Source organism: Parvularcula maris, from assembly GCF_024505085.1.
GTDB lineage: Bacteria > Pseudomonadota > Alphaproteobacteria > Caulobacterales > Parvularculaceae > Parvularcula > Parvularcula maris.
Map to the genome: position 1 here is coordinate 1 of NZ_JANIBC010000014.1, position 57,516 is coordinate 57,516.

The window sequence follows — 57,516 nt, forward strand, 5'->3', positions numbered from 1 at the left end:
CGTAGGGCGGGTGCGCATCGCCAACGTTCCTTCAGTGCGAAGAGACCACCCGCACCCACGCAGCCCCACGCGCAGGCCACCCGGGCGCGGCTGCCGGAAAGGAAAGCGCATAAAACGATCAGCACACGGGCAGCCGCCCTACGTGGCTATGGCCTTCTACTAAATTTGTTCGAACTGTACCCGTAGGGATCCTTGGGCACGATTTCCAGCCTTTACATCGACGAATTGTTTGCAAATCAATTTATCCAGTTCGATGATTTTGTCAGCGTAAAGACATATACCGATATTGTTTGGAAACTTGAAGGTTGGCACGATAGTTGTAGCAGTAGGTGCAGGTTCGATACGAAGTTCTCCATCACTCGCGTGCTGAAAGACGGAATGCACAACTCCTAAGAGCAACATTCTAGAGCCTAGAAGATTTTTGCCGTCTTTAGTGCCAAAAGCCCCTGAACTAGCTAAAAACACAGGTGATCCGCTGGACCCTGGGTAGATGGCGCAATCAATTAGGAATTCTGGTCGCCCCTCAAAATCATTGTACGGCGGGGTAGCGGAGATACCCTTTCGGAAAACTGGTGTGTTGTTGCAACTATCCCACAAACCGTCGGGGTAACCGACAACTACAATCTCCTCCACCGCCATCAAATTGCGACGCTGTTCTAGGTCGAGGGCATGCCGAGAATCAGGAACGATAACGTCGGGCCTCGGACCGGTCTTACCAAGAGCGTCAATCACAGTTGAGAAGTTGATTGCTATCAGATCACAATCAGGCTCAGGATGAGGAAGAGCAATACTCTGAATACCTTCAACGTGAACTCTTACGTGTTGTATTATACCGTCCTTATTTATGACATCAACAACAAAACCAACCCTCTCGTATTCACCAATAACGTGCTTATTCGTAATTACGCTTATAAGAAATTTATCAAGCGTCCCGAAAGGATAAGATTTCCAAAAGAACCCGGTGCCAGTACTATCCAGAAGCTCTCCATCGAACATTTCAAGACGGCATGTCATCTTCGCCATCTGATCGTATGGGTTTACATTCTGCATAGTAGCCCTATTCGCCAGTTTTCTGTACTCGAATGCCGATTGTTGTTATACCTTAAGCCGCCTTCCTCTTCCGACCGGCCCGAGGCTTCCGCGCAGGCTTCGCCTCCTTCGCAGCGACCCGCTCGTCGTGGCGCACGAGCACCTCCTTTAGGAACCGCCCCGTATGGCTGGCTTCCGCCTCGGCCACATCCTCAGGCGTGCCCACGGCGACGATCTCGCCGCCGCCTGAGCCGCCTTCGGGGCCTAGGTCGATGATCCAGTCGGCCTGTTTGATGACGTCGAGATTGTGCTCGATGACCACCACGGTGTTGCCGGTGTCGGCGAGCTCCTGGATTACCTCCATCAGCTTGCGGACGTCCTCGAAGTGAAGGCCCGTGGTGGGCTCGTCGAGGATGTAAAGGGTGCGACCGGTGGCGACCTTGGAGAGCTCCTTGGCGAGCTTCACCCGCTGGGCTTCGCCGCCGGAGAGGGTGGTGGCCTGCTGGCCGACCTTGACGTAGCCGAGGCCAACCCGGCACAGGGTCTGCATCTTGTTCCGTATACTGGGCACCGCCTTGAAGAACTCGGCGGCCTCCTCAACGGTCATGTCGAGGACGTCGGCGATGGATTTGTCCTTGAACTTCACTTCCAGCGTCTCGCGGTTGTAGCGCTTGCCGTGGCAGACGTCGCAGGTGACGTACACGTCGGGCAGGAAATGCATCTCAATCTTGATGACGCCGTCGCCCTGGCACGCCTCGCAGCGCCCACCCTTGACGTTGAAGGAGAAGCGTCCCGGCTTGTAGCCCCTCGCTTTGGCTTCGGGCAGGCCCGAGAACCACTCGCGGATGGGGCCGAAGGCGCCAGTATAGGTCGCGGGGTTGGAGCGGGGTGTACGGCCGATCGGCGACTGGTCGATGTCGATGACCTTGTCGAGATGTTCGAGCCCGGTGATGCGGTCGTGCTTGCCGGGAACCGTCTTGGCACCCATCAGCTTGCGGCTGGCCGATTTGAACAGGGTCTCGATGGTCAGGGTGGACTTGCCGCCGCCTGAGACGCCGGTGACGCAGGTGAGGAGGCCGAGGGGGAAGGTGGCCGAAACGTCTTTAAGGTTGTTAGAGCTGGCGCCCTCGACCGTCAGTATACGTTTAGGATCGTAGACACGGCGCTCGTCGGGGACGGGGACTTCGCGGCGGCCCGCGAGATAGTCGCCGGTGATGGACTTCTTGTTGCGCTCGATCTGGGCAGGCGTGCCGGAGGCGACCACCTCGCCGCCATGGACGCCCGCGCCGGGGCCGATGTCGAGCACGTGGTCGGCGGTGCGGATGGCGTCCTCATCATGCTCGACCACGATCACCGTGTTGCCGAGGTCGCGCAGCCCACGGAGGGATTCGAGCAGACGCTCATTGTCCCGCTGGTGGAGGCCGATGGAGGGCTCGTCGAGGACATAGAGAACTCCGGTCAAGCCGCTGCCGATCTGGCTGGCGAGGCGGATGCGCTGGCTTTCGCCGCCTGAGAGCGTGCCTGAGGAGCGGTTCAGCGTCAGATAGCCTAGGCCCACATTGTTGAGAAAGTGCAGCCGGTCGCGGATCTCCTTCAGGATACGCACGGCGATCTGGCGCTCTTTATCGGTGAGCTGATCGTCGAGGTCGCGGAACCAGAGGTCGGCCTTGCGGATGGAGAGCTGGGAGACGCCAGCGATGTGCTCACCGCCCACCTTCACCGCCAGGGCGGCGGGCTTGAGGCGGGCGCCGTCGCAGACCTCGCAGGGGTGCACGGACTGGAACTTCTCCATCTCCTCGCGCACCCAGGAACTGTCGGTCTCGCGCCAGCGGCGCTCCAAGTTGGGAATTACGCCCTCGAAGGTCTTGGTGGTCTCGTAGCGGCGGAGGCCGTCGTCGTAGACGAAGGTGACCTTCTCCTTCTTGGTACCGAATAGGATGATGTCCTGCTGTTTTTTCGTCAGCTCACGCCATGCCGTTTCGACGTTGAAGCCGTATTGGCGGCCCAGCGCTTCGAGGGTCTGGGTATAGTAGGGGCTTTGAGTTTTCGACCAGGCGGCAATCGCCCCCTTGCGGAGGTTGACCTCGGTGTCCGGCACGACGAGCTCGGGGTCGAAGTGCACGGACGTTCCGAGGCCATCGCAGGTGGGGCAGGCGCCCTGCGGCGAGTTGAAGGAGAAGAGCCGCGGCTCGATCTCCTCGATGGTGAAGCCGGAGACGGGGCAGGCGAACTTGGCGCTGAAGGTGATCTTCTTCGGCTCTTCCTCGCCGCGCGGGGCGCTCTCCGCGATGGCGAGGCCGTCGGCCAGCTCCAGGCAGGTCTCGAAGCTCTCGGCGAGGCGGCTTTCGAGGCCCTCCTTGATGACCACCCGGTCCACGACCACGTCGATGTCGTGCTTGAACTTCTTGTCGAGGGTAGGGGCGTCGGCGATGTCGTGCATCTCGCCGTCGATACGCACCCGCTGGAAGCCGCGCTTCATCAGCTCCGCCAGCTCCTTCTTGTACTCGCCCTTCCGCCCCCGGATCATCGGCGCGAGGAGGTAGAAGCGGCTGCCGTCCCCCTCCGCCATCAAGCGGTCCACCATCTCCGACACGGTCTGAGAGGTGATCGGCTCTCCCGTCGCTGGCGAGTAGGGCACCCCGACTCGCGCCCAGAGGAGGCGCATATAGTCGTAGATCTCGGTCACCGTGGCGACGGTGGAGCGGGGGTTCTTGGAGGTGGTCTTCTGCTCGATGGAGATGGCGGGGGAGAGGCCCTCGATCTGGTCCACATCGGGCTTCTGCATCAGCTCCAGGAACTGGCGGGCATAGGCGGAGAGCGATTCGACATAGCGGCGTTGGCCCTCGGCGTAGATCGTGTCGAAGGCGAGGGACGACTTGCCCGAGCCCGAGAGGCCCGTGACCACGGTCAGCGCATCGCGGGGGATCTCCGCCGTGACGTTTTTGAGATTGTGCTCGCGCGCACCGGTGACCGTAATGTTCTTCGCCGACAAGGTGCGCCTCCACTCATCCCTAGCTGAGAAGCTAGGCGTGTAGGTGGTGACGGCACCGTGAACAAGGGGCGAACGGACGCGCCTTCGAGATCGTAAGCCAACCCGGTGTTGCAGATCATCACCGCGCCGCGAGAGCGCCGTTTTGTTATCATAGGATACGTGACGATTTCGCTCGGTCGCGCGTAGATAAGAACAGGGCCGAGCGCAGGCGGCGCTAATGGATCATGTTCGGGAGCGTCTCGTGCACCGTAGTTCTTTGTCGGGTCTGAAGATCCTCCTGATCGAGGGAGACCCCATCGTGGCGCTCGATCTCGCCGGTACGCTCGAGGATGCCGGGGCTTCGGTGTTCCTCGCTCTCAACGCTGCGGAGGGTTACGACCTCGCCGACCGGGGAGAGGCGGCGGCGTACGACCTCGCCATTCTCGATACGAAGATCGGGCGAAACGGGCTTCTGTCTTTAGCTGCCAAGCTAGAGAACCTAGGGACGGCGCTGGCCTTCTACACCGCGGTCGCGAACCGCTACTGGCTCGCGGAGCAGTTCCCCGAGAGCCTCATTCTTTCGAGGCAGCACGACAGCGACGTGTTTCTCAGCAGCCTGCAGAGCGACTTCGGCGCCGGTCGAGCCTATCTGAACTGACGCGCGATCAGAAGCCGATCTTGTAGGTGAGAAGCCCGCTCACTCCGCCATAGCTGAACTCGGTATTGACGAGATCGCCGCCGAAATCACCGCTGAGGTCGAAATCGTCGGTGGCGAGGTAGTTCGCCTCCACGCCGATCGTGCCGGGGATGAGCGGGAAGCCGAAGCTGACCCCCGCCTTGATCTGATAGGCGAGCTGGCCGTCCACGTCCTCGCCGCCGATCGTGTTGAAGTTGTTGGTGAGGTAGCCTGCGCCGATGCCGATATAGGGGTCGGGGAGAAGCGGAAAGGTCGGGCGCAGCACGGCGTTGGCCATGTAGGCGATGGTCCTGGGGTCGTCCTGGAGAGCGGTCTCGACATTGTCGACCGTGACCTCCTCCATCGACGCGGTGCGCAGGGTGACTTCGCCCTCTACCGCGACGAAGGGCAGAACGTAGTAGCCGACCAGGCCGCCGAGGACCGCACCTAGATCGGCGTCGCTGTCCACATCCACGTCCACGACCTCGCCGAGGAAGTTATCGCTGGCGAAGGCAACCGTGTCCGCGGTCTGCTGAAACAGGCCGGCATGGATCTGAACGTAGCCGCCAGCCTGGGCGGAACCGGCGAAAAGGGTGAGTGCGGCGGCGGAAGCCAGGAGTTTGTTCATAGAGCTGCCCTTCCTCATAGGCGTTGCGGCGCGATCGCCTGCCGGGAGAGAGGGTAGGGCAGCAGACGAAGATTGCCAGACTGTTTCGCCTCCAGCGTGCGAAGATTTTGTGGCCAGTTTATGGCCGCCCCTGCTGCGCTAGAACATTGCAGGAACAGATACGGGCGGCTAGAACGGAAAGCGTGGAAAACTAATTCGGCGGGCAGGTCCGAAGCGCCCTAGGCGTAGGCTTCTGACTGCTTTTGGAGGACCGGCAATGGCTGGAAGCGTGAACAAGGTGATCCTGATCGGCAATCTCGGCCAGGACCCCGAGGTGAGGCAGTTCGGAAATGGCGGGCAGGTCTGCAACCTGCGCATCGCGACCTCCGAGACGTGGAAGGACAAGCAGTCCGGCGAGCGGCGCGAGCGGACCCAATGGCACACGGTGGCGATCTTCTCCGAGCCCCTGGTCAGGGTGGCGCAGAACTACCTCAAGAAGGGCTCGAAGGTGTATATCGAGGGCCAGCTCGAGACCCGCAAATGGCAGGACCAGAACGGTCAGGACCGCTACAGCACTGAAGTCGTGCTGCGGCCCTACACCTCGACCCTGACCATGCTCGACGGCCGCGGCGGCGGTGACGGCGGGGGCATGTCCGGTGCCGGTGGCGGCGGCTACGGCCAGCAGATCAGCGGCGGCGGCTCCTCCGGCGGCGGCTACGATCAGGGCCAGGGCGGCGGCGACTACGATCTGGATGACGACATCCCGTTCTAAGGCAGGTGTCGGAGGCGATGAAGTCGCTGGATGAGCGCCGCGCGGACAGCTTCGAAAAACTGGCTCTAGGTCTGGCCGTTGGCTCGTTTCTAGGGAACTTTCCCTTCTGGGCCAGGCTTCTTCTCGTAACGCTAGCTATTATATCCTATGCGTTGAGTGAGCTGTTTGCGCGAAAGGCCATGGACTGATGACCATTGATGCTTGGGAAGCCGTTAGCTTGGCCGCCATTCTCGTCGGTGCCGGGGCAGGTCTTTACTGGTGGACCTCTCGCAAAGAGCAAGAACACGATTGAGACCCGACCCTCGCCTTTATACCGAGGCGCCGCTCGGCTCCGGCAGTTTCGGCTTCGACCAGGGGCAGCTTCGCTATCTCGGCTCCGTGTTGCGGCTGGGGCAGGGGGATGGGGTGCGGCTGTTCAACGGCCGCGATGGCGAGTGGCTCTACCGGATCGAGGCGCTGGAGAAGCGGGCTGGTTCGGCGCTCCCTGCGGAGAAACTGCGGGAGCAGCCAGGGTTGACGACGGCGCCGGTTCTCCTCTTCGCCCCGTTGAAGCGCGGGCCGACCGAGATGCTGGTGCAGAAGGCGACGGAGCTGGGCGCAACCTCCCTTCAACCTGTCATCACCGCGCGGACTGGCAGGGACAGGCTCAAGACCGACCGCCTGCAGCTTATCGCCACCGAAGCCGCCGAGCAGTGCGAGCGGATGATCGTGCCCTCGATCGCAGAACCGGTCCGTCTGGAGAAAGCGCTCGAACCCCTCACCGGTTTCGTCTTCTGCGACGAGGCGGGGGACGAGGAGGACAAGCCCTGGGGCGGTGAGGAGGGGCGTGCGCCCTTGGCGGCGCAGGTTTTCCCGGACGTTTCGCAGGCCCCGGAAGCCATCCTGATCGGCCCGGAAGGCGGCTTCACGCCGGAAGAGCGTGCCGCGCTGCGCGGCGACCCTCGGGCGGTACCCATCTCGCTGGGACCGCGTATTCTGAGGGCCGAGACCGCCGCCATCGTCGCACTGACCCTGTGGCAACTGCGCTTCGGCGATCTTGCCGCTTTGCCGCGGCGGTGAGCACGTCTAGCTGTTCCCCAACCATGAACCCCTTCGCGGGCGCGGCAAAGCGTGCTCAAGGCCGGGGGCGCCGCAGCGGCGGCGCGGAGCTATAGGAAAGAAGCACCCGTGACGCAGCTCGACGCCAGCACCCGCCACGACCTTCGCCCCATCGAGGACAAGGCGGAGCTAGCCGCCTATCTCGCCACCGGCTGCAAGCCGAAGGATGCCTGGCGCATCGGCACGGAGCACGAGAAGTTCGGCTTCCTCAAAGACAGTTTGGAGCCGCTTCCGTTCGCCGGTGAGCGATCCATCCAGGCCGTGCTGGAGGGGCTCTCGCGGGAGTTCGGCTGGCAGCGGTTGGAGGAGGACGGCAACCTCGTCGCCCTCAAAAAGGACGGTGCCTCGATCACCCTCGAGCCCGGCGGGCAGTTCGAGCTCTCCGGCGCACCGCTCAAGACCGTGCAGGAGACCTGCTCGGAGGTAACCCAGCATCTAAAAGAGGTGAAGGCCGTGTCCGACCCCTTGGGTGTCGGCTTCATCGGTCTCGGCGCCGCGCCCTTCTGGACCCGCGAAGAGATGCCGCGCGTGCCCAAGGGTCGCTACACCATCATGCGCCGCTACATGCCGAAGGTCGGCGGGCTCGGCCTCGACATGATGCACCGGACCGCCACCGTGCAGGTCAATCTCGACTTCGCCTCGGAAGAGGACATGGTGAAGAAGTTCAGAACCTCCCTGGCGCTGCAGCCCATCGCCACCGCGCTCTTCGCCAACTCTCCGCTGACCGAGGGCAAGCCCAACGGCTTCCGCTCCTGGCGCGCACATATCTGGACCGATACCGACCCGCACCGCACCGGGATGCTGGACTTCGTCTTCGAGGAGGATTTCGGCTTCGAGCGCTATGCGGAGTACATGCTCGATGTGCCGATGTACTTCCTCTGGCGTGACGGGGTCTACACGGATGCCGCGGGGCTCTCCTTCCGGGACTTTCTGGACGGAAAGCTGGAGGCGGCACCGGGTCAGCGCCCGAACATCGAGGACTGGAAGGACCACCTCTCTACCGCCTTCCCCGAGGTGCGTCTCAAGACCTTCCTGGAGATGCGCGGCGCCGATTCAGGATCCTGGGGCCGTATCTGTGCCCTGCCTGCCTTCTGGGTCGGGCTTCTCTATGACGAGGAGAGCCTCAACGGGGCCTGGGACCTCGTGAAGGACTGGACCGCCGAGGAGCGAAGGGCATTACGGCCCGAGGCAGCGAAGAACGGCATGGCCGGCGAGGTTGGCCGTATCCGGATCAAGGAAACCGCGGCGCAGGTCCTCGACCTCTCCCGCGCAGGGCTTCGCAGGCGCGCCGCCATGGATGCTGCGGGCACGGATGAGAGCGGCTTCCTTGCGCCACTCGCCGACATCGTGCGGACGGGGGAGAGCTTTGCCTGTCAGCTCCTGCGTGACGTAGAGGAGGGCGCGGACGCCGAGGCGCTCTTCAGGGCCTACGCCTTTTGACGGCGACGACCGAGGAGGCCTGCGCCGAGCTCTCTTCGCGGGACCCCGTGCTGGCCGAGCTTCTCCGGCGCAACGGCCCGCCCCGCTGGCGCGAGAGGGAGGGCGGCTATCCCGGCCTTGCGCGGATCATCATCGAGCAGCAGCTCTCCGTGGCCTCCGCCAACGCCATTCTCGCGCGGGTGCAGGTGCTGACCGAGGGTCTTTCACCTACGGCCGTTTTGAAGACAGAGGACGAGACGCTCCGCGGCGCGGGTCTCTCACGCCCGAAGATACGCTATCTCCGCGCGTTGGCCGAGAACGTGGAGGAGGGGCGTTTCTCGTTTCATGCCCTGCGCGATCTGGACGAGGCCGAAGCGGCGAGGGAGCTGGAGAAACTGCTCGGCGTTGGCAGGTGGACGGCGGCGGTCTACCTCCTCTTCTGTGAGAGCCGCCGCGACCTCTGGCCCAGGGGCGACGTGGCGCTCCTCGCCGCCCATCAGTCCGGGGGCGGCGCGTTCGCGCGGCAAGAGATAGGCGCGTTCGACGCCTTCGCGGAGGAGACCTACGCCCCGCACAGGGGTATCGCCGCCCATCTTCTGTGGTCGGAGATCGCGAGGATCAGGGGCCGGTCGCCGGTGTAGGCAGGACTTGCCTTCGCCCTTCAACCCGAACAGCCTCCCGTCAGAGGTTTCGAGAGAGGATTCATGGCTATGGGACGTAAGCTGATGCTGGTGACGCTGTGCCTGGCGATGTCCATCGGTCATGCCTTTGCGGACTGGCAGGAGAGCTATCTATCCTATCAGCAGGCGATGCAGGAGGGGGACCGAGACGCTGCCGAGCGTCACGCCCGCGAGGCATGGCAGGGTAGTCGCGAAGCGATGCCGCCTTCCGAGAACCGCGCGCTCCTGGCGCAGAACTATGCTGCTCTTGCAGTGCTGACCGACCCGCAAGGATCGGTGGAGGCCCTCGATGACGCCATCCTCCTGGCGGAAGAGGGGTTCGGCACCGGCAATTTCGATAGGCCGACACTGTCTTTCATACGCGCGGAGGTGCTCTCGCAGCTCAGACCCACCAAGCGCAGGCCGATGCGGGAGGCCGTCAAGGCGCTGGACGAACTGAGCGCCAAAAACCGCACGCTCACCGTTCCGCTGCAGCTTCAGCTCCGTCTCATCGACCGTCTTCACGAAGCCCGATTGTGGCCCGAAGTCATCGAGGTAGCCGGTTCCACCAGCGACCTTCTAGGCGAGATGGACAGCACCTCTCCGGCCCTTGCGGTTCAGGTGGAAGCCTTCCGAACCCATGCCGTCCTGAAGACGCAGCCGGAATCGAACGTCCAGGAAAGCCGCTTTGCCCGCAATCTGGAGGCGACCCGTCAGCGCTATGTCCAGATCGGATCGCAGATCGGCCCCCAGCCCTCCATTGACGAGTTCGACGAGACGCTGGCCAGGGTTCAGGCCTATCTCGGCCTGATCAGGGCGTTTCAGGCGAGCTACGGCCACCCGTCCGGGGAGCGGGCCGAGGACGGCATTATGTCGACCGCGGCCGAGCGGAGCTGCGCAGGGGAGACCACTTGGGAGAAGCGCTCCATGAGCTTTCCGAGGTCGCAGTACGGTACCAACGCCGCCGTGCTGATAGGCTACCACATCGACGAGGCGGGCCGGGTGACCGAGCCTCGCATTCTCGGCGAAGTGCCGATGGCCAGCCCCTTCGGCGAGAGGGTGCTGCAGCAGATCAGCAAGTGGGAGGCGGATGTGGACGGCCTTTCGGAGGTCTGCCGACGGGACCGGACGAACGGTTATCCAGTTCACGACCGTCCTTTGATGCACTTGTCACATAGAATCGGCTAAGACATTCTAGGTAGTAGAACGATCATACCAACGGAGACCATCGCCTTCAGCGTTGCCAGGTTTCATATCGAACCCCTTCTGGCCGAGCGAATAGGACGCTCGGCTCACCTGCCCTTCCGAATAGGCGGGCTGGTGAGAGGCGATGTCCTGGGTCTTCGGAGGCGCAGGAGAACGTAACGTGCAAGCTGTCCGCCAGTCCCCCGATGGGTGCCCCGCTCTGGTCCTGAACGCCGATTTTAGGCCCCTGAGCTACTTTCCCCTCTCCTTATGGTCCTGGCAGGACACGCTGAAGGCGGTGTTCCTCGACCGCGTGGACGTGGTGGCCGAGTACGAGCTGGAGGTCCGATCCGTCTCGAGCCGGATCAGGCTACCCTCGGTGGTCTCGCTGAAAAGTTATGTGAACCACGCGCGCAAGCCCGCCTTCACGCGCTTCAACGTCTTTCTGCGCGACAGCTTTGCCTGCCAGTACTGCGGCAAGCCCGACCGAGAGGGGCTGACCTTCGACCATGTCATCCCCCGCTCCCGCGGCGGCAAGACCACCTGGGACAACATCGTCGCCGCCTGCAGCCCTTGCAACCTACGCAAGGGGGGCAAGATGCCTCGCGACGCGAAGATGTGGCCTGCCCACACGCCGCGCCAGCCCAACATGTTCGAGCTCAACGAGAAGGGCAGGGCCTTCCCGCCCAACTACCTGCATGAGAGCTGGCACGACTATCTCTACTGGGATGCCGAGCTGGAGAGCTGAGCCTCCGGCGTTCAGACGTCGTAATGGGCCTCGTGGGTGATCTCGCAGTTCAGGAGCTTCGAGACGGGGCAGTTCTTGGCGGCGCTCTCGACGGCTTCCTCGGCGGTGCTCCTGTCGGCGCCTGGGGCTCTGAGGTCCACCTTGAGGTGGGACTTGGTGATGGCGAAGTCGCCGTCCTTCTGATCGAGCGTGATCTCGCAGTCCGTCTCGATGGCCGGGGCGTTGATGTCACGGTCGCCCAGCTCCTTGGACAGCGCCATGGAGAAGCAGGCCGCGTGGGCGGCGGCGATCAGCTCTTCGGGGTTGGTGTTCGGCCCGTCCTCGAAACGGGAGGCGAAGCCGTAGGGGACCTCGTGCAGAACGTCCCGGCCGGTGCTGATCCGGCCGTGGCCGTCCTTGATTCCGCCGTTCCAATGCACCTTTGCCGTGTTCGTGGTCATCTCGAATCTCCTCCGCTGATGGGCGGAAGACGAACGGGCTTGGGGCGAGTGCGTTCCCGAAGCCCGCTCAGTAGTCCCGCTTGTAGTTCGCGCCCAGGGTCTGCGCGCCGTCCGGCTGAAGGGTCGTCTCCAGGCTGATGGAGCGGGTGATCTCGTAGACCACGCTGATGATGGTGCCGACCTCGCTGAGGGACTGGCGGGCGGAGACGTAGATGTCCTCGGAGATGTACTTGCCGACCGTCAGTGCGCGGCCCGAGGGGTCGATGTCGAGGCGGTCGAGACCGAGTCCCGAGCGAAGGCCCGCGCCCATGCCCCCGCCCGAGCCGAACGCGCCCGAGAGCGTCGCCCCGGCCTGGGCGAGCTGCAGCGCTTCGGCCGCGCCGAGGTCGTTGGCCCGCCTGCCGAAAAGGATCAACGCCAGAACGTCCTCTTCGGGCAGCCTGGGGCTCGAGGTGAAGCTGATCTCCGGATCGTCGGCCGGCCCCTCGACATTGATGATGGCCGTGACGGTGTTGATGCCCTCACCGGCCTCGGTCTGCGCCTGAAGGTCGATGATCGGGTTGATCTCCTGAGAGCGCTGGAAGCCGATCAGGCCCTCCGTCAGCTCGAAGGTCCGTCCGCCCAAGGAGAGGTTGCCGTCCTCCAGGCGGATGGCGCCGCCGATCCGGGGGTCGTCGGCGGTGCCGCGGACCTGAAGATCGGCGCTCCACTCGCTCTGCAGGCCTCTCCCGCGCACGAACAGCCCGTTGCGGGCGCCGATATCGAGGTTGAGGTTGATGACCGGGCCGCTCTGCTGCGGGGTCTCGATCTCTTCGGCTCTGTCATCGAGCTCGCCGTCCACGCGCACGATGTTGACGGGCGCGTAGGTCGGCACCTCCTCGCCGCCTTCCAGCTCGGGGATCGTCAAGTCGAGTTCATCGAGGCGGACATTGCCCGCCAGCAGCATCTCGCTGAGCGTGCCGGTCAGGTTGATCTCCGAGGTGACGCGCAGCTCGAGCTCCGTGCTGTCGGCAAGCTGGGCCTCGTCGAGGACCAGGTTGATGTCCACGGAGGAGCTGTCTGGGCGGGTGTCCACACTACCGGTGAGGCGGACGGACTGGTCCCTGCCATTGGCGCCCGAGCCGGTGATGTTGATCTCGCCATGGGTGCCGTCGGCAGTATAGTTGAAGGTGACCCCGCCTGTCAGTTCACTGAGGGTGAGGCCGACCTGCTGGTCCTCGAAGCGGGCGCCGTCGAGGTCGATCCTGCCCTGGGCCTGGGGGGCGGCAAGCCCGCCTGTAACGGTGAGGTCGGCATTGATCCGCCCCGTGACCGGCGGCGCCTCGATGGCTGCGAAGGCGAGGAGGGGGGCGATCCGGTCTTCGTAGCGGACACGGACGTTGAGCCCGTCATCCTCCAGCGCGATGCCGATGGCGGGCTGCCGCTGCAGCGAGATGGGAAGCTGGGCGTCGATGGTGCCGAGCACCTCTTCCCCCTCGCGCAGGATCTGCGCGTCGGCCTGAACGAACTCGCCGGTCCAGCGGCCGTCGGCGGTGAGGCTGTAGTTGGTCTCGTCCTGGCCCGTGGCGTTGGCGGCGAGGGAGAAGGTGGCCGGCGTGCCTTGATCCGTATCGAGACTGAGGTCCAGATTAGCCGTCGCGTCCGCATTGGGGATGGGGATCGCGCGGGCCTCGACATTCGCCGTCCAGCGCCGGGGCGCAATCTGCGCTTCGGCGGTGATGACACCGTCTTCGAGATAGTCGATGGTGGTGGGGGCGACGCTGATCGTCTCGCCGATGCTGATCCTGGTGGGGGCCGCTAGGCTAACCACCTGGTCCTCGCCGGGGAGGGCCGCGCGGAACGTATCGAGGGCGATCTCGATGTCGCCCTCGGCATCCACCGTACCGCGGCTCGCCGCCTCGGTGATGAAAAGACCGCCCCCGCCCACATCCGTCGCGGCGAGATCGAAGGCGATGGCGCTTCTCGGGCCTTGGGCGGTCAGGTTCAGGGCTCCGAGCTCGTAGTCGTCGAGGCGGAGGCGGCGGCCTTGCGCGGTGACGTCGACCGGGTTGAGGCCTTCGCCGGTCCTGGCGTCGATCTCCAGCGTGCCGGAGAGGATCTGGCCGGTGACCAGGGTGGTCCGGCGCCCGGCGTCGAGGTCCACATCGACGGCTGCCGCCTGGGTATCGAGGTTGTAGCGCGCGGTGCCCTGACCCGACAGCTCGCCCGCCTGGAGGGTGAACTCGGTGACCGAGAGCTCGCGCCCCGCCATGGCGAAGACCGCCCGTCCCTCATAGCTGCCGTCTGCGGAGGAGAGCTCGACATTGCCCGAAGGTGCACCGGGAAGCCCGGTGAGGTTGGCGTTGAGCTGACCCGCTCCGAAGGCGTTGCCGTCTATCTGCCCCGCGGGCAGAGAGGCGCCGAGGTTCACGGCGAGCCGCTCCGTGGTGCCGTCGGCCTGAACGGTGGCGGCGAGGGGGCCTTGAAACCCTTCCTGACCGCTGAGGATGGTGAGCGCGCCCGCCCCGGCCCGGAGGTCCAGATTGGCCCTCACGCCTTGGGTTTCCGTGGCGTAGCTGCCGCTGCCGGTGACGATCACCCGCTGACCCTGCCGCGTGCCAAGCTGCACCCTAAGGTCGCGCCCCACGGCCATGCCTTCCGCCGTGTAGCGCAGATCGCCCGCAAGGCTCGCGCCTTCGGCGAGGAAGGGGTCGAGCTGGGGGATATCGAGGGCGACGCCCTTGGCCGTCGCTGCGACCCTGCCGTCGAAGAGAACCTCCTCCGTGGACCGTCCATCTTCGACGGTGAGCTGGACCTTCCCGGCGGTCAGCGCGGCAGCGAAGGCGTAGCCGTCCTCGACGGCCGCAGCATCGGCGTTGAGAGCGAAGGCGCCGCCTAGATCGGCAGCGCCGTAGGGCTCGAGAACGGCCGGTTCTATGTTGCCGCTGATCTCGGCATTCACGGACTGCGCCTCGCCGAGCCCGGCTTCGATCCTGCCGCCCAGACGGCCGAAGGCGGCCTGCAGGCGCTCGATGTCCACGACCAGCACTTCCTCACGAAGCTGACCGACCGCCGATAGGACGACCTCTTCGCCGAGTGCACTCGCGGCTTCGGCGGGCAGGAAGCTGCCCGGCTGCCATCGCAGCGTGGCCTGCAGCCGGTCGAGGGCGTCCATTGAGCCGCCCAGGCTGCCTCGCAGGTCGCCGTAAACCCCGGCGGTGGCGGCGATCTCCGCCGTCAGCGCGCTGAGCTCGCCGCTGGCTTCGAGCTGCAGCTCCGTGCGGTCCTCCGCCTTAATCAAGGTGGAGAGTAGGCCCGTCTCTTCACTCAGAAGGTCCAAGGAGAGCTGCACCTCCTCCTCGTCGTAGAAGGCGTTGAGACCGATGCGGTCCGTTCCCTCCTGGGTGCGGGCAGAGAGCTCGGCAATGATCTCGCCGTCCTGGTACCGGCCGCCGCTTTCCAGGGAGAAGACATAGCGCTGACCTAGAATACGCTCGCCGAGCACGAAGTCGGAGATGATAAGCGAGTCGAGCTTGACGTCGGGAATGCTGGGCGGCGAGCTCTCCTCTTCCGGCTGCTCCTCCCTCTCGACCGAGGGCGGCATGGCGAGGAAGGCGCCGTCCTTCAAGACCACGGTCTCGATGTGCACCTGACCCGAGATGAGGTCGAGCGGGTCCCATTCGAGGACGAACCGGTCGGCCCTCGCCCAGACTTCTCCGCCTGCGGAGAGAACCACGTCGGTCAGGATGATCTCGGCGGGCAGCTTGCCCTCGATCTCGCCGTAGGAGATGTCCGAGCCGAGCTGCTCACGCACCGCGTCCTCGATGATCGGGCGGCTGATCCGGTCGACCAGCGCGATGCCGATATTGCGCGAGGTGCTGCGGTCTCCGGCCTGGGGGTCGGCCGTGCCGAGACCGGGCAGGCTCACTTGGGTGAGGACGATCAGCATCAGGACGATGAGACCGATCAGGACACCGATGGTGCCGAGGGAGATGGCGGCGAAACGTTTCATCAGAAGGGCTGCCCCAGTCCGATCAGCACCTGCACGGGCGCATCGCCCTCGAAGGGGCCGCCTTCCACGGGCTCGTCGCGCTTGTCCAAGGGGAAGGCGATGTCGAGGCGGATCGGCCCGATCGGCGTGTGGTAGCGTACGCCTATCCCTGCGCCCACCAGCACGTTGCCGAAGTCCGGGGAGTTGCTTTCGAAAGCCCCGCCAATGTCAGAGAAGACAGCCAGCTCGATGGCTTCGGTGACGTGCTGGCGCAACTCGACGGAGATCTCCGCGAGGGACGCGCCGCCCAGGATCTCGCCGGTGGTGTTGTCGATGGGGCTAGCTTCCTGGAAAGCGTAGCCTCTGATCGAGCCGCCGCCGCCTGCGAAGTAGCGTTCCGTGGCGGGTATCTCTGCCCTGGACGCGCCGTAGATGGCGCCGACCCTGATGCGCCCCGCCAGGGTGCCGCCGTCGTCCTCACCCCAGAAGATACGGTCCGTATAGGACGTCTCCAGCCGGTTGAAGTTCACCGTGCCGACGAAGGGCTGCACGGTGAAGCGCGCCCTGAAGCCGTCCTGCGGATCGAGGGGCTCCTCCTGGTTGTCCCAGAGGACGGTGAGGGGGAAGCTGACGGCCTGGAAGATGCGGGTGGATGTCTCCACCGTCCCGCCGAGATCCTCGACGCAGCTCTCGTCATCGTCGGGGAAGATGCGCGCCCCGTTCGGCCCGAAGCATTCAAGCTCGCGAATGTCCGAGTGCTGCAGAAGAATGCCGCCCTCGGTGGTCAGGTCGTCGTTGAGCCAGAACTTGCCGATGGAGCCGCCCACCTGGGCCGTCTGCGCCTCGAACGCATCCGTGTCCTCGTTGCGCAGGATCGCCTGGAGGTTGTAGAAGCCCGGCAGGCGGGGGCGGTCCTTGCGGAAGCTCGCAGAGCCCTGCTGGATCGGCTGGGACGCCAGAATCTCCGCCCGCAAGGTCTCGCCGCGCTTGAGGGCGTTGCGGTTCTCCCAGAAGACCGTTGCCGTGGGGCCGATATCGGTGGCGTAGGAGACGCCGCCGCCGATCGTCCGGGGCTTGCGCTCAGTCACCCTGACCAGAATGTCCGTGGTGCCGTCTTCGGCGGGAAGCTGCGGGGTGACCTCGACCTCGGAGAAGAGCGCGGTCTCGACCAGCCGCTCGCGGTAGCGGTCGATTTCGGAGCGCTCGGCGAGGTCGCCCCGCTCGAAGGTGCGGTACTGGCGGATGTACTCGACATCGGTGCGCTCGGCGCCGGTCACCTCGATATTGGCGTAGGTCGCCTTGGCGCCGGTACGGACCTCGTAGGTCGCCCGCCCGCTCGCTTCCGAGAAGTCGGACAGCACCGCGCGGCGGGCGATCTCCGCACCGAGATAGCCCTCGTTCCAGAACCATTCGAGGATCTGGTTCTCGATGGCGAGGAGGCTCTCCCCCGTGGGGCTGCCGTCCGGCTCGATGCCCATAGCGTAGAGGCTTTCGGGGCGCTCCACCTTCTGCTCGTCCGCATAGGTGAGCTCGTAGCCAGTGATGTCGAACTTGGTGCCGGTCTCGATGGTGAAGGTGACGAGGACGTTGTCCTCCTCGCGCCTAACCTCCGGCTCGATGCGAGCCGCGTAGAAGCCTTTGCTCTGCAAAGCGGCTAGGAGCGCGTCGGCATCGCTGTTCGCGGCCCGGCGTACCGGCGCCAAGGCGCTGAAACTGTCCGGATCGCGGGCCAGCGAGGAGACGGGGCGCAGCTCCTTGCGCAGCTTGTTCGAGAGGCCCTCGATGGTGACCTTCACCTCGAGCTCGGCCGCGGCCTGACCGGCGAGGGCCAGGCACAGGGCAGGGGCGAGGAGGAGGCGGCGCAACATAATCATGGAACTCTCAGCGGAACGCAGGCACAACGCGCTTCGTTCCTTCCCCCTTCTTCTTCTAGGGTCCGCCTGATGCAGAACCTCCCTGATATCGCCCTCTTATTGAAGAACCGTGCCGCCGAGGTGGAACGGGCTTTGAGCGATGCCCTTCTTCCCTTCAGCGATGAAGCCGCCATCGCGCGCCTGCAAGAGGCCATGGGCTACGCCCTGACCGGCGGCGGCAAGCGCATGCGGCCCTTCCTGGTGCTGGAGACGGCGGCCCTTTTCGGTGCCGAGGACAGGGCCATGGAGGCTGCTATCGCCCTCGAAATGATCCACGCCTACAGCCTCGTCCATGACGATCTGCCGGCCATGGACGACGCCGAGACCCGCCGCGGCAAGCCCTCCGTACACAAGCAGTATGACGAGGCGATCGCGATCCTCACCGGTGACGCACTTTTGACCGAGAGCTTCTTCGTGCTGACAAGCTATGAGGGAGCGCTCTGCCGCGAACTCTGCCGTGAGTTGTCGAGGGCGGCGGGAACCCACGGCATGGTCGGCGGCCAGATGATGGACCTCTACCCCGAAGGCGAGACCGAGGAGCACATCATCGCCCTCCAGGACCGCAAGACCGGCGCCCTCATCGAGTGCGCCGCCGCCATGGGCGCACTCGTCGGCGGGGCGTCGGACGAAGAGACCGCGGCGCTGCGCACCTACGCGAAGAAGCTCGGCCTCGCCTTCCAGATCGCCGACGACCTCCTCGACGTGACCCAGACCGCCGAAGAGATCGGCAAACCGGCAGGCCGCGACGAGGAGATGGGCAAGGCCACCTTCGTCGGCCTCCTCGGCGAAGACGGCGCGCGGGCGCGGCTCCGGCAGGTGAACGACGAGGCGAGGGCAGCCCTGGGCCAGGTCGAGCGGGACACAAGCGTGCTCGAGGCGCTCCTCGACTGGCAGGCGGGACGGACGAGTTAGTCGCTATCCGCTAGAAGCTGAGTTGAAGGCGTATGTTTGCCAGTCCGGTGCCCAGTCTTCCTCAGCCTGGTTGCCCCATGCGGTCCAGCCTGGACGAACCCCGCGGGAGAATAACTCCAGCCTCGGTCCCCATGAGCAGCCTTCGATCAGGTCGTACTGCTCATCAGGCTTACGGCTATGCTCACGCTTTCTCGTGGCAAGCAGATTGACTTGTCTGCGCCCGAGATCGAGCGTCCGGGCATTCTTTCCCCTGACCCCGAAAAGAATCATTTCGGTGACATTGCGAAAGTAGAAACCGACGCCTCGGCCATCGGAGCCGCCATCCTTACGGATCTTATGCCAGACGATGTTGGATTTGTACTGGAATCCCCAGGCCTCCATCACGCGAAGACCATCCGGGAGGAGGGCGTTTGGAACCCACAGATAGAGATGCGACGGTTCCGCTGCGACCTGACCCACTGGGAGGTCACAGATTTCACCCAGCGACATGGTGGCGTAGCGGTTCAGCCTCTTATGCTCCGGCGCCATCTTCCCTGTTCGGTTGGTGAACTGCCATGGCGGGTCGGCGAGGATCGTACCGAACCGGGTCGAGCCAGCCGTCTTCAGAAGATCACGACCTGCGTCGGAGAGGGGGACAACGTTCTCAGCCGACATAGCAGCGCTCCGTGATACCGAATACGACGATAGGGCAACCTCCGCCTGCGCCGCCTTCCAGTCGGGGGAGCAGTTTGGAGACGTGGGTGGTCGAGTTCCCAAAACTGGACCCACGGCCTAGTTCGGTGAAGATGCGCTGCAGCTCGGTGGCGCGGGTGATGATGACACCGAGATCGATCGCGCGCAGCTCAAACAACTGTCGGAAATTGTTCAGGTCGCGGTCGAAGAACGGATCCTTGTTGTTCCATTCGAGTTCCAACGCCACCCGGTCCTTGACGCAATCAACGCTGTGGGTCGGCGAGTCGAGACGTTGGCCATCTACGATCACAGCGGTTTCGTAGGTCTTCTCCACCCAGCCCAGTTCGTAGAACCGACCGTCGATCTTTCGTGCAATACCGGATTTGCTGCCCCCTGGTGTGAGCACGTCCTCCTTCGAGAAGACGAACTCGCGCAAGACGGTGAGAATATCCCGGAAGCAGTTCGCGTGGGCCGTATGAAGAACTGCCAAGCCGTTGCGCCACTCGTAAGTGTCGTAACGCTCGCGAATATCGCTAGGAACGAGGCTTTCTACGGACATTGGCCAACTCCATCCGATTCGCTCCGGATAAGCGAATGAGAGTTTTCCTAGTTCCGCATTTGTTCTGATGGAAGAGGCGAAGCACAGCGACGCCAACCTACCTCAGACCGAAGGCAGCGCGGCCTTCTTGCTCACCTCGCGGAGCATGAAGCTCGACTCGATGCTGGCGACGTTGTCGGTGCGCAGGAGGCTGTCGGAGAGGAAGCTCTCATAGCTGCCGAGGGTGGGGAGCACGGCCTTGAGGTAGTAGTCGAACTTGCCTGTCACGAGCAGGCACTCCATGATCTCGGGCTTGGACTTCACCGTCTCCTCGAACTCGCGCAGGGAGACCTCGTCCTCCTTCTCGAGCTTGACCAGGATGACGACGGTCACGGGCAGGCCGAGCGCCTCGCGGTTCACTTCGGTGCGGTAGCCGCGAATGATCCCCTCGGTCTCCAGCCTGCGCAGGCGGCGCAGGCAGGGGGTCGGCGACAGACCGACCTTTTCCGCTAGCTCTGCGTTCGTGATACGAGCATTATGCTGCAGATGGTTGAGGATATTGCGGTCGATCTGGTCGAGCTTCATGGCGCTGCGTTTGCCGCGAGGGTATGCCTTTCGGCAAGCCTTTTTGTCGCGCATGCTGTGAAACCATGAGCTGGGCCGCCGCCACCTGCGCCGAAAGGGCCTTTGCCAGCCGCGGAAGGGCCGTGGCGGCTATCGACCTCGGCACCAATAACTGCCGCCTGATGATCGCCAAGAGGCGCAAGAGCGGCTTCGCCGTGGTGGCCACCTTCTCGCGAATCGTTCGTCTCGGCGAGGGCCTGGTCGCGACCGGAAGGCTCGCCGAGGGTGCGATGGACAGGACGGTCGATGCCCTCAAGGAGTGCGCCGAGATCATTGCCCGGTGGGATGTCGCCAGCGTGCGCGCCGTCGCCACCGAAGCCTGCCGATCGGCTGGCAACGGCGCAGCCTTCCTGGAGCGGGTGCGCCGGGAGACCGGTCTTCGCCTTGAGGTGATCGGCCCTGCGGAGGAGGCGAGGCTCGCTCTTATCAGTTGCTCGCCGCTGATCAGCCGCCGGGCCGGGCGCGCCGTGCTCTTCGACATTGGCGGCGGCTCGACCGAGATCAGTTTCTTGGAAGTGGGCCACGACCACGAGCCTGAGCTCTGCAAGACGATCTCGCTTCCGGTGGGGGTGGTGAGGGTGGCCGAAGCCCATCCCGTGCCCTTCACCGTCGAAGCCTACCGGAAGGTCCGGGCGGATATGGCGGCGGCCGTGCGGGAGCAGGGGCCTCGGAGCTTCCTGGCGGCGCTCGATCCGGCCAACGACCATCTCATTGGCACCTCAGGCACCGCGACGAGCCTTGCGGCCTTTCATAAAGGGCTCAAGCGCTACCGCCGGCGGGAGATCGACGGCAGTTGGCTCGGATCGGAGGAGATCGCGGCAGCGGCAAAGGCGCTGCGCAGCCTCGGCCAGGAGGGCAGGGCGGAGACCCCTTGCGTCGGCTCGGGGCGGGCGGACCTCATCATGCCCGGCTGCGCGCTTCTCGAGGGCATTCTAGAGGCGACCGGCTTGCGTAACGTCCGCGTGGCGGACCGGGGCCTTCGCGAAGGGGTGGTGACAGAGCTTCTCGCCGAGCGTAGCGCCGCCAGGCACGCCGCGGCCGCGGCAGCCCTCTCAGCGGAGTAGCTCCATGCCCAAGAAGAAAGGCCACGGCGGCAAGCCCAACGTCCTCGGCGACGAGCCGCAAGTCCGGCGGATGAAGGGCGACAAGAAGAAGGTCGCCGACAGAGAGCTCTCCGTGAAGGTGAAGACCGCCCGCGGCCGCAAGCTGGGCTCGACCCTGTGGCTGCAGCGCCAGCTCAACGACCCGCTCGTCATCCGCGCGAAGAAGGAGGGGTATAAGAGCCGGGCCGCCTACAAGCTGACCGAGCTCGACGACAAGTACGGCCTGTTCAAGCCCGGCGGCCGGGTGGTGGATCTCGGCGCGGCTCCGGGCGGCTGGTCCCAGGTGGCCGTGGCCCGGACCAAGGGGAAGGGCCGGGTGGTCGGCATCGACTACCTCGAGATGGAGGACGTGGAGGGCGCCGAGCTTCTTCAGATGGACTTCCTCGACGAGGAAGCCCCCGCCCGCCTCAAGGAGCTGCTGGACGGCCAGGCCGACGTGGTGCTCTCCGACATGGCCGCCCCCACTACCGGGCACCGCCCCACCGACCACCTTCGCATCATCGCGCTGGCCGACGAGGCGCTGGGTTTCGCCCTGGAAGTGCTCGCGCCCGGCGGGGCCTTCGTCGCGAAGGTGCTGCAGGGCGGCAGCGAGAAGGAGCTTCTCGACCGGCTGAAGCGCAACTTCACCAAGGTCCACCACGCCAAGCCCGAGGCGAGCCGAGCCGATTCGGCGGAGATGTACGTGGTCGGCCTCGGCTTCCGCGGCGAGCGAAAAAGCGACACGACCGCTTAACCGCTCTCTAAGCCAAGTTGTGCATCCTCCTCCGGCGCGACCGCAGGAACGGTGATGGCAAGGCTTCGGTCACTTTGGACGGCCTATGAGAGGTTTCTCCGCATCGACGGACAGACCGACCCTCTTGGCGCCATGCGCAACAGGGCGATCGCCGTCACCTGCCCCCTCTTCGCCCTGGTCCAGGTCCTCAACCTGTTCGGCATGACGATCAGTTATGGCGGCTTCACCTTCGACCACATCACCTCGCTCAGCGTGATCCTGTTCGCGAGCTGCCTTGCCGTCCTGCAGCGCTGGTACAAGCCGCCGAGCTTCTACTGCTTCACCTTCGGCGCGATGATCGTGGCCGGGGTTCTCGCCTCGTCGATGAAGTCGGGTATCAACAGCGCTCTCATCCCCTTCTTCATCATCGCGCCCATCACCTTGGGGTTCATCGGCGGGTGGCGCTGGGCCATCGCCTCGGCCGTTCCCGCCTTCGTGGTCCTGTCCGGTCAGTTCTATCTCAGCGTCACCAATGAGGAGATCGCCGCCGGGGTGTCGCTCTCCCGGCTGCAGCAGCGCTACTTCCAGGCCTCGTTCGCGCTCTTCACCTCGGCCTGCATTTCCACCATCCTCGCCTACATGGCCGAGAAGGCCGTGGTCGGGCTGACCGAAGAGGCGGAGCGGGCGAGGGCGTCGGAGAAGGCCAAGGACGCCTTTCTCGCCACCATGAGCCACGAACTCCGCACGCCCCTCAACGGCGTGCTAGGGCTGACAACCGCGCTCCTCGACAACGGCACGGCGGACAGAGCCGCCACGGCGGGTTCGCTGACCCATATCAAAGCCTCGGGCGAGCACCTTCTGACGCTGCTCAACGACCTTCTCGACTACTCCAAGATCGAAGCCCGCAAGGCCAGCATCGAGCCGAGGGACTTCGACCTGCGCGCGTTAGTGGAAGAGGTGCGCAGCATCTTCGCCGAGGAGGCGGTGCGCAAGGAGCTCGGCCTGACCGTCTCGGTCGCGGACGAGGTGGCGCCCGCTTTCCACGGCGACGACCGCCGGGTCCGTCAGATCCTCTGCAACCTCGTCTCCAACGCCATCAAGTTCACCGACAGGGGCGGCGTCTCTATCGAGGTGATCGAGGGCGGCGAGGCAGGCTTCGTCTTGCGCGTCACCGACACCGGCAAGGGGGTGCCTGAGGAGCAGCAGCGGCGTATCTTCGAACCCTTCGAGCAGGGCGAGCAGGGTATCTCGAGGCGCTTTGGCGGCACGGGGCTCGGCCTCGCCATCTGCCGCGATCTGGCCGAGCAGATGGGCGGCTCGGTGGGGATCGAGGAGAGTTCTCCGCAAGGCACGACGATGAGGCTGGAGCTGCCTTTCGCAAGCCGCGCGCCCCTCGCCGCACCTTCCGAGCAGCATGAGGCGGTGTCGGTCGATTTGCGGGGCGTCAGGGCCCTCATCGTCGACGACAACGAGGTGAACTTGCTGGTGGCGTGCCAGTTCGTGCGGGCCATGGGCGCCTCGGTGGTCACCGCCTCGACGGGTAGCGATGCCCTGGCCGATCTGAAGGAGGGCGGCTTCGACATCGCGCTGATCGACCGGCGGATGCCCGGCATCGACGGCGAGACGATCATCAGGGCGATCAGGGCGGGGGAGGCGGGGCCGCCGGACCTGCCGGTCGTGGTCGTCACCGCCGATGCGGGCGAGAGCGACCGCGCCGCGCTCCTGCGGCTTGGGGCGGACGGCTTCGTGGCCAAGCCGATCAGGCCGTCCAAGCTGCGCTGCGCGGTGACGCAGGCTCTCGCTAGGCCTGCCAAGCCGGGTCCAGACGCGCGCGAAGCGGGGTAGGGCTGTACCCTCGAAGGGGGTCTTGGCAAGCTCGCCGGATCGCCGCTATACGCGCCCATGGAAATACGCGACGCCCTGACCTTCGACGATGTCCTGCTTGAGCCCGGCCCCTCCGAGGTGCTGCCCGCCGAGGTGGATGTCAGAACGAAGCTGACCCGCTCGATCGGGCTCAACATCCCCATCCTCTCCGCCGCCATGGACACGGTGACCGAGGCGCACATGGCCATCGCGATGGCCCAGGCCGGCGGCATTGGCGTGCTTCACCGCAACCTCACCGTGGAGGAGCAGGCCGAGCAGGTCCGCCAGGTCAAACGCTACGAAAGCGGCATGGTGGTGAACCCGCTGACCCTGACCCCCGGCGATACGCTGGGTCAGGCGCGGGCGATCATGGCCGAGCGCAAGATCTCCGGCTTCCCGGTGGTCGAGGACCGCGACGAGGCCGGTGTCGGGCGCCTGGTCGGTGTGCTGACCAACCGCGACATGCGCTTCGCCAAGGACCCGAACCAGAAGGTCGCGGAGCTGATGACCTCGGAGGACCTCGCCACGGTCAAGGAGGGTGCGGACCCCGAGACCATGCGCGAGCTGATCCATGACCGCCGCATCGAGCGCCTGATCGTGGTGGACGACCAGTACCGCTGCGTCGGCCTCATCACCGTCAAGGACATGGAGAACGCCGAGCGCCATCCCGGCGCGGTGAAGGACAGTGAGGGACGCCTGCGCGTTGCCGCCGCCTCCACGGTTGGACCGCAGGGCTATGAGCGCGCCGTCGCCCTGATCGAAGCAGGGGTGGACGTGCTGGTCATCGACACTGCGCACGGCCACTCGGCAAAAGTGTCCGAGCAGGTCGCGCGGGTGAAACGGGAGTTTCCGAACGCGCAGGTCATCGCCGGAAACGTAGCCACTTACGACGCCACCCGCTCGCTGATCGATGCGGGGGCGGACGGTGTCAAGGTGGGGATCGGGCCGGGTTCCATCTGTACCACGAGGATCGTGGCCGGTGTCGGCGTGCCTCAGCTTACGGCAGTGGACGACGCAGCCCGCGCCGCCGAGAAGGCTGGCGTGCCTGTGATCGCTGACGGCGGCATCAAGTACTCAGGCGACATGGCCAAGGCGCTCGCGGCAGGGGCCAGCTCCTGCATGGTCGGCAGCCTTCTTGCGGGCACCGAAGAAGCACCCGGCGAGACGTTCCTGTTCCAGGGCAGAAGCTACAAGAGCTATCGCGGCATGGGCTCGATCAGCGCTATGGCGAGGGGCTCGGCCGACCGCTACTTCCAGGCCGATGTGGGCGAGCCGATGAAGCTCGTCCCCGAAGGCATCGAAGGCCGTGTCCCCTATAAAGGCCCCATCGGCGCCATCGTCCACCAGCTCGTCGGCGGCATCCGTGCCTCGATGGGCTATGTCGGCGCGCCCAGCCTCGACGAGATGCGCAAGCGGGCGAAGTTCGTGCGCATCACGGGGGCGGGGCTAAGGGAGAGCCACGTCCACGACGTATCGATCACGAGGGAAGCGCCGAACTATCCCTCGCCGCGGTGATTCCCTCTCCCCGCCGGGGAGAGGGCTAGGGTGAGGGGGCGCCATGGCCAAACGCGAGAACATCGGTCTCAGTAGAGAGCTACGGCAGACGGAGAACCGCGCCGAAGAAGAGGCATGGCAGACCCTGCGCCTTCTTCGCAAAGAGGGCTGGCCCGTCCGTAGGCAACATCAGATCGGTCCGTATATTGTCGATTTTGCGATCACTAAGGCGCGCCTGGTAATCGAAGTGGATGGCGGGATTCATCGCGAACAAGAAGTCGCCGCACGCGATGTGGAGCGAGAGGGTGTTCTTCGAGCTGATGGGTGGAACGTGCTGCGAGTTTCCGCCCAGTTCGCTCGGCATGGGGATCATCTGATCGAAATGGTGCGTGCAGAGATCAAGCGCTGCTGCCCCCTCACCCTTCACCCCTCTCCCCAGGGGGAGAGGGGAACATAGTGCTCCTAGCCTTCAACAAGCCCATGAACGTGCTCAGCCAGTTCACCTCGGAAGGGGGCTGGCCAGGGCTTGCGGAGTATATCGACGTGCCCGGCGTCTATGCGGCGGGCAGGCTGGACCGTGATTCGGAGGGGCTTATGCTGCTTACCGATGACGGCAGGCTGCAGGCGCGGATCGCCTCGCCTAGAGCCAAGACGGCCAAGACCTATCTCGTCCAGGTGGAGGGTGAACCCTCAGGCGACACGCTTGATGCGCTGCGACGCGGCGTGACGCTCAAGGACGGACCCACCGCCCCGGCGGAAGTCGAGCTGATCGAGCCGCCCGCTCTCTGGCCTCGCAACCCGCCGGTCAGGGTGCGCAAGACCGTGCCTGACAGCTGGCTGCGCCTCACCATCACCGAGGGGCGCAACCGCCAGGTCCGGCGCATGACGGCCCATATCGGCCACCCCACGCTGCGCCTGGTCCGCTGGCAGATCGGCGGCATCGGTCTTGCAGGCCTCGCGCTGGGGGCGTGGCGGGAAGTGTCGCCGAACGAGCTCTGAGGTGCACGCCCTTGTGACGGTAGGTGCGGTTCCCGTTCGCGCGGCTGCTCCATATCGTTTATCGTAAGGATGTCGGTAACCAAGGAGGCCCTGACATGCGCGCATTATCGAACTTCGTGCTCTTCACCGGGGCCGCCGGGCTGATGCTGCTGGTGAGCCTGAACTTCTACGCCCTTCTGGCCGGAACGCCGAACGCCGTGTCGTTCTTCAGCTCCGAATGGATGAGCGCCTGGGGTACAGCCTACTTGGGCTTCGGCGCTTCGGTGATCTGCGGCATCGTCGGGCGGTTGTCGGCGGAAGCCACGCGCCAGCACTAGGCGTCTCGCCGAGCCGGAGAGCGAACCTCTGAGCCTCATCCCTGTTGCCCTGCGGGATGAGCAGCGAGGCGACCCAGCATGACCCAGCGTATCTTCGTGACCGGCGGCAGCTCCGGCATCGGCGAGGGCATTGTCCGCCGCCTGGGCCGCGAGGGCGCCTCGGTCGGCATCGGCTACCATAGCGGCGAGGACGAGGCGAAGCGCATCGCGGCGGCTGTCGAAGAGGATGGCGGCAAGGGCCTGCCCATCGGCGGCAATGTCGGCGATGCGGACGACGTGGCCGCTGCCTTCGCGGCGATGAATAAAGCGTTCGGCGGCGTCGATGGGGTCGTCATCAACGCGGGCGTTCAGGCGGATGCCGATGCCGAGGACATGAGCGCCGATCAGTGGCGCAAGGTCATGTCGGTGGACCTCGACGGCTCCTTCTTTTGCGCCCGCGAGGCGATCCGCGCCTTCCAGAAGAAGAAGCGCCTTGAGGGCGGTATTGTGGGCCGCATCGTCTTCGTCACCTCCGTCCACGCCTTCATCCCGTGGGCGGGCCATGTGAACTACGCCGCGGCCAAGGGCGGGGCGGAGATGCTGATGAAGTCCCTCGCCCAGGAGGTCGCCAGCGACGGTATCAAGGTCAACGCCGTGGCTCCCGGCGCGATCAAGACACCCATCAACGAGGATGTTTGGTCGGACGAGGAGAAGCTCGAGAAGCTGCTCCAGATCATCCCCAACGGAAGGCTCGGCGAGACCGAGGACGTGGCCGCCGCCGTCTCCTGGCTCTTGTCGAAGGAGAGCGACTACGTCACAGGGGTCAGCCTGATCGTGGATGGGGGGATGTCCCTCTATCCGGGCTTTATCGGAAACGGCTGACCCTTGAGAGACCCTGGCAGGATCGCGGCGGCGATCGACGTGCTCGACCGCTATGCGCTGCGCCCGCAGCCCCTATCCCTGCTGATCCAGGACTGGGGCAGGCGTGCCCGCTATGCGGGTTCGAAGGACCGTGCCTTCGTGCGGGGGCTGTGCCTCGACGTGCTGCGCCGATGGCGATCTTCGGGAGCGGCGGAGGACCGGCGGCGGGGAATGCTGGTGACCCTGCGCGACCATTGGGGCTGGCCGATGGAGCGCATCGAGGAGGCTTTTTCCGGTGAGCACGGTCCCGGCGCTCTTACGGATGAGGAGCGGACTGCAGGACCGACGGGACTTCTGGACCTACCATCCTTCCTCGAAGGGCTGGACGGCGCTGCGGAGGTCTCCGAAGCCCTGGCTTCGCGCGCGCCGGTGGACCTACGGGTCAACCTTCTCAAGGGCGACCGAGATAAGGCGCTCAAGGCCACTGTCACGTTGGGTGCCGAGCCTGCTCCGCTGTCTCCCACCGGCCTGCGTATCCCGCCCGCGGGCGCTGCGGAGAAGGGACCGGGGGTCACGGTGATCCCGGCCTACGGCAAGGGCCTGGTCGAGGTGCAGGATGAGGGCAGCCAGCTTACCGTCCTCGCGGTGGGCGATCTGCGCGGCAAGCAGGTCCTCGACTACTGCGCCGGGGGAGGGGGCAAGACTCTCGCTCTAGCCGCCGAGATGGGAAACACCGGCCAGCTCTTCGCCTATGACAGCGACCCCCAGCGCCTGGCGCCGATCCATGACCGCGTGCGCAGGGCCGGGGTGCGTAACGTGCAAGTTCTGCCGCCGCAGGAGCCTGAGAAGCTCGAAGCGCTCGAGAGGAGCATGGACCTCGTCTTCGTCGATGCGCCCTGTTCGGGCTCCGGCACCTGGAGAAGGCATCCGGACGCCAAATGGCGCCTCACCGAAGAGCATCTTCAGCGCCGCCAGGAGGAGCAGGACCAGGTGCTCCGCGAGGCTTACCGCTACGTGAAGCCGGGCGGGGTGATGGTCTTCGTCACCTGCTCGTTCCTAGCGAGCGAGAACGAGGAGCGGGTTGCGGCTTTCCTTCGCCAGAACAGCGAGTTCAGCCTCGAAGAGCCGCTGGCCGAAGCGGCCGGGGAGCTCCGCGGGAAGCTCGCGCCCTTCGTCACCGGCTCGGCGCTGCGGCTGACCCCCTGGACCTCCGAAACGGACGGTTTCACCCTCATGCGCCTGCGCCGGATCACGCAAAGGTAAGCGCTCGGGGCAAACAGGGGTTGGACAAGGGGCGCGAAGCGTCTATGTAGGTCTTACGGTCTTGGACGAGAGGTTCAGCCGTCACTCTTCCTCTTTCAGGCTTTGATGACTTCCCGAGCGGGATGCGAAGCTTGAGGACAGACTTTTGAGGGTCCGAAGGGGCGGTACAGACCGGCAGCGCCGCATGGTGCGGCGGTCTCATGGCTAAGGGAGCCTGATCCTGCGGGGCGCAAGAGCGCTCGCGGGCAAACAGCAACAGGACGAAGACCATACGCTGATGGCGCAATACTCGAAACGCGGGCGGAACTCGAACCGCCGCCGCCAGGGGGGTAACAACAACCCCAACCGTTCCATGGACAGCCAGGGCCCGGAGGTGAAGATCCGCGGCACGGCCACCCAGATCCACGACAAGTACCAGGCGCTCGCGCGCGATGCCTTCTCCTCGGGCGACCGCATCCGCGGCGAAAGCCTGATGCAGCACGCCGAGCACTACTACCGCCTGATGAAGAGCATGCAGCCGGACAAACCGGCGGAGCAGAAGCAGCAGGGCGACCAGCAGAACCAGCAGGACGGCTCGGGCCAGGAGGCCGCTTCGGAGGACAAGAAGTCCGAAGAGATCAAGGCCAATGGCGAGGACAAGGCGTCCTCCGAGAATGACGACCAGAACGCCTCCTCCAGCGACGACAGCGACGAGGGCCGCCCCCGCCGCAGGCGCCGCCGCCGCAAGGGTGATGAGGACCAGCAGGTCGAAGCATCTGGAAGCACGGAGGAGACTGGCGACCAGCCCAGCGTCTCCGGTGATGTCACTGCCGAAAGCGACGAGGCTCCAGAAGAAAAGCCCAAGCGGACACGCCGCAGCCGTAAGGCAGCGGCCGAAGAAAGTGAGCAGCCCAAACTCGAAGAAGCCGCTGCGCCCGCTGCTGAGTAGCGAGACTGCGCTTCCTCCCCTACCAGGGGGAGGTGCCCCGAAGGGGCGGAGGGGGACGATCAACGAAGGCCTTCGCTAGCTGCAACTCCCCTCCGGCCGCTACGCGCCCACCTCCCCTGAAGGGGAGGGCACAGTCGAAGGACTGTGCGGTTCTCTTGGAGCAAGCCTGCGATAGGCGCTAAGCCTCCGAGCGCCCTAACAGAAAGCGCTCCATGGCCGATCTTCAGAACACGCTCTTCGACCTCTCCGGCAAGTCCGCCATCGTTACCGGCGCGAGCCGCGGGATCGGCGAGGCCATCGCCCGGCGCTTGGCGCAGCACGGCGCCAAGGTCACGGTCTCTTCCCGAAAGCTCGATGCCTGCGAGGAGGTGGCCGCCTCGATCAACAAGGTGGAGGGGGAGGGCACGGCCAAGGCGGTGGCCTGCAACATCTCCCACGACCAAGCGCTGGGCGAGCTCGTCCGTCAGCATGAGGGAGCTTTCGGTCCCGCCGACATCCTCATCTGCAACGCGGCGGTGAACCCCTATTACGGGCCGTCGGGCGGCATCTCCGACGAGCAGATGGACAAGATCTTCGACTGCAACATCAAGGCGAACCACAAGCTGAGCCACCTCGTCCTGCCCAAGATGGAGGAGCGAGGCGGCGGGGCGATCGTCATCATCTCCTCGATCTCCGCCTTTGTCGGCAATCAGGGGATCGGCATGTACGGGGTCTCGAAGGCCGCGGATCTGCAGGTGGCGAGGAACCTGGCGGTCGAGTTCGGACCGAAGAACGTCCGTGTGAACTGCATCTGTCCGGGCGTGGTGAAAACCTACTTCGCCGAGGCTCTCTGGAAAGACCCGAAGATGGAGAAGATGGTCACGGAGAAGATCCCCGCCCGCCGCTTCGGCGAGCCGGACGATATTGCAGGCGCAGCGGTGTTCCTGGCGTCGGATGCCGCCGCCTGGATGAACGGGCAGCACATCACCATCGACGGCGGTACACTGATCGGCTTTGGCGGGATGTAGGCCGTAGGGCGGCTCGCGTAGCGTGCCGCCGCTTCAACGCCCCACGCCGGAAGGCGGCACGCTATGCGAGCCGCCCTACGTTGCAGTGATCCGGAAGCCAAACCCCATCCCACTACTGAAGCGAACCAACTCTTCGCCTTCCGTTTCGGGCAGTTCGGCAGCACCCTCCTTGGTCGCCAGCCAAACCTCGCAGCGTTCGCCGCTATCGAGCGTCCGCGCGAAACCCAGCAGCCCCTTCTGATCGTCCGCTTCCAAGACGTCCAAGCCGCCGTAGCGCAGCGCTGACGTCTTCCGCCGTAGACAGATGAGCTCTCGCCAGGTCGCTAGTGGCTCTTCCCGTTCGGCATGACAAGCGGTCACCTCGTCTCTCAGCGTCAGCCAAGCCTCGCCCTCGGTAAACCCAGCACCCGGTCCGTCGGACCACGGAACAGGATGGCGCACCGGGTCGCGACCGCCGCCCTTGGGCCAGAAGCGGATGCCTTGGGGGTCCTTCAGCTCGTCGAAGCCGTAGGGCGCGTTGGGCAGGCCTAACTCCTCGCCCTGGAAGAAGCTGATCTGACCGGGCAGGGTACAGACAAGGGCGGCGGCCATCTTGGACAGCGCGATGCGCTTCTCGTCACTCATCTCCTCACCGCCCCAACGGCTGACCATCCGTTTGGCGTCGTGGTTGGTCAGGGTCCAGACATGGCTCCCCTGACAGCTATTCCGGTCGATCTCGCCAAACACCCGAGCGATCTCCGACGGCTGAAGCGCGAGCTCCATGACATCGGGCGTATACGCACCATCGAGCATGCCCTCTTGCGTGTAGCGCGCCAGGTTCTCGTAAGCCTGGTAGCGCACGTCGAGCTCGGCATAGGTGTAGGTGCACCCGGCGCATCGCACCTGGTCCACGAGCTTCTCCAGGAAACCCTCGATGCGCTCGTCGTTGCAGTCGTAGAGATGCTTCTGGTGGGCGAAGGTCGAGTAGCTGCCCACCGGTGAGATATCATGATCTTCGGGATCGGCAGGCGGGTTGTCACGCATGTGCTCGTCGGCGTGGTACTGGGTCACGGCGTCGAAGCGCATGCCGTCCACGCCCTTGTCCAGCCATTTGCGCATGAAGGCGAGGCGCTGCTCGACCACCTCTTCGTTGGCGAGGTTGAGGGCAGGTTGCTCTTTCATGTACTGGTGGCGGTAGTACTGTTCGCGCCGCGGCTCCCAGGTCCACTGGCTGTCGGCGAAGCGGCTGATCCAGTTGTTGGGCGGCGAGCCGTCAGGCTTCGGGTCGCACCACTGGTACCAATCCGCCTTCGGATTGTCTCGGCTCTGACGGCTCTCTTCGAACCACTCATGGTCGATGGAGGTGTGGTTGAGGACGGCGTCGATGATGACCTTGAGGCCTAGATCGTGAGCCTTACCCACCAGCTTCTCGAAGTCATCCATGGTCCCGTAGTCGGGGTGGACGTCGCAGTGCGCCGTGATATCGTAGCCGAAGTCACGCATGGGGGAGGGGTAGAAGGGGGACAGCCAGACGGCGTCCACGCCCAGCTTCGCCACATAGTCCAGCTTACGGATGATCCCCGGCAGATCACCGATGCCGTCGCCATTCGTATCGAGGAAAGAGCGGGGATAGATCTGATAGATCACCGCGCCCCGCCACCAGGGGTGTTGTGTCATGTACTCTCCCACCTCTCCCGCCCGCGGGAGAGGTCGAAATCTTCCATTTCGGGTGAGGGGATCGGCGAAGCCGTGATGTTGGACCTACGACGAACGTCTGCGCTCAGAAGCCCTCACCCCCGGCCCCTCTCCCCCGGCCCCTCTCCCGCAAGCGGGAGAGGGGAGAGAACTAAATATCCAAGCTCGCCACGGCGCCGCCGTCCACGCGGTAGTTGGACCCCACCACAAAGCTAGCGCGCTCCGAGCAGAGGAAGGCGATGGCGGCGGCCACCTCTTCGGGTTTACCTCGGCGGCCTAGCTTGAGATAGGGGCGCTCCTCTTCGAGGAAGGTCTCGACCGCCTCTTCCATGCTGTCATAGCCCTTCTCCTCCATGCGCTTCTCCATCATGCCGTCGGTCATGTTGGTCTCGATGAAGGCAGGCGCCACGGAGTTCACCAGCACGCCTTTCTTGGCGTAGGGCATGGACAGGCCCTTGGCGAAGGAGAGAAGCGCGGCCTTGGCCGAGTTGTAGACCACCTCGTCCGGGTAGCTCTGCGCCACGTTCTCAGAGGTCACATAGACGACCCGGCCCCAGCCGCGTTCCGCCATGGCGGGCACGAGGTGCCTTGCCATGCGCACGCCGGAGAGAAAGTCGATCTGGAGCGCCTCCATGAAATCATCCTCCGTCACCTCCAGAGGATCGCCCTTGGCGCCGGTGATGCCGGCTGCGTGGACCAGAATGTCCGGGCTCGCATCGAGCTGGGCTGCGAAGGACTTCGCCCCTTCGGCCGAGGATAGGTCGGAGACGTAGCCTTTCGTGTCGCCGCCGATCTCGCGGACGGCCTCGTCGATATCGTCCTGGTCGATATCGGTGAGGATGCAGGTGACGCCTTCTTCGGCGAGTATCTTGGCCGTGTGACGACCGATCGTGCCGGCGCCGCCGGTGATGAGGGCGGTTCTGCCTTTGATGCCGAGATCCATGGGGAACTCCAATCCGTTCTACCAACCGCTAACGCGGGCGCAGGCGGCTCGGTTCACCCTGTGACGCTAAGTGCCCCCGCGACGAGGTAGAGCACCGTCGCCGCCCCCGCTGCCGCTAGGGCGTAGGGGAGCTGGGTGCGCACATGGTCCACGTGATCGCAGCCTGCGGCCAAGCTTGAGATCACTGTCGTATCGGAGATCGGCGAGGCGTGGTCGCCGAAGACGCCTCCGCCGAGGACCGCCGCCAGCATCAGGCTCGGCGGAATGCCCGACGCCAGCGCCAGCGGCATAGCGACGGGGATGAGGATGCCGTAGGTACCCCAGCTCGTCCCCACCGAGAAGCTGGTTGCCGCCGCCGCCAAGAAGATCAGCGCCGGAAAGGCGAAGGGGGCGGGGAAGGCGGTGGCGAGCTGGGCGATGAACTCTCCGGTGCCGAGGGCGCGGAGGCTGTCACCGAGTGCCAGAGCGAGAAGGATGACGGTGGTGGCGGGCAGAAGCTCGGCGATGCCGTCGAAGGTGATCTCGCCGAGCTTCCGGCCTTTGAACGTCGGTGACAGCGTCAGCATGATGAGCAGGACGGCCACGGCCAAGCTGACCGACAGCAGCACGGACTGGGCGCCGTCCCCCTCCAGTAGATTGCCGCCGCCCGACCACAGCATGAAGCCGACGGCGCCGAAGACCATGACGCTCGAGGGGATGATCATGTAGCGGGCGAGGGTCGGCTCGGCCTGACCGTCGGCGCTCACCGGCGCGGTGGTGCTCGCGGTCTTCAGCGGGCCGAAGAGCCTGCCGCTCCAGGCGGTGAAGAAGACCAGCACCAGGGTCAGGATGGCGTAGAAGTTGAGGCCGATGGAGCCCGCCACCACGCCGACTGCGCCATCCTCCACATACGGGCTGACGAGGCCGAGGGCGTAGGCGCCCCAACCGTTGAGGAGAATCAGCACACTGACCGGCGCGCAGGTGCTGTCGATGATATAGGCGAGCCGCTCGCGGCTCATGTTCAGCCGGTCGAAGAGGGGACGCCCCAGAATGCCGGAGGTCAGCAGGCTGACATTGGTCTCGATGAAGAGCAGCACGCCCGCCAGCGCCGTCGCCAGGCTCGCCCTTCGCGGCGTCGAGGCGGCACCCGAACGCACCAGCCTTTCTACCGTTGCCGCAATGCCGCCCGAGCTGCGCATCAGGCCGATGAGACCGCCCACCAGGAGGCAGAAGAGGAGGATCTGTGCGTCGCCCGGCGAGGTCACCACCTCGACGATCCGCTGCACCAGCGCCGGAAAGGTCAAGAGGGGGTTGCCCTGAAGGATCAGAAGCTCCGACGCCGCCAGCCCGGCGATCAGCGACAGGACGACGTTCCGGGTTGCGAACGCCAGCGCCAGCGCGAGGAGAGGAGGCAGGAGGGTCAGAAGTTCCATCGGGTGCCGGTCGTGCCCGCGCTCGCGGCGGCGTGCAAGTGGGGAGGGCTGGGCGCGTGTTCCATCGTCGCGCTCTGAAAGGGCACTTGTCTCTCTTGCAATCGGGAGCGGCCCCCTCCGCCCTTCGGGCACCTCCCCCACCCGTGGGGGAGGGAAGATACAACCGACGCCTGCTCTTTATCGCTCCCCCTCCCTGAGGGGGAGCTGCCGGTAGGCTGAGGGGGAGGAGCCAGCAGCGCTTGCGTTTCCATCTGTTTGCAAAGGCCCCGAAAAGGCATCCGCAGCGCCCTTCCCGAAGGAAGAGGTGAACAAGCTAGAACCGCGCTTATGGGCAGTTCCCGCCAACGAAGTCGCCTCGACTTTGGCGCNGAGCCAGCAGCGCTTGCGTTTCCATCTGTTTGCAAAGGCCCCGAAAAGGCATCCGCAGCGCCCTTCCCGAAGGAAGAGGTGAACAAGCTAGAACCGCGCTTATGGGCAGTTCCCGCCAACGAAGTCGCCTCGACTTTGGCGCTCAGCTCGGACTTCTCCGCCCCCAAATCGTGGGCAGGAACCGCTTATACCGAGACAACCGACCTACCGCTCCGCCTTCACCTCGTAGCCGTGCCGCTCGAGCGCTTCGATCAACGCCTCGCCGTGGCTGAAGGCGTAGCGGTTGAGACGCAGCTTTTTTCCGCTGCGTAGCACGATCACGGCCTCCTCGTCCCCGATATCCCCTCGCGTGTCGACCTCGACGAGCGAGATCTCGTCTTTGGGGATGATCCGTTCACGGCTGAGGGTGCAGTAGACGATCTCCTGATCACTGATGATCAGCGTCATGCTCGGGTCGAACAGCACCAGCCACAGAAAGATCGCCAGAGCCGGGGTCGTCGCGGTCCAGACATAGCTTCCCGGCGCCAGCGTCGCGAGCCAGACGGTGAAGCCCACCATGCCGAGGAGCAGCACGACGAAGAGGGGGCTGCGCCCCCTCCAGGCGTTGACCGTCCTGCCGTCCTCGACCCTCATCAGCGATCAGTTGGTGATCGCGTCGCCCCAGAAGTCGCCGCCTCCGCCGGAAGCTACGGTCTCCAGCTTGGTCGCCTCGATACCGTGGTCGGCGGGGTTGTAGCCCTCGTCCTGGGGCTTGGTGATGAGATCGCCGCCGGGGACCTGCCACACATCCATATCGGTGCCCTCGACCGCGATGTCGTGCCCGGCGAAGGGGTTGTAGACCGTGGTCGTGCCCATCATCGTGTCGCTCGCATCGGCCGACATCCTGTCCTGGGCGTTCATGCGGTCGTTGAAGCTGTCCCAGCTATTCGTCAGCACGGTGTTGCCGCCGGGAGCGCCGCCTGCCGACCCTCCTTGGACGTTGTAGAACCTGCCCGACTGGCGCTGGCGCTTATTAGCGGCGTAGCGGGCCTGGGCCTGCTGCCTGAACTGAGCCATCTCGTTCGCCTGGGCACGTTCGAGCTGCAGGTCCTTCTGAAGCTGGTGACGCTGATAGGCGGGGATCGGCTGGGAGCTCCTCCAGACCCGATCCAGCACGGACTTGTCGAGCTGCCCCTGCGGCGCGGTCAGGGACATCACCCCGCTGACGAACTGGGCCGTCACCGGGAACGGGGTCTGGGGAATGGGCACCGTGCCGAGGGCGGTGAGCATCACCTCCTCCACCGGGCCGTTCGGTCCGTTGTAGCTGAGGACAAGCTCGGCCGCCTCGAGCCTCGCTTGAGAGATCGCCTGCTGGGCCTGCTGGGTCATGTAGACGCGGTCGCGCTCCAGCTCCTGATAGGCGTGCCGAACGATGTCCGGCCTCGCCCGCTGCGAGACGACCCGAGCGCCGGGCCGGGTGCGCTGCGCCACCTGCTGTAGGTACTGGGCCGCATTGGTGAGGGGTTTGTCCGGGCAGTTCTGCATCTGCGTGGGAACCTGCATACCCTGTTGCATGAACATGCCGCGCAGGCGGTCCACACCGTTGACCCAGCCCTCGAGCCCGCCGGAGCGGATGAGCTGGCCGTTGGGACCGGAGAGGCGCAGCCGCTCCATCGGCATCATGCCGGTGCAGGGCTGCTGCGACCAGGCGATCACCGCCTCGTCGATCCTGAAGCCCTCGGGCCGCTCGAAATGGTACGCGGGCACAGGCTGGCCGAAACCGTTGATGTCCATCATGGCCAGGCGGCCCTGGGGGATGTCCGCCATGGTGGGCAGGGGGCCGGGGTTCTGCTGCTGGCCGAAGCCGTTCTGCTGACCGCGATAGCCCTGCGGCGGGTAGTACTCCTGCGTGTCGTAAGGTTGCTCGTCGGGATAGGGGCTGGGCATGCCGTAGGGCACGTCCTCTTGGCCGCCATAGTCCTGGTCGGGATAGCCGCCCTGGCCGCCCCACTCCTCGTCCCCGTACTGCTGGGCGGCCGAGGCCGTCGCCGTGCCGAGGAGGAGGAGCGCTGCCGCGCTTACGAGGGTGAAGCTTCTACGCCGCTGGTCGTTCATCGGTCTCTCCCTGAAAAGGGGGCTTCTCCCCCCTAGAAAGAGAGGCGCGATGCGACCGGAAACTCCGTCAGGAGAAATGCAGCGGCTCAGCGCTCGGACGGGGAGGGCGGGGTGAAGACTTTAGCCCCCGCGACCTGCTCGGCATGGGCGGCGCTGCGCTCGCGAAGGGTTTCCGCGCGGACCGGCCCGCCGTCGCTCATGGCATCAGGGTGCATGCGGCGGACGAAACGGCTCGATGTGTAGTCGTAGACGGGCAGCGGCTCGGCAGGGACGCCGCGAAGGTAGCTGCCCGGCAGCCAGCTCACCCCGTCCCGGCCATCGAAGCGCCACTGCACCCCGATCCGGAACCGGTAGACATAGCCGGGTACGAAACCGAGAGTCAGGAACGCCTCCTCCATCTCACCGGGGGAGAGGGTGAGGTAGTCGGCCCCGGCATAGCCGCCTTCGCCGTCCATGAGCGGCGCTGCCTGCAGTCCCTCTTGCGGTAGGAGTACACCGTCGAACTCGCGCACCGCTCCTTCCGCGCCCCGGCCGCCGTCGAAGATCGCGGCGAGCTTGTCCGGAGCCAGACGCGAGACCTGCTGCACGTCGATGAGAAGGTAGGGCGCGAGCTGGACGAAGTTCCTGTCCGCAGGGGAGCGGAGGGTGAACCAGAGGTCGGGGGTCGAAGAGAAGTGCCGCTCCTCCGCCTCGATCCGCTCCATCCAGGAGGTCGCGTCGTCGGCCGACAGCTCCAGCCTGGCCAGGCTCTCCTCGGCGGCTTGGAAGGTGACGTTGTCGATCACGTCCCTGACCTCAATGATGAGAGGGTCAGCGAGCCCGGCATCGCGGCGGCCAGGGTCCTGGCGAGCCACCTCCTGCCGCACTTCCTCGATGGCGGCGTCCAGGGCCTCGATCTGCTTGGTACCCTCGGCGCTCTCCTGCCGATCGACGCCGTAAGTGTAGAAGGAGAAGACCAGGCCGAAGATACCGAGAAGCGCGAACAGACCCGTGGCGAAGGGGTGCCTGCCGCAGGCCTCCACCATCCGTCTCGTAGCGGCGGCTGCCTTCGCGGCAGGTTCGTAGGCTACCTTCCTAGGTGACGCCGCCTCATTGTCGGCCAAGGCTCGTTCCTCCGAAAAGCGGTCATCCTGCTGCGCAAACGCGGCGTTCGCAACGGGCGGTGTTCGGTCTGAGCACCATCCGGACGACGAGTACCGACTCACCTCTCCCTCCGGGAAAGGTCGAAGGCTATGTCAGTAGGCTTGGGGTGAGGGCGTTCGATGACCAAGCGTTGCTCTTCGATCGCCCCCACCCAGCAAAGAAAAAAGCCGCTCGGTTTCCCGAGCGGCTTCGTTCTTGCCGGCCTACGCCGATCGCGAGCGATGCTTACTCTTCGGTCTTGGCTTCCTTGGCTTCGGCCTTGGCGCGTTTTTCGAGGTTCTTCATGATCTCCTCGATACCGGCGTCGAGATCCTTCTTGCGCACGGCAGCGACTTCGCGACCGAAGCGCTCGCGGGCCTGCTCGAAGAGCTGGCGTTCGGAGTAGGACTGCTCGGGCTGGTCGGCGGGGCGGAAGAGGTCGCGCACCACCTCGCAGACGGCCTGCAGGTCGCCGGAGTTGATCTTCGCCTCGTACTCCTGGGCACGGCGGGACCACATGGTCCGCTTGATGCGCGGCTTGCCCTGGATGAGGGTCATCATCTCGTCGATGCGCTTGGCGGTGGCAAGGTTGCGCATGCCGGCGGCAGCGGCCTTCGCGACGGGGACGCGAAGCTTCATCTTCTCGTGCTCGAACTCGATCACGAACAGCTCGATCTCCATCCCGGCGATCTCCTGCTTCTCGATCTCGGTGATGTAGCCGACGCCGTGGGCGGGGTAGATGATGTTGGTGTCAACCTTGAACTTCTGGTTCTTGTCGCGGTTGGCCTCGGCCCGCTTGGCCACTTTCAGGGCCGGACGGAGGGGAGCCGGTGCGATCTTCGGCTTCTCGCCTTCGGCCTCGGCCTTCTTGGCCTTGGACTGGGCGGGAGCGACCTTGATCGCTTTCAGAGCGTTCGCTGTGTTCGATGTTGCCACGTTTGCCTTCTCAATTATCAGTCGCGGGGGTGCAGAGCAGGGGGTCAGCGGGCTGCTACGGCCTGGCGGGCAGGGCGTAGAGACTGCCGAAAACCTGTTGGTGTTCCGCGCGAGGGGCGGTTGACTGGAGCGGCAAAGTCGTGATCCTCTCTTCCTACGCGAACCTGCCGAGACCTGTTCACCCTAAGGTTCGGGAGAGTTTCCAACACGACCCCAGCGTGCCTTTCGGCAACGAGGGTCGCCTCTGCCGCGCGCCCAGTCATCATCCGGTGTGCATAGCACAAAGTTCCAAGGGTTACCAGCTTCTTGTCTGTAACCTTTGCCTCACGCGCCGAAGGCGCTCCGGCGGGGCGTGCCATGCGGCCCGGACACCCGGTCGGGTGCCTTCCCGTTCCGGCGTCGCTCTCAGAAAAAACAAAGCCCCGTTCGGAGACTACCTACTGGTGCAGAACACCGCCTAGACGTCGCCCTCGCCGGGGTTGGGGCTGAAATGGGTCTCTAGCTTGTTCTCCACATCGGCCATCTTGTCGGCTTCGGGGAGCTTCTCCTTGGCGACGGTGATGTTGGGCCAGCTCTCGGCGTATTTGGTGTTGATCTCGAGCCATTTGCCGTCGGGGTCCTCGGTGTCGGGCTTGATGGCGTCGACGGGGCATTCGGGCTCGCAGACGCCGCAGTCGATGCACTCCTCGGGCTTGATGACGAGGAAGTTCTCGCCCTCGTAGAAGCAGTCGACGGGGCAGACCTCGACGCAGTCGGTATACTTACAGGCGATGCAGGCGTCGGTGACGACATAGGTCACGGGCGGGGCTCCTTCGGGGACTTCGAACTAGCGGGTATGGTGCGGGTGGCCTTCGCTGGCAAGCACCCGGCTTGCCAAAGGGGACTTCAGTGGCAAATGGGTCGCAGCGCGGCCCGGCGTCAAACCCTTTATGCGAGTGACCATGTCAGAAGAACTGAGCGACGAGAAGAAGCGCCTCCTCTACCGCGCCAAATATCGCGGCTTCAAGGAGGCGGACATCGTGGTCGGCAAGTTCGCCGAGAAGCACTTGGCCGGTCTCAGCGAGGAGGAGACGGAGGAGTTCCGCCTTCTTCTCGAAGTCCCGGATCAGGAGCTCTACGGCTGGATCATCGGCAGGGCCGAAGCACCGGACAACTACAAGGGCCCGGTGCTGGAGAAGATGCAGGCCTTCGACGTCGCCGCCGAGATGCCCCGCTAGGCAGCCGACTGCCTTCGCCAAGGTGGTACAGGCTTCAAGCAGCGCGCGATTTGGGTTTCATTCGCCTCCTGATCAGCGGCGAGGTGATCGCCGTCGCGTTCATGAAGAAGCCCGCAAAAGCACCGAGCGGCGTGGTGAGCGCGAGGATGCACGAGAGGAGTGCCCAAGCCGCACCCATACCGACGATCCAGATCGTCACCCTGGTGAGCTGCCGTTCGCGGTCGGTGAGGCCAAGCATCTCCGCCTTTCGCAGCGCATGGGCGTAGAGCGCCGCGATCAGTAGTCCCGCCAGCGCGTAACCGGCGGTGAAGTACCCCATGATGATGCTAGCGCGCCTGTAGTTGACCCGCAGATCGGTCACGTAGTCCTCGTACCCGAACTGGTAGAGAATGAACCCGTAGAGTGAATCGAAGATGAAGCGCAGCGGGTAGGCGATCACCAGCACCAGTAGAAGAAGCGCGGCGTTCAGGAACACCACGCCCCGGTCAGCCAGCGCATAGCGGCGGAAGAAGAGGAAGTGGGCGTTCCAGATCTGCATCATCATGATGAAGGCGAAGGTGACGGGGACGAGGCTCAGGAGGAACCGGTTCAGCCCTTCAAAGGTGCGAGGTGCATCGCCGCTCATGATCAGCATGCCGAACGCGATGGCGAAGACGATGTCGGAAAGGTTCTCGATGCGCGTGACGTCGGTGCCTCGCCACTCGAAATCAGGGTCGTGATCGACCGATCGACTCAGCTCTTGCCTCAGCACCGCAAGCCCCCGGTCTGCCCGCTACATGACGAAGGCTAAACAGGAGCATCTCCGAAGGAAAGACGGCCTCGCTTCCGACAGCTCCTTGAAAACAGGAGGCCGCTGCAGAAGGCGAGGATCACCTTTGCGGGAGGAGTGCCTTCATCGGTTGAGGCCGCGTCCGGGCGGTTCCTAGAACGTTCCAAAACGAGGAGGAACGTTCGTGATCAAGACCTGGAAGGCAGCCCTCGGCGCTGCCGCACTGACCCTTTTGTCCGCCCCTTCGGCGCTGGCAGCGCCTTTCGTCGTGTTCGGCGACAGCCTGTCCGACGCGGGCTCGGCGCAACTTGCCTCTGCGCTGGCCGGTTTACCGGACCCAACACCCCCTGCGCTCGGCTATTTCATGGGGCGTTTCTCCAACGGCCCCGTGGCGGCCGACTATGTGAACCAGACGCTGAACGGCTCGCTCACGACGAGCTTCCTCGATGGCGGGGATAACTTCGCTTTCGGCGGAGCCGCGATCATCACGGATGTGAACCAGGTTCCCGGCGGCCTACCCACCACCATTCCGGATTTCGAGGATCAGGTCAGCGCCTATCTCGCCCGCGGCGCCATCGAGGCCGGCACGGACTTCTATGTCGGCCTAGGCGGCAACGACTTCCTCGCGCTCAGCGCAGGGTTGGTCACCGGACCGGACCTGATCGCGCAGGCTATCCCGATCATGGAGACGCAGCTCTCGCGCCTCGCCGCGGCCGGGGCCGAGCGGGTCGCCGTCTCCAACGTCTTCGGCGGCGGAGAGACCGGCGCGGCCTACAACGCAGCGCTGAGCGAGCTTCTGGTGAACCTCACCATGAGCACGGGAACGGACTTCGTGCTGGTGGACAGGAACGAGCTCTTCACGGAAATACTGTCCGACCCCCTGTCCTTCGGCTTCGACCCGAGCCTGTTCGGCACGTCCTGCATCGAAGTTCCCGGCGCCTCGCCGGTGTGCGACGGTTTCGTCCTGTTCGATCCGGTCCACACCACAACGGCCATCCAGCGCCTGGTGGCGTTCGAGATCGAGGCGGCGCTGATCGACTCGTCCGAGGTGCCGCTGCCGGGCGCAGCCCTTCTCTTCGCGTCCGGCGTGATCGGTGCCGGTCTGCGCCGGAAGGCCAGTCGCGGCTGATTGCATGATCCGGAGCTTTCGCTATGCCCCTGGCTAGCGTTTCTCCGGAGCTCCCATGAGCAGCCCTGCCTTCACCATCGTCATTCCATGCTTTAACGAGGCGGAGAACATCGCGGCGGTGGTGGAGGAGGCGCTAGCCGTGACAGAAGCGGCGGGCACAAGCGTCATCGTCGTCGATGACGGCTCCAGCGACGCCACCAGCGAGGCGGCGCGGAAGGTCGCGAGCGACCGGCTGACCGTCATCACCCATCCGAGCCGCTCAGGCAAGTCGGCGGCGATCAGGACCGGAGCCCTTGCCTGCCGTACCCTCTGGTTCGGCACCATGGACGGCGACGGTCAGGACGATCCGGCGGACCTTCTGAGGATGAGCGGGGAAGTGGACCTGAGCACGGTCGGCACGGTCGGCCTCGTCGGCGGGTGGCGCAAGAACCGGACCGATGGCGACAGCCGCCGGATCGCCTCGCGCCTCGCCAACGGTCTGCGCAAGAAGATGCTGCACGACGACTGCCCCGACACCGCTTGCGGTCTGAAGCTGATGCCTAGGGCGCTGTTCCTTGCCATGCCCTTCTATGACAGCCTGCACCGCTACTTTCCGGCGTGGACGAAGCATTTCGGCTATGAGGGGCGCTGGGTGCCGGTGACCAACCGTCCGAGGGCGGCGGGCACGTCGAAATACTCCAATATCGGCCGGGCGGCGGCTGGCTTTTTCGACCTCCTCGGGGTGAAGTGGCTGATGAAGCGGACGCACATTCCGTCCCAGGAGCTCCTCTTCCCGCCGCAATCCCTATCCGCTCCCATCGGCTATGGCAGCGACGTGCAAGAAACCGCGAGGCAGGCATGACCCCGCTCGGCACAGGCTTCCGCCCGGCAGGCAAGCTGGGCATCGCACAGGGGCTGTTCGTCCTATGGATCTGCGCCCTCGCGCTCTTCCCCGGCCAGTGGACCATGCCGGTCACCGACCGCGACGAGGCCCGCTACAGCCAGGCCGCGACCCAGATGATGGAGACCGGCGACTATGTCGACATCCGTTTCCAAGAGGACCCCCGCTATGTGAAGCCAGCGGGCATCTACTGGATGCAGGTGGCATCAACCCAACCCTTCGGCGGGCCGGACGCGCCCATCGGTGCCTACCGCATACCGAGCTTTCTCGGCGTCCTCCTCACCAGCCTCGTCACGGCGATGATCGGGGCCAGGGCCTTTGGCGGCGCGGCGGGCGCACTCGCCGGGGTTCTCTTGTCCCTGACCCTCCTCGCGGGCGCGGATGCACGCATGGCCAAGACCGACAGCATGCTGATGCTCACGGGCACGCTGTCGAGCCTTGCGCTCTTTCAGATCCTCGTGCAGCCCAAGGGATCGCCCGCGCGCCAGTTCAGGGGTTGGCCGCTGGTCTTCTGGTTGGCGAACGGTTTGGCGGTGCTGATCAAGGGGCCGATCATCAGCATCATGACGGTGCTGACGATCCTGTTCTATGTGGCGTTCACCAGGGACTGGCGCGCGCTGCGGCGGCTCCGCCCGCTGCCCGGCCTCCTGGTATTCGCCCTGGTCGGGTTCTCCTGGATCGCCCTCATCACCTTCCAGACCGAGGGCGAGTTCCTGCGCGAATCGGTCGGCCACGCCTTCCTGGGTAAAGTGGCCGAGGGGGATGACGACCACGGCGGCTGGCCCTTCTACCACACCTCCATGCTGGCGGTGATGTTCTGGCCGGGGACGGCGCTTCTGGGGCTCGGCGTCGCCGCTGCCTGGGTCAGGCGCCGCGAGCCCGCCATGGTGTTCCTTTTGAGCTGGCTGGTGCCGTTCTTCGTCGTCTACGAGATCGTCGGCACCAAGCTTCCCCACTATGTCCTGCCGGTCTATCCAGCGCTGGCGCTTCTCTGCGGGCTGGGGGTCAAGGAGGCGCCGAGGCTTCTTTCGGGGTTCGGCGGGAAGCTGGTGCACGGACTGTTCCTGCTCATCTTCATCCTCGGCTGCGCCGCCCTCGCCGGGGGGCTCTGGTACGGTGTTCAGGACCTCGAGGGTGAGATGACCGTCTGGATCTGGGCAACCATCGGCACGCTCATCGCCGCAGCGCTTGCCAGCATCCTCTTTCTCCGCAAGCCGAGCTTTTCAGGGGCGACCTACGCCGCGCTGCCCATCGTGGCCTTCTACGCCGTCTTCGGCGGGGTCGCGCTGCCGCGCTTCGAACCCATGTGGCCCTCGCACGGCATCTGGCAGATCGCCCAGCGGATCGAGGGATGCGAGCGGATCAACGCCGCCACCGCCGGCTACCGCGAGCCCTCCAATGTCTTCTATCTCGGCACCAAGACGGAGCTGACGGACGGGGAGGGGGCAGCGGCCTTCCTCCGCCGCAACCGCCGCTGCGGGCTCGCCGTGGTGGAGGCCCGCGAGATGGAGACGTTCACCGCAGCCTATGGCAGACCGGTCCGGTCCCTCGGCACGGTCCGGGGCACCAACGTCTCCAAGGGCCGCGCGATGGAGCTGCAGCTCCTCGTCGCCGAGGACAGCCCGCTGAGGCTGGGCGACACGAGGCAAGGCAGGCTCTGAGGGCTGCTGCTTGGCCGCGTTGCGGGCCGTGGAGGGGGCGGGCTAAACCCTTGGCCATGCGGAGGAACGAGCATGCGAGCACTTCTCACCTTGATCGCCGGTCTGGCCGGAGCGCTCACCATGGCTGACGCCCAGGAACTCGGGCCGGGAGGCCGCCCCGTCGGGGAGGCCTGGTCGCGCAGCCCCGTCTACGCCCAGAACGGCATGGCGGCGACGGCTCAGCCCCTGGCGAGCCAAGTCGCGCTGGACGTGCTCAAGGATGGCGGCTCTGCCGTGGACGCCGCCATCGCCGCCAACGCAGCGCTGGGCCTCATGGAGCCGACGGGCAACGGGATCGGCGGCGACCTCTTCGCCATCGTTTGGGACCCTGAGACCGAGAAGCTCTACGGCTATAACGGCTCGGGCCGGTCGCCCATGGGGCTCTCCTACGATCAGCTTAAGGAGCGTCTGAGCGAGGCCGATGGCCTTCCGCCCTTCGGCTCGCTGCCGGTCAGCGTACCCGGCGCCGTGGACGGATGGTTCGCCCTCCATGAGCGCTTCGGCAGGCGTTCCATGGCGAAGAACCTCGCCCCGGCCATCCAGTATGCCGAGGACGGCTTCCCCGTCAGCCCGGTCATCGCGCGCTATTTCGAGATGAACCTCGCCCGCTTCGAGCAGGACGGTCTCAAAGAGCAGATCGAAGAGTTCGACAACGCCCGCGCCACTTATTTTGAGAACGGCGCACCGAAGGCAGGCGAGCTGTTCAAAAACCCTGATTTGGCGAAAACCTACCGCACCCTGGCCAAGAAGGGCCGCAAGGCGTTCTACGAGGGTGAGCTGGCGCGGACCATGGACGCTTACATGAAGCGCATCGGCGGGGCGCTTCGCTACGAGGATTTGGCCGCCCACAAAGGCGAGTGGGTCGAGCCTGCCTGCGTCTCCTACAAAGGCGCCGAGCTCTGCGAGCTGCCGCCCAACGGTCAGGGCTTCGCCGCGCTGCAGATGCTCAACATCCTGAAGAACGCGAACCTCGCCTCCATGGACCGGGCGGGTCCTGAGCTCTTCCACCTGATGGTGGAGGCCAAGCGCTTGGCCTTCGAGGACCTCGCCCGCTACTACGCCGACCCGGAGACGTCCGAGTTTCCCAGAGAGCTTCTATCGGACGAGTACGGAGCGGAGCGCTTCGCCCTCATCGACCAAGAGCGGGCGCTGGAGAACCCCGGCCCCGGCGGCCCCTTCGAGAGCGACGGCGACACGACCTACCTCACCGTGGCGGACAGCTCCGGCATGATGGTCTCGCTGATCCAGTCCAACTATCGCGGCATGGGGTCCGGTTTGGTGCCGGACGGGCTGGGCTTCATGTTCCAGGACCGAGGCCAGCTCTTCAGCCTCGACCCCGAACACCCCAACGTCTACGCCCCTGGCAAGCGGCCCTTCCACACCATCATCCCAGCCTTCGCCATGAAGGACGGCAAGCCCTGGATCAGCTTCGGCCTCATGGGTGGGGCGATGCAGCCCCAGGGCCATGTCCAGGTGCTCGTCAACATACTCGACTTCGGCATGAACCTCCAGGAGGCGGGCGATGCTGCCCGCTTCAATCACAATGGCGGCGCGAGGCCCGTCGGCATGCTGAACGAGAAGCGCCCCTACGGCGTCCTCAGCGTCGAGCCCGGCGTGCCGAGCGAGACGGTGGAGGCGCTGAGGGCGCTAGGCCACAACGTCGAGGTGTCGGACAACGGCATCCTCTTCGGCGGCTACCAGGCCATCATGCGGCAGGACAACGGGGTGTATGTGGGCGCGACGGAGATGAGGAAAGACGGCACGGTGGCGGGGTATTGAGAGATGTTGGCATGGGCAACGGCGCGGCATTTGGCGACCAGTGCGCAAGTTACTCTGTTGGTCGCGTTCCTACTTCAACTTACTTCGATCCTCATTGGATTCGACGAGTTCTTATCTAACCGCGCTGATCTAGGCGGGGGTGAATGGATAGTGCGCTACGTAGAGCTAGCGCTTCCCGAACTTGCATACGCTGCTATCTATCCAGCGTACGCTGTTATGATTGAAATCGGAGTTCGCATACTCACGCAGTTACGCAACTAGGCGGCTTCTCGTGTAAGAACCAAACTTGCAATCGTATCGTCGAGCTTGAACCCCGCCGCACTGGCCTTCTCCGCAACCGCGCCGGGCAGCTTCCCCGCCTTCAGATCCGCCGCCGCCAGCAGCGTCGCGCTACGCTCGCCGTCGGCGCACGCCACCAGCACTTTCCTCGCCGGGGTCGCCACCGTCAGGAACGTGTCGACATGGCCCGATGTCAGCTCGGCCAGGGTGAAGGGGATGTCGGCGAACATGATGCCTGCTTGGCTTAGGAGGTGACGCAGCTCGTGGGATGTCAGTCCGCCGCGCACTTCGTGGTCGGGTCCCGCATTGACGACCAGCGTGATGCCCATCTCCTTCAGCGTCGGAATGTCCGCTGGCGTCAGACTGCCCGCGATCCGGTACTTGCCGTCATAGGGGAAGGGACCAAGCATCGTCGTCACTCCTTTGTCTTCATCTTCGAGTTCTAGCGAAGAAAAGTTGCCGGGCGGGCTACGCGGCGAAGGGGTTTCTCGTCGCCCGCGCAAGGGAAGGTTAGCCAAACCTCTCCTGCCTCGCGGGAAACTTGCTGCGCTGCACAAAAGAGGCTAGGGGCGCCGCTTCCGGATCACAGACCGTGGGCAGACCATGACCTCGAACACCACCGCGACCCTGTTCGCGGACGGCTTCTCCGCCGTTCGCAGCTATGCCCAAGCGGCGGCGCAGGACTACTCCAAGCTGACGCCCGGCATCCTCAAGACCGAGGTGCTGGCAGGGCTCACCGTGGCGTTGGCCTTGGTGCCCGAGGCCGTGGCCTTCGCCTTCGTCGCAGGGGTGCACCCGCTGGTGGGGCTCTACGCGGCGTTCATCGTCGGGCTGGTGACGGCAGTGTTCGGCGGTCGGCCGGGCATGATTTCCGGAGCGACGGGCGCGCTGGCCGTGGTCATGGTCGAGCTCGTCAGCTCCCACGGGGTTCAGTACCTCTTCGCGACCGTCGTCCTGATGGGCATTCTGCAGCTGATCGCGGGGGCGCTCAGGTGGGGCAAGTTCATTCGCATGGTGCCCTATCCGGTGATGCTGGGCTTCGTGAACGGCCTCGCCATCGTCATCGGCCTGGCCCAGCTCGAGCAGTTCCGCCTGCCCACCGAGGATGGCGGTCACGAGTGGATGGCGGGCACGCAGCTCATCGTCTCGCTGGCCCTTGTCGGCCTGACCATGGCGATCATCTGGGGCCTGCCGAAGGTCACCAAGGCGATCCCCGCGCCGCTTGCCGGTATCGGCATCGTCGCGGCCATCGTCATCCTTTTCGGCATTGACGTGCCGAGGGTGGGGGACCTCGCCTCAATCGAGGGAAGCCTGCCGCCCTTCGCCATTCCGCAAGTGCCGTTCAACCTGGAAACGCTGCAGATCATTCTGCCCTATGCGGTGATCCTCGCGGCCATCGGCCTGATCGAGAGCCTCCTCACCCTCAACCTCGTCGGCGAGATCAAGGGCGAGCGTGGCGGCGCCTCTCAGGAATGCGCGGCGCAGGGCGCGGCCAATGTCATCACCGGCTTCTTCGGCGGCATGGGCGGCTGCGCCATGATTGGCCAGTCCATGATCAACGTGAAGTCGGGGGGCCTGCGCCGCATCTCGGGCATCGCGGCGGCCTTGTTCCTCCTCAGTTTCATCCTCTTTGCCAGCGCCCCCATTGAGCAGATCCCGCTGGCGGCGCTGGTGGGCGTTATGTTCATGGTGGTGCTCGGCACCTTCGCCTGGAAGTCGCTGCAGATTCTCGTCCGTGTGCCGAAATCCGATGCGCTGGTCATCGTCATCGTCACCGTGGTGACGGTGATGGAGGACCTCGCCGTCGCGGTGCTCGTGGGCGTCATCGTCTCGGCCATCGTCTTCGCCTGGAAGCAGGCGACCAAGATGCATGTGACCTCCCGGTTGGAAGGCGACACCAAGATCTACCGCGTCGAAGGCCCGCTCTTCTTCGGCAGCACCGAGAGCTTCGCCCGCCTCTTCGAGCCCGAAAGCGACCCCGAGCACGTGGTCATCGACTTCGCCGAGGCGAGGGTCGCGGACCATTCAGGCCTCGCCGCCATCGACGCCCTGGCCCAGAAATACGCCCGTCAGGGTAAGGACCTTCGGCTGAGGCACCTCTCCCCCGACTGCCAGCGGCTTCTGACGACGGCAGGCCAGCTCATCGAGCCCGCCGAGGACGACCCCCGCTACGGCATCGCCGCCGATTACGGGGTGAGGGTCGGGCGGACCGATACGGGTCACTGAGCCCGTAGGGCGGATTGCGAAGCCATCCGCCGCGCGGCCCGAGCGCTTGGGGAACGGCGGAAAGCTTCGCGGTCCGCCCTACGCGGCGAGCTGCAATTTGTGCGCCGCACACTGCAGGCTCTTCTGGCCATCTGAGTGAGCTTCTCTAACACCGCTTCCATCATCTGACGTGGAAGGGGATCTATCATGCGCACATCACTCCTGGCGGCCGCGCCGCTCGCCCTGGCAACAACGGCTTTGGCTTTGGGTGCGGCCCATGCCGGCAAGCCTGGAAAGGGCGAGGGCGGCCAAGGCTACGAGGTCTGGGCGTCCGACCAGTCGAACTCGGTGGCGGGCGTCGCGGGCAACGGGCTTCGCGGCAGCTACCTTTGGATCTGGGACAGCCGGGACATCGAGCGGCAGCTGGCGGGCGGCCCCGATGCCGAGCCGCTCTCCTGCGCCCGCAACAATAACGGCCGCGCGCCGCGGAATGTAGGCCCTTGCGACCTTCTCGAGGTCTTCCCGCAAGACCTGCGCGAGTTCGGCGCCGACGGGCGGCCCACGGGCAACCGGCTGAGCGACCTCAGCGGTTTCGGCAGGCTGCACGGCATGCTGCCCGACCCGCAGAACCGCTACGTCACCGCCAACATCTTCGCGCCGGGCGGCGGCTATGTCGGCATCATCGACACCGAGACCAAGGAGGCGGTCGGCCTCTTCCGCGTGACCGGCACCAATGTCGGCGGCGGCACGGATGTGCGCTCGGTGCACATGTCGTTCTGGGACTCGACCGGCTCGGCGGTGATCATCGCCAACCTCAACGGCAAGGTGCTCGAGCGGATCGACGTAACCCGCAACGGATCGGGCAAGATCAAGTCGCTGACCTTCAACAAGTCCGCCTCGCTCGGTGTGGGCAAGGGCATGGAGATCACCGCCGAGGCGACGGTCTTCCGCGGCAGGAACGCCCACGGACGCAAGATGATCGGCGAAGTGGCCGGCTCCTATGACGAGCAGGCCTTCGCCGACCTCACCCCCAACGGCTTCTGCAAGGAGAACGGCTGCGCCGAAGGCCCCGACAGCCCCCTTGGCGGCAGGCCGAACAACGTCATCATCTGCCCCATCCCGTCCGAGAACCGCAAAGCCTACATCACCATGGGCGGCGGGGGACTACTCGTGGCCAATACCGACGCGACGCCGATGGCCATCGTCGGTGAGTACGACAACCAGGTCCTCAACGGCGCGGGCTGCGGCGGCGGCCAGGCGGACGGCTCCATGTTCCTCAACGCCGGGGTCTCGGCGTCAGGGGCGGGGGCGACCTGGTCCACCTTCACCATGTACAAGCTCGACGACAGCGCCTTCTCGCTGAGCCCGAACCTACCCAACTCGCCGTCGCCCGAGCTCGTCTTCGCCGATCCGGGCAACACCGCGACCGGCGGCAACCAGTCCGGCCCGGCAGCCAACACCAGCGGCCAGCTTCCCGGCGTGACCACAAGGCGCGACGCCCACGGCGTGGCGGTGACGACGGATGGCGGCTACATCCACAATGTCGACCGCATCCAGAACGTGGTCGAGGTCTTCGACACCCAGACGGGCACCAGGACCAGCTACGACCTCACCTCGGCCAACGGGCAGGGCAGCGGCTTCGGCGCCTGCTTCGAGAAGTCCGTGCGCGATGATGCAGGGCTACCGGTGAACGACCCGGCGCCCGACCTTCTGGAGCGCACGCCGGACGGCAAGTACCTGATGATCGCCCTGCGCGGCCCGGCGCCGGTCTCGGTCCAGCACTCCGCCCAGGGCTCGTGCCCCGGCGTGGGCATTGTCGAGCTCCTGAACGGCGGCTCATCGGGCAGGCTGGTTGGCGTGCTGCGCTCGACGAACAGCGTCGATGACAGCCCGCAGAACGCCCCCGGCGGCTACCCCTATGCCGGCGCCGAGCGCAGCGACATTCATGGCGCCACGGTGGTCACCAAGGGCCGTCGGCCCGCTCGCGGCAAGGGTCTGAGCCGGGGTAGGCGCTAAGCGCTCTCGCGAGGGAACCTTTCGGCAGGCCGCCCCTTAGCCGGGTGTGACCTGCCGACTGATTGCTGCCCTCGCCGCTCTGTTCGCCCTGGCCCATGCCCAGCCCCCTGCCGAGGGGGAGGGGCCTGCCGCGCCGCCCGGCGATGTGCTCACCGTCGGCGTGGTCAGCAACCCGCCCTATGCCAGGCGGGAGGATGACGGCACCTGGCAGGGCCTTGCCGTCAATGTCTGGCGCACAGCGGCCGAAGAAGCAGGGCTGTCCTACAGCCTCACGGAAGTGCCGCGCGGAGAGCTGACCGCCCGCGTGGCCAGCGGCGAGCTCGATGCGGGGCTACCGGCGGTGGCCGATCCGACCATGGCGGCGGAGGTGGACTACAGCTTTCCGTTCTACACCGCCACCTTGGGTATCGCCGAGCAGCGCCAGAGCGCCGTGGTGAAGACAGCGCTTCGTCTGTGGTCGGTGGAGTTCGGGCGCATCATCCTCTACCTCTCGGGGCTGCTCCTGGTCATCGGCGCGATCATCTGGCTCCTCGAGCGCTCCAGCAATGGCGACCAGTTCCACCGCAGCCCGCTAAAGGGGCTCGGCGACGGCTTCTGGTGGGCAGGGGTGACGCTCACCACCATCGGCTATGGCGACAAGGCACCGAGGTCGTTCCTAGGACGGGCGGTGGCGATGCTGTGGATGCTGATCGGTCTGGCCGTCAGCGCGACGCTCACCGCCGCCGTGGTCTCGGCCATGGACCTTTCGAGCGAGGGCAGCACGCTCTCGAACGTCGGGGACCGGAGCATTGGGGCGGCGGAGGGCACGGGTGCCTATGCCTATCTCGACGCCAGAGGTCTCGACGTACGCGCCATGCCGAGCCTCGAGGCGGGACTTCGGGCGGTGGAGGAGGGCGAGCTCGATCTCTTCGTCCACAACGCTCCGCCCCTTCGGGTGAAAGCGAACGACATGAACCTCAATCTAAGGATCAACACCACTAAAGCCGACCCGGAGCCGGTGACGATCGTCCTCCCCAAAGACTCACCCATCGAAGAGACCCTAGACGCCGCTATCATCAAACGCACCACCGCGCCGGGCTGGTGGGACCAGGTCAGAAAATGGATGCCGGAGGAGTAGGGTGGACGCGTAGGGCGGGTGCGCATCGATGGCGCTGGCATAAAGGCAAGACGGTGCCCGCGCCCGCATGCAACGAGAGCAACCGCGGCAACGCGGCTGCCGGAAACGTTGGCGCCCCGGACGATCATCACGCAGGCAGCCGCCCTACGGCATGGAGCGCCTTGCTAACCCGTTCCCCGCCTTGCATCCCCCACCAGCACCCCGTAACCGGGCGGGCCACCACCTAAGGCCCTGACCCATGCGCGCTGAAATCTCTCATGCTTCCGACCAGGTCCAGCGTTCGCTGGAGCTTTTGCGGCGGTCCCTGGACTGGGACGTGGCGCAGGCGCGGCTGAAGGAGCTGAACGATAAGGCCGAGGACCCGACGCTTTGGGACGATCCGCAGGGCGCGCAGAAGCTGATGCAGGAGCGCACGCGGCTCGAGAACGCCATCACCGCATTGGTTGAGATCGAGCAGGAGCGCTCGGACCTCGTGGAGCTGGCCGAGATGGCGGAGGCGGAGGAGGACGGTGCTTCCGTGGACGAGGTCGAGGCCTCGATGAAAGAGCTCTCGAAGCGCGCGCAGGCGGCCGAGCTCGAGGCGCTGCTATCCGGCGAGGCGGACGGCAACGACACCTATCTCGAGGTGCATTCGGGGGCAGGCGGCACCGAGTCGAACGACTGGGCCAACATGCTCCTGCGCATGTACACGCGCTGGGCGCAGCAGCACGGCCACAAGGTGGAGGTCCTGGAGGAGCAGTCCGGCGAGGAGGCGGGCATCAAGTCGGCCACCATCATGGTCAAGGGTTTGAACGCCTACGGATGGCTCAAGACCGAAAGCGGCGTGCACAGACTGGTGCGCATCAGCCCCTACGACTCAGCCGCTAAGCGGCATACGTCCTTTGCCAGCGTCTGGGTCTACCCGGTGGTGGACGACAAGATCGAGATCGAGATCAATGAGAGCGACTGCCGGGTGGATACGTTCCGCGCATCTGGGGCAGGGGGGCAGCACGTCAACACTACCGACTCGGCGGTGCGCATCACCCACGAGCCCACGGGCATCGTGGTGCAGTGCCAGTCCCAGCGCTCCCAGCACAAGAACCGGGCCGAGGCCTGGAACATGCTCCGTGCGCGTCTCTACGAGCTCGAGCTGCAGAAGCGCGAGGAGGAGGCCAACGCCGAGGCGGCGACCAAGACCGACATCGGCTGGGGCCACCAGATCCGGTCCTACGTCCTGCAGCCCTACCAGATGGTCAAGGACCTGCGCACCCAGGTGGAGAGCCCCTCGCCGGATGCGGTGCTCGACGGCGACCTCGACCGCTTCATGGCCGCGGCCTTGGCGCAGAGGGTGGCGGGGGAAGAGTAAGGCGCTTGCACAGAACTGTCCTTTTGTTCATGCTGGACGGGCAGCAGCGCGGCGGTTCCCATGGCGGTCCTCTACTACCTCTTGAGCTTCGGTTTCGTCGTCTACGGGTTCTTTCGCCTTCTGGGGGCGGGCCTTCTTCTTGCACTGACCTCGGGCCGGTGGGGCGGTGAGGAGCTGCCGCCGGAGGTTCTGACGCAGCTACAGGACGGGGTGGCCAAGGTCGAAGGCTTCCTCGCTGCGCATCCGGGAACGCTGCTGATCGACCTCTCGCTACCGGGCTATTTCGGCTACAGCGCGCTGATGGGGGCGGTGCTCTTTATTGGCGGGGTCCTCAGCCTCCTGAAGAAGACGAGCGGGTGGTTCCTGATCGCTCTCTACCACATCCTCTTTGCCCTGATGTTTCTGAACTACGGAGCACTGAACGCGAAGCTCCTCCATCTGGCGGTCAGCTTCGGTCTGTTCCTCATGTTGGTTCTTCTCGGACGAAAGCGCCTGCGGCACTGATAGCCCCTTCATGAGGGCTGTGGTCAGTAGACCTGCTGCACCGGCACGGGTGAGGCCTGGGCGTCGGTGACCTTCCGTGGCGGCCAAATCTTCTTCGCCATCCGCCGCGCCCACTCGTTCGAGTACTTCTCCAGCGTCTCCGTCGACAGCCAGGCCAGACCGAAGGTCAGGGCGAAGGTGAGTGGCCGCTTGAGGAGGTAGACCTCCCACTTCTCGCCCTCGCTGAACCAGCCGATCCGCATCAGGCTATGGATGGCGTAGAGGGCGAAGGAGATTTTCGCGATGAAGGCCAGGGGCTTCGAACAGAGGATCAGCGACGCGTAGGTGGGCGGCGCAACGATGCAGAGGCCCACCAGGAACGCTGCAGCATAGGGGCGCAAAATCCCAAGCGGCATGAGCGGTTCGAAACAGGTGGCGAGAAGCAGCGCGGCTGCAGGGTAGACCAGCAGCGACAGTCTGGTCTTCGTCTGCTCCGAAAGGCTGCCCCAGTCATAGCGGGTGATGACCAGGGCCAGGATGCAGCCGGACAGGATCTCGTCGATCCGCAGATGCGTGTTCACGCTGGCAAAGGTCTCTGTGTAGAGGCGCCATCCTGTGAAACTGACAGCGGCGACGGGCAGAAGGTAGAGCGCAGACTTTCTGAATACGGCGATTAGAAGGGCGATACTGATGTAGAAATGCGCCTCGACACAGAGGGACCAAAAGGGCGACAGCCCCTGGCCATCGTTCACCGTGTAGTTGCGCGTATAAAGGATCGTGCGTGCCAGTTCGTCCGCTTCCACGGTACCGAAAAGAAAGGCGCCGCTCGCCACCACGAAGGTGAGCGGCCAGATGCGGGCGATCCGCTTGAAGAGGAACGGTGCGGCGCGGTCGTCTCGGAGAAGCAGCGAAGTGATCAAGAAGCCGGACAGGCAGAAGAAGAGCGCCATCCCGAGGAACCCGGAGACAGAATTCAGCCCCCACTGGCTGGGACCTAGAGGGAGCAGGTGGGCCGCCAGCACGGCGAGGATGCTGATGGCCCTGACCCCGTCGAGTTCCCTGATACGCTCCATGTCAAAGGCCTTCCCTGCCGCGCCCTGCCTATCTAGGGCGAAAACCGTTATCGGGTGATGTTTTTATGCCGCTGAGCCGTTTCGAACTTTTCGCCGCTTGCCCGCCGGGCCTGGAGCCCGTGCTGCTGGAGGAGGTGCGCGAGCACGGTTGGAGCGCGGCTAAGCGTCAGCCGGGCGGTGTCTCTTTCACCGGCTCTTGGCCTGATATCTGGCGTGCGAACCTTCTTCTGCGCGGGGCGAGCCGGATACTAGTGCGGCTCGGCTGCTTCCGTGCGCCGAGCCTCAACGTGCTGCACGGCGCGGCGAAGGAGCTGCCCTGGAGCGAGTTTCTGCGTGAGGGGCAGGCGTTCCATGTCGAAGCGGCCGCGCGCAAGTCGCGCATCTATCACACCGGTGCGGCCGAGGAGCGGGTGGCGAAGGCGGCAGCCCAGCCGACCGGCGCCGAGGAGGCTGCCGGGGAAGGGCTGAAGGTCCTGGTCCGTATCGACGGCAACGAAGCCAGGGTCAGCGTCGATAGCTCGGGCGAGCTTCTTCACCGGCGGGGCTTCAAGGAGAGCGTGGCCGGGGCGCCGCTGCGCGAGACCATGGCGAGCCTGTTCCTGCGGGCAGCGGGGTATGATCCGTCGCTGCCACTGCTGGACCCCTTTTGCGGTTCGGGGACCACCCTGATCGAGGCGGCGGAGATGGCTGCCGGTCTGGCGCCAGGCCGGGGACGACGGTTTGCGTTTCAGAACTTTGCCAGCTTCAGGCCCGATGCCTACGACCGAGCGCGGACCAAGGCGCTGGCTTGTACAGTGCGAGGCACGGGGCCGATCGTCGGCAGCGACCGGGCCAAGGGGGCCATCGAGGCTGCGGTTGCCAACGCCGAGCGGGCTGGGGCGGCAGACCGAGTTGCACTGATGGTCCGGGAGGTGAGCCGCATCGAGCCGCCTGAGGGACCGCCGGGGCTGATCCTCACCAACCCGCCCTACGGTAAGCGCCTTTCGGCGGGCAGAGAGCTCGAACCGCTCTACGCCGCCTTCGGCGGGGTACTGCGCGAGCGTTTCGCCGGGTGGCGGGTGGCGCTGATTACCGAGAGCGACCGGCTGGCCAAGGCCACCGGCCTCAAGCTCGAGCCCGGCCCGCCCGTGCCCCATGGCGGGCTCAAGGTGCGACTCTGGCAGGGGACAGTGTAGAGCGGAACGCAGAGCTTTCCGCCGTCCGAGCGTCAGAAGAAGGATGGCTACGTAGTCCGCCTAACATACTTCCTGCGTCATCCCGGAAAGCCGCTAGGCTTATCCGGGACCCATGGACAAACGTTGCTTCAAATCTGATCCGCTTAGGCCATGGGTCCCGGCTCTACGCTACGCTTCGGCCGGGATGACGGTGGGAAGGTATCTCGTTCGTCGTCTTCTTTTCTAGGGGAACAACGCCACCTTACCTCACCGTTCGTTGACCTAGGTTTCAACCGTGCCTTAACCTTACCCCTGGGAAGGAGGCGGCAGGTCTCTCCCCTCAGGCAGGGTTCTTCGGCATATGAGTTTCAACGCACCGCGCCTCCTCGCGCTCTCGCTTCTCGCGCTGGCAGCGGCCTGCGCCACCGCGCCCGACAAGGGCGGCCAACAGAGCAGGGGGCCGTTCGCCTCGAAGCCTGTGCCCAACCCACACGAGAAAGTTGGCAAGCCCTATCAGGTGAAGGGCGTCTGGTATGTGCCCAAGCCGGAGCCGGACTACGACAAGGTGGGCCGGGCGAGCTGGTACGGTCCCGGTTTCCATGGCCGTTTGACCGCCAATGGCGAGGTCTTTGACGAGAACCGCCTGACGGCGGCGCACCCGACTTTGCCTCTGCCCTCCATTGTCGAGGTGACGAACCCGGCCAACGGCAAGCGGCTGACCCTGCGCGTCAACGATCGCGGGCCGTTCGCCAACGACCGCATCCTCGACCTCTCCAAGGAGGCCGCCCGCCGCCTCGGCACCGAGGCGAAGGGCGTGGCGAATGTCCGCGTTCGCTATGTCGGCCCGGCAAGGCTCGACCAGGCCATCGTGAAGGTCGGCCAGGCCGAGCGAGGCCAGTCCCTCGCCGCAGCTATGCCGAGACCGCCGGTCCTCAGCCCGCTGCGCGAGCCACAGCTTCCCACCGAGACCGACATCATCCTCGCCGATCTCGACCCTTCGGTTCTCGACGGCATCAAGGTGAACCCGGTGAGGAACGCGGCCTTCTTCGTGCAGATCGGTG

The 57,516-nt window shown here is 65.3% G+C and carries 51 protein-coding genes (1 of these 51 only partly in view); 31 read left to right on the forward strand and 20 right to left on the reverse strand.

The features are described from left to right. Positions 1–159: 159 nt before the first annotated feature. Positions 160–1,023 carry a S1 family peptidase gene (locus NOG11_RS12415; protein WP_256620081.1) on the reverse strand — a complete coding sequence of 288 codons (864 nt, stop codon included), beginning with the start codon at positions 1,021–1,023 and terminating at the stop codon, positions 160–162. Between the two features lie 79 nt (positions 1,024–1,102). Then, positions 1,103–4,021 (reverse strand): excinuclease ABC subunit UvrA, encoded by a 2,919-nt coding sequence (uvrA, locus tag NOG11_RS12420; RefSeq protein WP_256620082.1) that lies wholly within the window; start codon positions 4,019–4,021, stop codon positions 1,103–1,105. Between the two features lie 241 nt (positions 4,022–4,262). On the opposite strand from uvrA, the gene NOG11_RS12425 reads away from it, so the two are divergent. Further along, entirely contained in the window at positions 4,263–4,658 is a 396-nt protein-coding gene (locus NOG11_RS12425) for a response regulator (RefSeq protein ID WP_256620083.1), read from the forward strand. Between the two features lie 7 nt (positions 4,659–4,665). Here the strand turns inward: NOG11_RS12425 and NOG11_RS12430 are convergent, their stop codons facing one another. Further along, positions 4,666–5,304: an outer membrane beta-barrel protein gene (locus tag NOG11_RS12430; RefSeq protein ID WP_256620084.1), complete on the reverse strand. Its 639-nt coding sequence runs from the start codon at positions 5,302–5,304 to the stop codon at positions 4,666–4,668. Between the two features lie 256 nt (positions 5,305–5,560). On the opposite strand from NOG11_RS12430, the gene ssb reads away from it, so the two are divergent. The 6 genes from ssb to NOG11_RS12460 all read left to right on the forward strand — a co-directional run bounded on the left by ssb (position 5,561) and on the right by NOG11_RS12460 (position 11,164). Beyond that, positions 5,561–6,055 carry a single-stranded DNA-binding protein gene (gene ssb, locus NOG11_RS12435; RefSeq protein ID WP_256620085.1) on the forward strand — a complete coding sequence of 165 codons (495 nt, stop codon included), beginning with the start codon at positions 5,561–5,563 and terminating at the stop codon, positions 6,053–6,055. A gap of 288 nt (positions 6,056–6,343) precedes the next feature. Then, positions 6,344–7,114 carry a 16S rRNA (uracil(1498)-N(3))-methyltransferase gene (locus NOG11_RS12440; RefSeq protein WP_256620086.1) on the forward strand — a complete coding sequence of 257 codons (771 nt, stop codon included), beginning with the start codon at positions 6,344–6,346 and terminating at the stop codon, positions 7,112–7,114. 108 nt (positions 7,115–7,222) lie between these two features. Continuing rightward, positions 7,223–8,593, forward strand: coding sequence for a glutamate--cysteine ligase (locus NOG11_RS12445; RefSeq protein ID WP_256620087.1), 1,371 nt, complete (start codon positions 7,223–7,225; stop codon positions 8,591–8,593). Beyond that, positions 8,590–9,213: a DNA-3-methyladenine glycosylase family protein gene (locus NOG11_RS12450; RefSeq protein WP_256620088.1), complete on the forward strand. Its 624-nt coding sequence runs from the start codon at positions 8,590–8,592 to the stop codon at positions 9,211–9,213. The genes NOG11_RS12445 and NOG11_RS12450 overlap by 4 nt, the downstream gene beginning before the upstream one ends. 63 nt (positions 9,214–9,276) lie before the next feature. Continuing rightward, a complete protein-coding gene (locus tag NOG11_RS12455) occupies positions 9,277–10,419 on the forward strand; it encodes a hypothetical protein (RefSeq protein ID WP_256620089.1) in 1,143 nt (380 codons plus the stop codon). A gap of 142 nt (positions 10,420–10,561) precedes the next feature. Next, a complete protein-coding gene (locus tag NOG11_RS12460) occupies positions 10,562–11,164 on the forward strand; it encodes an HNH endonuclease (protein ID WP_370468288.1) in 603 nt (200 codons plus the stop codon). Positions 11,165–11,175: 11 nt separating this feature from the next. Here the strand turns inward: NOG11_RS12460 and NOG11_RS12465 are convergent, their stop codons facing one another. From NOG11_RS12465 to NOG11_RS12475, 3 genes are all read right to left on the reverse strand, one after another. Next, the gene (locus tag NOG11_RS12465; RefSeq protein WP_256620091.1) at positions 11,176–11,604 is read right to left on the reverse strand and encodes an OsmC family protein; all 429 of its coding nucleotides are present in this window, start codon (positions 11,602–11,604) and stop codon (positions 11,176–11,178) included. A 67-nt stretch (positions 11,605–11,671) separates the two neighbouring features. Further along, positions 11,672–15,595 (reverse strand): translocation/assembly module TamB domain-containing protein, encoded by a 3,924-nt coding sequence (locus NOG11_RS12470; RefSeq protein ID WP_256620092.1) that lies wholly within the window; start codon positions 15,593–15,595, stop codon positions 11,672–11,674. Beyond that, positions 15,595–17,448, reverse strand: a complete 1,854-nt coding sequence (locus tag NOG11_RS12475; RefSeq protein WP_256620093.1) for an autotransporter assembly complex protein TamA — start codon at positions 17,446–17,448, stop codon at positions 15,595–15,597. Before NOG11_RS12475 ends, NOG11_RS12470 begins: the two co-directional genes overlap by 1 nt. A gap of 69 nt (positions 17,449–17,517) precedes the next feature. Between NOG11_RS12475 and NOG11_RS12480 the strand changes: the two genes are divergently transcribed. Next, positions 17,518–18,399, forward strand: coding sequence for a polyprenyl synthetase family protein (locus NOG11_RS12480; RefSeq protein ID WP_256620094.1), 882 nt, complete (start codon positions 17,518–17,520; stop codon positions 18,397–18,399). Positions 18,400–18,402: 3 nt separating this feature from the next. Here NOG11_RS12480 and NOG11_RS12485 read toward each other — a convergent pair whose 3' ends face one another. The 3 genes from NOG11_RS12485 to NOG11_RS12495 form a co-directional block, all read right to left on the reverse strand. Beyond that, positions 18,403–19,053, reverse strand: coding sequence for an MT-A70 family methyltransferase (locus NOG11_RS12485; protein WP_256620095.1), 651 nt, complete (start codon positions 19,051–19,053; stop codon positions 18,403–18,405). Next, positions 19,043–19,630: a BglII/BstYI family type II restriction endonuclease gene (locus tag NOG11_RS12490; protein WP_256620096.1), complete on the reverse strand. Its 588-nt coding sequence runs from the start codon at positions 19,628–19,630 to the stop codon at positions 19,043–19,045. The genes NOG11_RS12485 and NOG11_RS12490 overlap by 11 nt, the downstream gene beginning before the upstream one ends. 102 nt (positions 19,631–19,732) lie before the next feature. Then, a complete protein-coding gene (locus NOG11_RS12495) occupies positions 19,733–20,194 on the reverse strand; it encodes an Lrp/AsnC family transcriptional regulator (protein ID WP_256620097.1) in 462 nt (153 codons plus the stop codon). A 65-nt stretch (positions 20,195–20,259) separates the two neighbouring features. Between NOG11_RS12495 and NOG11_RS12500 the strand changes: the two genes are divergently transcribed. From NOG11_RS12500 to NOG11_RS12550, 11 genes are all read left to right on the forward strand, one after another. Beyond that, positions 20,260–21,297: a Ppx/GppA phosphatase family protein gene (locus tag NOG11_RS12500; RefSeq protein WP_256620098.1), complete on the forward strand. Its 1,038-nt coding sequence runs from the start codon at positions 20,260–20,262 to the stop codon at positions 21,295–21,297. Between the two features lie 4 nt (positions 21,298–21,301). Next, positions 21,302–22,069 carry an RlmE family RNA methyltransferase gene (locus NOG11_RS12505; protein ID WP_256620099.1) on the forward strand — a complete coding sequence of 256 codons (768 nt, stop codon included), beginning with the start codon at positions 21,302–21,304 and terminating at the stop codon, positions 22,067–22,069. 54 nt (positions 22,070–22,123) lie between these two features. Beyond that, positions 22,124–23,893: an ATP-binding protein gene (locus tag NOG11_RS12510; protein ID WP_256620100.1), complete on the forward strand. Its 1,770-nt coding sequence runs from the start codon at positions 22,124–22,126 to the stop codon at positions 23,891–23,893. A 57-nt stretch (positions 23,894–23,950) separates the two neighbouring features. Continuing rightward, positions 23,951–25,426 (forward strand): IMP dehydrogenase, encoded by a 1,476-nt coding sequence (gene guaB / locus NOG11_RS12515; protein WP_256620101.1) that lies wholly within the window; start codon positions 23,951–23,953, stop codon positions 25,424–25,426. 43 nt (positions 25,427–25,469) lie between these two features. Further along, positions 25,470–25,862, forward strand: a complete 393-nt coding sequence (locus NOG11_RS12520; RefSeq protein ID WP_256620102.1) for an endonuclease domain-containing protein — start codon at positions 25,470–25,472, stop codon at positions 25,860–25,862. Next, a complete protein-coding gene (locus NOG11_RS12525) occupies positions 25,859–26,404 on the forward strand; it encodes a pseudouridine synthase (RefSeq protein WP_370468290.1) in 546 nt (181 codons plus the stop codon). The genes NOG11_RS12520 and NOG11_RS12525 overlap by 4 nt, the downstream gene beginning before the upstream one ends. A 95-nt stretch (positions 26,405–26,499) precedes the next feature. Further along, positions 26,500–26,721, forward strand: coding sequence for a hypothetical protein (locus NOG11_RS12530; RefSeq protein ID WP_256620104.1), 222 nt, complete (start codon positions 26,500–26,502; stop codon positions 26,719–26,721). A 78-nt stretch (positions 26,722–26,799) separates the two neighbouring features. After that, on the forward strand, positions 26,800–27,582 hold the full coding sequence (locus NOG11_RS12535; RefSeq protein WP_256620105.1) for an SDR family oxidoreductase: 783 nt from the start codon (positions 26,800–26,802) through the stop codon (positions 27,580–27,582). 3 nt (positions 27,583–27,585) lie between these two features. Next, positions 27,586–28,824 (forward strand): RsmB/NOP family class I SAM-dependent RNA methyltransferase, encoded by a 1,239-nt coding sequence (locus tag NOG11_RS12540; protein ID WP_256620106.1) that lies wholly within the window; start codon positions 27,586–27,588, stop codon positions 28,822–28,824. 277 nt (positions 28,825–29,101) lie between these two features. Further along, the gene (locus NOG11_RS12545) at positions 29,102–29,752 is read left to right on the forward strand and encodes a DUF4167 domain-containing protein (RefSeq protein WP_256620107.1); all 651 of its coding nucleotides are present in this window, start codon (positions 29,102–29,104) and stop codon (positions 29,750–29,752) included. A 212-nt stretch (positions 29,753–29,964) separates the two neighbouring features. After that, positions 29,965–30,759 (forward strand): SDR family oxidoreductase, encoded by a 795-nt coding sequence (locus tag NOG11_RS12550; protein WP_256620108.1) that lies wholly within the window; start codon positions 29,965–29,967, stop codon positions 30,757–30,759. A gap of 75 nt (positions 30,760–30,834) precedes the next feature. Here the strand turns inward: NOG11_RS12550 and NOG11_RS12555 are convergent, their stop codons facing one another. From NOG11_RS12555 to fdxA, 8 genes are all read right to left on the reverse strand, one after another. Continuing rightward, positions 30,835–32,415 (reverse strand): alpha-amylase family glycosyl hydrolase, encoded by a 1,581-nt coding sequence (locus NOG11_RS12555; protein ID WP_256620109.1) that lies wholly within the window; start codon positions 32,413–32,415, stop codon positions 30,835–30,837. Between the two features lie 169 nt (positions 32,416–32,584). After that, entirely contained in the window at positions 32,585–33,376 is a 792-nt protein-coding gene (locus NOG11_RS12560) for an SDR family NAD(P)-dependent oxidoreductase (protein ID WP_256620110.1), read from the reverse strand. Positions 33,377–33,429: 53 nt separating this feature from the next. After that, positions 33,430–34,788: a Na+/H+ antiporter NhaC family protein gene (locus tag NOG11_RS12565; RefSeq protein WP_256620111.1), complete on the reverse strand. Its 1,359-nt coding sequence runs from the start codon at positions 34,786–34,788 to the stop codon at positions 33,430–33,432. Between the two features lie 573 nt (positions 34,789–35,361). Then, positions 35,362–35,790 carry a hypothetical protein gene (locus tag NOG11_RS12570; protein WP_256620112.1) on the reverse strand — a complete coding sequence of 143 codons (429 nt, stop codon included), beginning with the start codon at positions 35,788–35,790 and terminating at the stop codon, positions 35,362–35,364. A 6-nt stretch (positions 35,791–35,796) separates the two neighbouring features. After that, positions 35,797–37,251, reverse strand: a complete 1,455-nt coding sequence (locus NOG11_RS12575; RefSeq protein WP_256620113.1) for a hypothetical protein — start codon at positions 37,249–37,251, stop codon at positions 35,797–35,799. 86 nt (positions 37,252–37,337) lie between these two features. After that, positions 37,338–38,354, reverse strand: coding sequence for a hypothetical protein (locus NOG11_RS12580; protein WP_256620115.1), 1,017 nt, complete (start codon positions 38,352–38,354; stop codon positions 37,338–37,340). 265 nt (positions 38,355–38,619) lie between these two features. Beyond that, entirely contained in the window at positions 38,620–39,309 is a 690-nt protein-coding gene (locus NOG11_RS12585) for a CarD family transcriptional regulator (RefSeq protein WP_256620117.1), read from the reverse strand. Positions 39,310–39,766: 457 nt separating this feature from the next. Continuing rightward, the gene (gene fdxA / locus NOG11_RS12590; protein ID WP_256620118.1) at positions 39,767–40,108 is read right to left on the reverse strand and encodes a ferredoxin FdxA; all 342 of its coding nucleotides are present in this window, start codon (positions 40,106–40,108) and stop codon (positions 39,767–39,769) included. A gap of 142 nt (positions 40,109–40,250) precedes the next feature. Here fdxA and NOG11_RS12595 point away from each other — a divergent pair, with 142 nt between their 5' ends. Continuing rightward, positions 40,251–40,526 carry an FAD assembly factor SdhE gene (locus tag NOG11_RS12595; protein WP_256620120.1) on the forward strand — a complete coding sequence of 92 codons (276 nt, stop codon included), beginning with the start codon at positions 40,251–40,253 and terminating at the stop codon, positions 40,524–40,526. Positions 40,527–40,560: 34 nt separating this feature from the next. On the opposite strand, the gene NOG11_RS12600 is transcribed toward NOG11_RS12595, so the two are convergent. Then, a complete protein-coding gene (locus NOG11_RS12600; protein ID WP_256620121.1) occupies positions 40,561–41,277 on the reverse strand; it encodes a TMEM175 family protein in 717 nt (238 codons plus the stop codon). Between the two features lie 202 nt (positions 41,278–41,479). On the opposite strand from NOG11_RS12600, the gene NOG11_RS12605 reads away from it, so the two are divergent. The 4 genes from NOG11_RS12605 (at position 41,480) to NOG11_RS12620 (ending at position 46,783) form a co-directional block, all read left to right on the forward strand. Further along, positions 41,480–42,424 carry an SGNH/GDSL hydrolase family protein gene (locus NOG11_RS12605; RefSeq protein WP_256620122.1) on the forward strand — a complete coding sequence of 315 codons (945 nt, stop codon included), beginning with the start codon at positions 41,480–41,482 and terminating at the stop codon, positions 42,422–42,424. 55 nt (positions 42,425–42,479) lie between these two features. Beyond that, complete coding sequence (locus NOG11_RS12610; RefSeq protein ID WP_256620123.1) at positions 42,480–43,265, forward strand: glycosyltransferase family 2 protein; 786 nt, start codon at positions 42,480–42,482, stop codon at positions 43,263–43,265. Continuing rightward, complete coding sequence (locus NOG11_RS12615; protein WP_256620124.1) at positions 43,262–44,965, forward strand: ArnT family glycosyltransferase; 1,704 nt, start codon at positions 43,262–43,264, stop codon at positions 44,963–44,965. Before NOG11_RS12610 ends, NOG11_RS12615 begins: the two co-directional genes overlap by 4 nt. A gap of 72 nt (positions 44,966–45,037) precedes the next feature. Beyond that, complete coding sequence (locus tag NOG11_RS12620) at positions 45,038–46,783, forward strand: gamma-glutamyltransferase family protein (RefSeq protein ID WP_256620125.1); 1,746 nt, start codon at positions 45,038–45,040, stop codon at positions 46,781–46,783. A gap of 257 nt (positions 46,784–47,040) precedes the next feature. On the opposite strand, the gene NOG11_RS12625 is transcribed toward NOG11_RS12620, so the two are convergent. Then, positions 47,041–47,472: a beta-lactamase hydrolase domain-containing protein gene (locus NOG11_RS12625; protein WP_256620126.1), complete on the reverse strand. Its 432-nt coding sequence runs from the start codon at positions 47,470–47,472 to the stop codon at positions 47,041–47,043. Positions 47,473–47,665: 193 nt separating this feature from the next. Here NOG11_RS12625 and NOG11_RS12630 point away from each other — a divergent pair, with 193 nt between their 5' ends. The 5 genes from NOG11_RS12630 (at position 47,666) to NOG11_RS12650 (ending at position 54,249) form a co-directional block, all read left to right on the forward strand. Next, positions 47,666–49,288 (forward strand): SulP family inorganic anion transporter, encoded by a 1,623-nt coding sequence (locus tag NOG11_RS12630; RefSeq protein ID WP_256620127.1) that lies wholly within the window; start codon positions 47,666–47,668, stop codon positions 49,286–49,288. A 186-nt stretch (positions 49,289–49,474) separates the two neighbouring features. After that, positions 49,475–51,283: a hypothetical protein gene (locus NOG11_RS12635; RefSeq protein ID WP_256620128.1), complete on the forward strand. Its 1,809-nt coding sequence runs from the start codon at positions 49,475–49,477 to the stop codon at positions 51,281–51,283. A gap of 46 nt (positions 51,284–51,329) precedes the next feature. Next, entirely contained in the window at positions 51,330–52,400 is a 1,071-nt protein-coding gene (locus NOG11_RS12640) for an ion channel (protein ID WP_256620129.1), read from the forward strand. Between the two features lie 238 nt (positions 52,401–52,638). Beyond that, positions 52,639–53,745 (forward strand): peptide chain release factor 2, encoded by a 1,107-nt coding sequence (gene prfB / locus NOG11_RS12645; RefSeq protein ID WP_256620130.1) that lies wholly within the window; start codon positions 52,639–52,641, stop codon positions 53,743–53,745. A 60-nt stretch (positions 53,746–53,805) separates the two neighbouring features. Continuing rightward, positions 53,806–54,249 carry a hypothetical protein gene (locus tag NOG11_RS12650; protein WP_256620131.1) on the forward strand — a complete coding sequence of 148 codons (444 nt, stop codon included), beginning with the start codon at positions 53,806–53,808 and terminating at the stop codon, positions 54,247–54,249. A 23-nt stretch (positions 54,250–54,272) separates the two neighbouring features. Here NOG11_RS12650 and NOG11_RS12655 read toward each other — a convergent pair whose 3' ends face one another. Then, positions 54,273–55,301: an acyltransferase family protein gene (locus tag NOG11_RS12655; RefSeq protein WP_256620132.1), complete on the reverse strand. Its 1,029-nt coding sequence runs from the start codon at positions 55,299–55,301 to the stop codon at positions 54,273–54,275. Between the two features lie 65 nt (positions 55,302–55,366). Here NOG11_RS12655 and NOG11_RS12660 point away from each other — a divergent pair, with 65 nt between their 5' ends. Next, entirely contained in the window at positions 55,367–56,476 is a 1,110-nt protein-coding gene (locus NOG11_RS12660) for a THUMP domain-containing class I SAM-dependent RNA methyltransferase (protein ID WP_256620134.1), read from the forward strand. A 340-nt stretch (positions 56,477–56,816) separates the two neighbouring features. Then, positions 56,817–57,516, forward strand: the 5' portion of a protein-coding gene (locus NOG11_RS12665; protein ID WP_256620136.1) for a septal ring lytic transglycosylase RlpA family protein. It continues 212 nt past the right edge of the window; 700 of the gene's 912 nt are visible here — the first part of the coding sequence; its start codon is at positions 56,817–56,819; the stop codon falls past the right edge of the window.

Coding starts and splice junctions, on each gene's coding strand:
- NOG11_RS12625 (WP_256620126.1), bottom strand. CDS start 47,472: ATGCTTGGTCCCTTCCCCTATGACGGCAAGTACCGGATCGCGGGCAGT.
- guaB (WP_256620101.1), top strand. CDS start 23,951: ATGGAAATACGCGACGCCCTGACCTTCGACGATGTCCTGCTTGAGCCC.
- NOG11_RS12475 (WP_256620093.1), bottom strand. CDS start 17,448: ATGATTATGTTGCGCCGCCTCCTCCTCGCCCCTGCCCTGTGCCTGGCC.
- NOG11_RS12495 (WP_256620097.1), bottom strand. CDS start 20,194: ATGAAGCTCGACCAGATCGACCGCAATATCCTCAACCATCTGCAGCAT.
- NOG11_RS12545 (WP_256620107.1), top strand. CDS start 29,102: ATGGCGCAATACTCGAAACGCGGGCGGAACTCGAACCGCCGCCGCCAG.
- NOG11_RS12555 (WP_256620109.1), bottom strand. CDS start 32,415: ATGACACAACACCCCTGGTGGCGGGGCGCGGTGATCTATCAGATCTAT.
- NOG11_RS12465 (WP_256620091.1), bottom strand. CDS start 11,604: ATGACCACGAACACGGCAAAGGTGCATTGGAACGGCGGAATCAAGGAC.
- NOG11_RS12660 (WP_256620134.1), top strand. CDS start 55,367: ATGCCGCTGAGCCGTTTCGAACTTTTCGCCGCTTGCCCGCCGGGCCTG.
- NOG11_RS12505 (WP_256620099.1), top strand. CDS start 21,302: ATGCCCAAGAAGAAAGGCCACGGCGGCAAGCCCAACGTCCTCGGCGAC.
- NOG11_RS12595 (WP_256620120.1), top strand. CDS start 40,251: ATGTCAGAAGAACTGAGCGACGAGAAGAAGCGCCTCCTCTACCGCGCC.
- NOG11_RS12470 (WP_256620092.1), bottom strand. CDS start 15,595: ATGAAACGTTTCGCCGCCATCTCCCTCGGCACCATCGGTGTCCTGATC.
- NOG11_RS12530 (WP_256620104.1), top strand. CDS start 26,500: ATGCGCGCATTATCGAACTTCGTGCTCTTCACCGGGGCCGCCGGGCTG.
- NOG11_RS12415 (WP_256620081.1), bottom strand. CDS start 1,023: ATGGCGAAGATGACATGCCGTCTTGAAATGTTCGATGGAGAGCTTCTG.
- NOG11_RS12655 (WP_256620132.1), bottom strand. CDS start 55,301: ATGGAGCGTATCAGGGAACTCGACGGGGTCAGGGCCATCAGCATCCTC.
- NOG11_RS12560 (WP_256620110.1), bottom strand. CDS start 33,376: ATGGATCTCGGCATCAAAGGCAGAACCGCCCTCATCACCGGCGGCGCC.
- NOG11_RS12500 (WP_256620098.1), top strand. CDS start 20,260: ATGAGCTGGGCCGCCGCCACCTGCGCCGAAAGGGCCTTTGCCAGCCGC.
- prfB (WP_256620130.1), top strand. CDS start 52,639: ATGCGCGCTGAAATCTCTCATGCTTCCGACCAGGTCCAGCGTTCGCTG.
- NOG11_RS12485 (WP_256620095.1), bottom strand. CDS start 19,053: ATGTCGGCTGAGAACGTTGTCCCCCTCTCCGACGCAGGTCGTGATCTT.
- NOG11_RS12430 (WP_256620084.1), bottom strand. CDS start 5,304: ATGAACAAACTCCTGGCTTCCGCCGCCGCACTCACCCTTTTCGCCGGT.
- NOG11_RS12510 (WP_256620100.1), top strand. CDS start 22,124: ATGGCAAGGCTTCGGTCACTTTGGACGGCCTATGAGAGGTTTCTCCGC.
- NOG11_RS12480 (WP_256620094.1), top strand. CDS start 17,518: ATGCAGAACCTCCCTGATATCGCCCTCTTATTGAAGAACCGTGCCGCC.
- NOG11_RS12630 (WP_256620127.1), top strand. CDS start 47,666: ATGACCTCGAACACCACCGCGACCCTGTTCGCGGACGGCTTCTCCGCC.
- NOG11_RS12610 (WP_256620123.1), top strand. CDS start 42,480: ATGAGCAGCCCTGCCTTCACCATCGTCATTCCATGCTTTAACGAGGCG.
- NOG11_RS12460 (WP_370468288.1), top strand. CDS start 10,562: ATGTCCTGGGTCTTCGGAGGCGCAGGAGAACGTAACGTGCAAGCTGTC.
- NOG11_RS12615 (WP_256620124.1), top strand. CDS start 43,262: ATGACCCCGCTCGGCACAGGCTTCCGCCCGGCAGGCAAGCTGGGCATC.
- NOG11_RS12490 (WP_256620096.1), bottom strand. CDS start 19,630: ATGTCCGTAGAAAGCCTCGTTCCTAGCGATATTCGCGAGCGTTACGAC.
- NOG11_RS12620 (WP_256620125.1), top strand. CDS start 45,038: ATGCGAGCACTTCTCACCTTGATCGCCGGTCTGGCCGGAGCGCTCACC.
- NOG11_RS12550 (WP_256620108.1), top strand. CDS start 29,965: ATGGCCGATCTTCAGAACACGCTCTTCGACCTCTCCGGCAAGTCCGCC.
- NOG11_RS12570 (WP_256620112.1), bottom strand. CDS start 35,790: ATGAGGGTCGAGGACGGCAGGACGGTCAACGCCTGGAGGGGGCGCAGC.
- NOG11_RS12535 (WP_256620105.1), top strand. CDS start 26,800: ATGACCCAGCGTATCTTCGTGACCGGCGGCAGCTCCGGCATCGGCGAG.
- NOG11_RS12455 (WP_256620089.1), top strand. CDS start 9,277: ATGGCTATGGGACGTAAGCTGATGCTGGTGACGCTGTGCCTGGCGATG.
- NOG11_RS12565 (WP_256620111.1), bottom strand. CDS start 34,788: ATGGAACTTCTGACCCTCCTGCCTCCTCTCCTCGCGCTGGCGCTGGCG.
- NOG11_RS12520 (WP_256620102.1), top strand. CDS start 25,470: ATGGCCAAACGCGAGAACATCGGTCTCAGTAGAGAGCTACGGCAGACG.
- ssb (WP_256620085.1), top strand. CDS start 5,561: ATGGCTGGAAGCGTGAACAAGGTGATCCTGATCGGCAATCTCGGCCAG.
- NOG11_RS12650 (WP_256620131.1), top strand. CDS start 53,806: ATGGCGGTCCTCTACTACCTCTTGAGCTTCGGTTTCGTCGTCTACGGG.
- NOG11_RS12575 (WP_256620113.1), bottom strand. CDS start 37,251: ATGAACGACCAGCGGCGTAGAAGCTTCACCCTCGTAAGCGCGGCAGCG.
- NOG11_RS12635 (WP_256620128.1), top strand. CDS start 49,475: ATGCGCACATCACTCCTGGCGGCCGCGCCGCTCGCCCTGGCAACAACG.